Origin of the sequence: Pseudomonas sp. FP1742 (assembly GCF_030687145.1) — a bacterium.
Taxonomy (GTDB): Bacteria; Pseudomonadota; Gammaproteobacteria; order Pseudomonadales; family Pseudomonadaceae; genus Aquipseudomonas; species Aquipseudomonas frederiksbergensis_D.
Genome location: NZ_CP117460.1, coordinates 3,677,159 through 3,734,102, shown reverse-complemented (window position 1 = coordinate 3,734,102; position 56,944 = coordinate 3,677,159). Strand labels below are relative to the sequence as shown.

The 56,944-nt window shown below is 60.8% G+C and carries 52 protein-coding genes and 1 pseudogene (2 of these 53 cut by a window edge); 29 read left to right on the top strand and 24 right to left on the bottom strand.

Annotation, left to right across the window (positions count from 1 at the left end; translation table 11 throughout):
* From PSH64_RS16515 to PSH64_RS16490, 6 genes and pseudogenes are all read right to left on the bottom strand, one after another.
* Positions 1-669, bottom strand: the 5' portion of a protein-coding gene (locus PSH64_RS16515) for a hypothetical protein (protein ID WP_105341039.1). Its footprint begins 240 nt before the window's first position; only the first 669 of its 909 coding nucleotides appear in the window; its start codon is at positions 667-669; its stop codon lies off the left edge, out of view.
* Positions 670-698: 29 nt separating this feature from the next.
* Positions 699-1,874 carry a PAAR-like domain-containing protein gene (locus PSH64_RS16510; protein WP_305477855.1) on the bottom strand — a complete coding sequence of 392 codons (1,176 nt, stop codon included), beginning with the start codon at positions 1,872-1,874 and terminating at the stop codon, positions 699-701.
* Positions 1,874-2,914: a 3-oxoacyl-ACP synthase gene (locus PSH64_RS16505; protein WP_105341037.1), complete on the bottom strand. Its 1,041-nt coding sequence runs from the start codon at positions 2,912-2,914 to the stop codon at positions 1,874-1,876. Before PSH64_RS16505 ends, PSH64_RS16510 begins: the two co-directional genes overlap by 1 nt.
* A complete protein-coding gene (locus PSH64_RS16500; protein WP_305477854.1) occupies positions 2,911-4,023 on the bottom strand; it encodes a DUF2169 domain-containing protein in 1,113 nt (370 codons plus the stop codon). Before PSH64_RS16500 ends, PSH64_RS16505 begins: the two co-directional genes overlap by 4 nt.
* A gap of 15 nt (positions 4,024-4,038) precedes the next feature.
* The gene (locus PSH64_RS16495) at positions 4,039-4,485 is read right to left on the bottom strand and encodes a DUF6484 domain-containing protein (RefSeq protein WP_305477853.1); all 447 of its coding nucleotides are present in this window, start codon (positions 4,483-4,485) and stop codon (positions 4,039-4,041) included.
* Between the two features lie 11 nt (positions 4,486-4,496).
* Positions 4,497-6,746, bottom strand: a pseudogene (locus PSH64_RS16490) (type VI secretion system Vgr family protein).
* A 663-nt stretch (positions 6,747-7,409) separates the two neighbouring features.
* Here PSH64_RS16490 and PSH64_RS16485 point away from each other — a divergent pair.
* The 6 genes from PSH64_RS16485 to PSH64_RS16460 all read left to right on the top strand — a co-directional run bounded on the left by PSH64_RS16485 (position 7,410) and on the right by PSH64_RS16460 (position 15,750).
* Positions 7,410-8,429 (top strand): substrate-binding domain-containing protein, encoded by a 1,020-nt coding sequence (locus tag PSH64_RS16485; RefSeq protein ID WP_105341548.1) that lies wholly within the window; start codon positions 7,410-7,412, stop codon positions 8,427-8,429.
* Entirely contained in the window at positions 8,417-11,440 is a 3,024-nt protein-coding gene (locus tag PSH64_RS16480; protein WP_105341033.1) for an EAL domain-containing protein, read from the top strand. The genes PSH64_RS16485 and PSH64_RS16480 overlap by 13 nt, the downstream gene beginning before the upstream one ends.
* Positions 11,441-11,646: 206 nt before the next feature.
* Entirely contained in the window at positions 11,647-12,090 is a 444-nt protein-coding gene (locus tag PSH64_RS16475; RefSeq protein WP_305477852.1) for a CopD family copper resistance protein, read from the top strand.
* Positions 12,091-12,209: 119 nt separating this feature from the next.
* Positions 12,210-13,595 (top strand): coproporphyrinogen III oxidase, encoded by a 1,386-nt coding sequence (locus tag PSH64_RS16470; protein WP_105341030.1) that lies wholly within the window; start codon positions 12,210-12,212, stop codon positions 13,593-13,595.
* Positions 13,579-14,967: an oxygen-independent coproporphyrinogen III oxidase gene (hemN, locus tag PSH64_RS16465; protein ID WP_305477851.1), complete on the top strand. Its 1,389-nt coding sequence runs from the start codon at positions 13,579-13,581 to the stop codon at positions 14,965-14,967. Before PSH64_RS16470 ends, hemN begins: the two co-directional genes overlap by 17 nt.
* Positions 14,968-15,006: 39 nt before the next feature.
* Positions 15,007-15,750, top strand: a complete 744-nt coding sequence (locus PSH64_RS16460) for an SDR family NAD(P)-dependent oxidoreductase (protein WP_305477850.1) — start codon at positions 15,007-15,009, stop codon at positions 15,748-15,750.
* A 197-nt stretch (positions 15,751-15,947) separates the two neighbouring features.
* Here PSH64_RS16460 and PSH64_RS16455 read toward each other — a convergent pair whose 3' ends face one another.
* The 11 genes from PSH64_RS16455 to PSH64_RS16405 all read right to left on the bottom strand — a co-directional run bounded on the left by PSH64_RS16455 (position 15,948) and on the right by PSH64_RS16405 (position 24,986).
* Positions 15,948-17,441, bottom strand: coding sequence for a nitrite reductase (locus PSH64_RS16455; RefSeq protein ID WP_305477849.1), 1,494 nt, complete (start codon positions 17,439-17,441; stop codon positions 15,948-15,950).
* A complete protein-coding gene (gene cobA, locus PSH64_RS16450; RefSeq protein WP_305477848.1) occupies positions 17,438-18,277 on the bottom strand; it encodes a uroporphyrinogen-III C-methyltransferase in 840 nt (279 codons plus the stop codon). Before cobA ends, PSH64_RS16455 begins: the two co-directional genes overlap by 4 nt.
* 70 nt (positions 18,278-18,347) lie before the next feature.
* Positions 18,348-19,526, bottom strand: a complete 1,179-nt coding sequence (gene nirJ, locus PSH64_RS16445) for a heme d1 biosynthesis radical SAM protein NirJ (protein ID WP_305477847.1) — start codon at positions 19,524-19,526, stop codon at positions 18,348-18,350.
* Between the two features lie 26 nt (positions 19,527-19,552).
* A complete protein-coding gene (locus PSH64_RS16440; protein WP_305477846.1) occupies positions 19,553-20,056 on the bottom strand; it encodes a nitrite reductase in 504 nt (167 codons plus the stop codon).
* A complete protein-coding gene (locus PSH64_RS16435) occupies positions 20,031-20,474 on the bottom strand; it encodes an Lrp/AsnC family transcriptional regulator (RefSeq protein ID WP_305477845.1) in 444 nt (147 codons plus the stop codon). Before PSH64_RS16435 ends, PSH64_RS16440 begins: the two co-directional genes overlap by 26 nt.
* Positions 20,467-20,982, bottom strand: coding sequence for an AsnC family protein (locus tag PSH64_RS16430; protein WP_305477844.1), 516 nt, complete (start codon positions 20,980-20,982; stop codon positions 20,467-20,469). The genes PSH64_RS16435 and PSH64_RS16430 overlap by 8 nt, the downstream gene beginning before the upstream one ends.
* Positions 20,979-21,437 (bottom strand): Lrp/AsnC family transcriptional regulator, encoded by a 459-nt coding sequence (locus PSH64_RS16425; RefSeq protein WP_105341021.1) that lies wholly within the window; start codon positions 21,435-21,437, stop codon positions 20,979-20,981. Before PSH64_RS16425 ends, PSH64_RS16430 begins: the two co-directional genes overlap by 4 nt.
* A 1-nt stretch (position 21,438) precedes the next feature.
* A complete protein-coding gene (locus PSH64_RS16420; RefSeq protein ID WP_305477843.1) occupies positions 21,439-22,617 on the bottom strand; it encodes a cytochrome D1 domain-containing protein in 1,179 nt (392 codons plus the stop codon).
* Complete coding sequence (locus PSH64_RS16415; protein ID WP_305477842.1) at positions 22,614-22,940, bottom strand: cytochrome c; 327 nt, start codon at positions 22,938-22,940, stop codon at positions 22,614-22,616. Before PSH64_RS16415 ends, PSH64_RS16420 begins: the two co-directional genes overlap by 4 nt.
* 15 nt (positions 22,941-22,955) lie before the next feature.
* A complete protein-coding gene (locus PSH64_RS16410) occupies positions 22,956-23,270 on the bottom strand; it encodes a c-type cytochrome (RefSeq protein ID WP_305477841.1) in 315 nt (104 codons plus the stop codon).
* Positions 23,271-23,294: 24 nt separating this feature from the next.
* Positions 23,295-24,986 carry a cytochrome D1 domain-containing protein gene (locus PSH64_RS16405; RefSeq protein WP_370694447.1) on the bottom strand — a complete coding sequence of 564 codons (1,692 nt, stop codon included), beginning with the start codon at positions 24,984-24,986 and terminating at the stop codon, positions 23,295-23,297.
* A 199-nt stretch (positions 24,987-25,185) separates the two neighbouring features.
* Between PSH64_RS16405 and PSH64_RS16400 the strand changes: the two genes are divergently transcribed.
* The 6 genes from PSH64_RS16400 to PSH64_RS16375 all read left to right on the top strand — a co-directional run bounded on the left by PSH64_RS16400 (position 25,186) and on the right by PSH64_RS16375 (position 30,845).
* Positions 25,186-25,977: a CbbQ/NirQ/NorQ/GpvN family protein gene (locus PSH64_RS16400; RefSeq protein WP_105341016.1), complete on the top strand. Its 792-nt coding sequence runs from the start codon at positions 25,186-25,188 to the stop codon at positions 25,975-25,977.
* Positions 25,961-26,548 carry a cytochrome c oxidase subunit 3 gene (locus tag PSH64_RS16395; RefSeq protein ID WP_305477840.1) on the top strand — a complete coding sequence of 196 codons (588 nt, stop codon included), beginning with the start codon at positions 25,961-25,963 and terminating at the stop codon, positions 26,546-26,548. The genes PSH64_RS16400 and PSH64_RS16395 overlap by 17 nt, the downstream gene beginning before the upstream one ends.
* 11 nt (positions 26,549-26,559) lie before the next feature.
* Positions 26,560-26,817 carry a cytochrome C oxidase subunit IV family protein gene (locus tag PSH64_RS16390; protein WP_105341014.1) on the top strand — a complete coding sequence of 86 codons (258 nt, stop codon included), beginning with the start codon at positions 26,560-26,562 and terminating at the stop codon, positions 26,815-26,817.
* A 236-nt stretch (positions 26,818-27,053) separates the two neighbouring features.
* Positions 27,054-27,494 (top strand): cytochrome c, encoded by a 441-nt coding sequence (locus PSH64_RS16385; RefSeq protein ID WP_105341013.1) that lies wholly within the window; start codon positions 27,054-27,056, stop codon positions 27,492-27,494.
* A 3-nt stretch (positions 27,495-27,497) separates the two neighbouring features.
* Positions 27,498-28,925, top strand: a complete 1,428-nt coding sequence (locus PSH64_RS16380; protein ID WP_305477839.1) for a cbb3-type cytochrome c oxidase subunit I — start codon at positions 27,498-27,500, stop codon at positions 28,923-28,925.
* Positions 28,926-29,003: 78 nt separating this feature from the next.
* The gene (locus PSH64_RS16375; protein ID WP_305477838.1) at positions 29,004-30,845 is read left to right on the top strand and encodes a nitric oxide reductase activation protein NorD; all 1,842 of its coding nucleotides are present in this window, start codon (positions 29,004-29,006) and stop codon (positions 30,843-30,845) included.
* Between the two features lie 21 nt (positions 30,846-30,866).
* Here PSH64_RS16375 and PSH64_RS16370 read toward each other — a convergent pair whose 3' ends face one another.
* Positions 30,867-31,058: a protein DnrP gene (locus tag PSH64_RS16370; protein WP_105341546.1), complete on the bottom strand. Its 192-nt coding sequence runs from the start codon at positions 31,056-31,058 to the stop codon at positions 30,867-30,869.
* A gap of 5 nt (positions 31,059-31,063) precedes the next feature.
* On the bottom strand, positions 31,064-31,747 hold the full coding sequence (locus tag PSH64_RS16365; RefSeq protein ID WP_305477837.1) for a Crp/Fnr family transcriptional regulator: 684 nt from the start codon (positions 31,745-31,747) through the stop codon (positions 31,064-31,066).
* A 619-nt stretch (positions 31,748-32,366) separates the two neighbouring features.
* On the opposite strand from PSH64_RS16365, the gene PSH64_RS16360 reads away from it, so the two are divergent.
* Both PSH64_RS16360 and PSH64_RS16355 read left to right on the top strand, forming a co-directional pair.
* Entirely contained in the window at positions 32,367-33,557 is a 1,191-nt protein-coding gene (locus tag PSH64_RS16360; RefSeq protein WP_305477836.1) for an NnrS family protein, read from the top strand.
* 28 nt (positions 33,558-33,585) lie between these two features.
* The gene (locus PSH64_RS16355; protein WP_305477835.1) at positions 33,586-34,023 is read left to right on the top strand and encodes a hypothetical protein; all 438 of its coding nucleotides are present in this window, start codon (positions 33,586-33,588) and stop codon (positions 34,021-34,023) included.
* Between the two features lie 75 nt (positions 34,024-34,098).
* On the opposite strand, the gene ytfE is transcribed toward PSH64_RS16355, so the two are convergent.
* Complete coding sequence (gene ytfE / locus PSH64_RS16350) at positions 34,099-34,773, bottom strand: iron-sulfur cluster repair protein YtfE (RefSeq protein ID WP_105341007.1); 675 nt, start codon at positions 34,771-34,773, stop codon at positions 34,099-34,101.
* A gap of 155 nt (positions 34,774-34,928) precedes the next feature.
* On the opposite strand from ytfE, the gene norR reads away from it, so the two are divergent.
* From norR to PSH64_RS16315, 7 genes are all read left to right on the top strand, one after another.
* Complete coding sequence (gene norR, locus PSH64_RS16345; RefSeq protein WP_305477834.1) at positions 34,929-36,458, top strand: nitric oxide reductase transcriptional regulator NorR; 1,530 nt, start codon at positions 34,929-34,931, stop codon at positions 36,456-36,458.
* Between the two features lie 78 nt (positions 36,459-36,536).
* Positions 36,537-37,184: a pyridoxamine 5'-phosphate oxidase gene (gene pdxH, locus PSH64_RS16340; protein WP_305477833.1), complete on the top strand. Its 648-nt coding sequence runs from the start codon at positions 36,537-36,539 to the stop codon at positions 37,182-37,184.
* A gap of 228 nt (positions 37,185-37,412) precedes the next feature.
* Positions 37,413-37,967, top strand: a complete 555-nt coding sequence (gene moaB, locus PSH64_RS16335; RefSeq protein WP_305477832.1) for a molybdenum cofactor biosynthesis protein B — start codon at positions 37,413-37,415, stop codon at positions 37,965-37,967.
* On the top strand, positions 37,964-39,199 hold the full coding sequence (gene glp, locus PSH64_RS16330; RefSeq protein ID WP_305477831.1) for a gephyrin-like molybdotransferase Glp: 1,236 nt from the start codon (positions 37,964-37,966) through the stop codon (positions 39,197-39,199). Before moaB ends, glp begins: the two co-directional genes overlap by 4 nt.
* Positions 39,200-39,321: 122 nt before the next feature.
* Positions 39,322-40,317, top strand: coding sequence for a peptidase U32 family protein (locus PSH64_RS16325; RefSeq protein WP_305477830.1), 996 nt, complete (start codon positions 39,322-39,324; stop codon positions 40,315-40,317).
* A gap of 10 nt (positions 40,318-40,327) precedes the next feature.
* Entirely contained in the window at positions 40,328-41,218 is an 891-nt protein-coding gene (locus PSH64_RS16320; protein WP_105341001.1) for a U32 family peptidase, read from the top strand.
* Positions 41,212-41,682: an SCP2 domain-containing protein gene (locus PSH64_RS16315; RefSeq protein ID WP_253422406.1), complete on the top strand. Its 471-nt coding sequence runs from the start codon at positions 41,212-41,214 to the stop codon at positions 41,680-41,682. The genes PSH64_RS16320 and PSH64_RS16315 overlap by 7 nt, the downstream gene beginning before the upstream one ends.
* 77 nt (positions 41,683-41,759) lie before the next feature.
* Here PSH64_RS16315 and PSH64_RS16310 read toward each other — a convergent pair whose 3' ends face one another.
* The 4 genes from PSH64_RS16310 to PSH64_RS16295 all read right to left on the bottom strand — a co-directional run bounded on the left by PSH64_RS16310 (position 41,760) and on the right by PSH64_RS16295 (position 45,467).
* Entirely contained in the window at positions 41,760-42,185 is a 426-nt protein-coding gene (locus PSH64_RS16310; RefSeq protein WP_305477829.1) for a putative zinc-binding protein, read from the bottom strand.
* A gap of 74 nt (positions 42,186-42,259) precedes the next feature.
* A complete protein-coding gene (locus PSH64_RS16305; RefSeq protein ID WP_105349155.1) occupies positions 42,260-42,934 on the bottom strand; it encodes a Crp/Fnr family transcriptional regulator in 675 nt (224 codons plus the stop codon).
* An 86-nt stretch (positions 42,935-43,020) separates the two neighbouring features.
* Entirely contained in the window at positions 43,021-43,668 is a 648-nt protein-coding gene (gene narL / locus PSH64_RS16300; RefSeq protein WP_305477828.1) for a two-component system response regulator NarL, read from the bottom strand.
* Positions 43,665-45,467, bottom strand: a complete 1,803-nt coding sequence (locus PSH64_RS16295) for a HAMP domain-containing protein (RefSeq protein ID WP_105349150.1) — start codon at positions 45,465-45,467, stop codon at positions 43,665-43,667. Before PSH64_RS16295 ends, narL begins: the two co-directional genes overlap by 4 nt.
* Before the next feature lie 304 nt (positions 45,468-45,771).
* Here PSH64_RS16295 and PSH64_RS16290 point away from each other — a divergent pair, with 304 nt between their 5' ends.
* From PSH64_RS16290 to moaA, 8 genes are all read left to right on the top strand, one after another.
* Positions 45,772-47,076, top strand: coding sequence for a nitrate/nitrite transporter (locus PSH64_RS16290; protein ID WP_305477827.1), 1,305 nt, complete (start codon positions 45,772-45,774; stop codon positions 47,074-47,076).
* Positions 47,054-48,451, top strand: a complete 1,398-nt coding sequence (locus tag PSH64_RS16285; RefSeq protein ID WP_305477826.1) for a NarK family nitrate/nitrite MFS transporter — start codon at positions 47,054-47,056, stop codon at positions 48,449-48,451. Before PSH64_RS16290 ends, PSH64_RS16285 begins: the two co-directional genes overlap by 23 nt.
* Positions 48,452-48,517: 66 nt before the next feature.
* Complete coding sequence (locus PSH64_RS16280) at positions 48,518-52,291, top strand: nitrate reductase subunit alpha (RefSeq protein ID WP_105349143.1); 3,774 nt, start codon at positions 48,518-48,520, stop codon at positions 52,289-52,291.
* Position 52,292: 1 nt separating this feature from the next.
* Positions 52,293-53,831, top strand: a complete 1,539-nt coding sequence (gene narH / locus PSH64_RS16275) for a nitrate reductase subunit beta (RefSeq protein ID WP_105349140.1) — start codon at positions 52,293-52,295, stop codon at positions 53,829-53,831.
* Between the two features lie 2 nt (positions 53,832-53,833).
* Positions 53,834-54,589, top strand: a complete 756-nt coding sequence (gene narJ / locus PSH64_RS16270; protein ID WP_105349138.1) for a nitrate reductase molybdenum cofactor assembly chaperone — start codon at positions 53,834-53,836, stop codon at positions 54,587-54,589.
* Entirely contained in the window at positions 54,582-55,262 is a 681-nt protein-coding gene (gene narI, locus PSH64_RS16265; protein WP_305477825.1) for a respiratory nitrate reductase subunit gamma, read from the top strand. The genes narJ and narI overlap by 8 nt, the downstream gene beginning before the upstream one ends.
* Before the next feature lie 10 nt (positions 55,263-55,272).
* Entirely contained in the window at positions 55,273-56,229 is a 957-nt protein-coding gene (locus PSH64_RS16260; RefSeq protein WP_305477824.1) for a peptidylprolyl isomerase, read from the top strand.
* 23 nt (positions 56,230-56,252) lie between these two features.
* Positions 56,253-56,944, top strand: partial view of a GTP 3',8-cyclase MoaA gene (gene moaA, locus PSH64_RS16255; RefSeq protein ID WP_305477823.1) — the 5' portion only. The gene runs 301 nt beyond the window's last position; only the first 692 of its 993 coding nucleotides appear in the window; its start codon is at positions 56,253-56,255; the stop codon falls past the right edge of the window.

Genomic DNA, 56,944 nt, shown 5'->3' with positions numbered 1-56,944 from the left:
CTGTCCAACGGCTTCCCACTGCGAACCATCGCCACGCAGCAAAGTGCCCATCTGCCCGCATATAAACACTAAATCTTCGCGAACGACCTTGACCCGATGCAATACAAGATTGGTTGGACTTTCCCGATTGAACCATTTGCCTTCCAGGCGTTGCCAAATTTCGCCATTGAATCCGACGGCATAGAGATTTTCTTCTCTGATGCCGTCGATGGAGTTGAAACCGCATAGTTCAATCTCGCCTCTGGGTAAAACCACTCCCTGGTCCTGGCGCGTCCATTTGGCTGGCCCCTCGCGACGGTAAACCTGGCGGCCCATGCCAGTGGCGTAGGGAACACCGTTGATGAGTTGCAGATCCCGAATAGGACCGCGACGAGCAGGGCCATCGAGTGAGTCGTCGATCTCTTCTTCGGTTGAGCCAACCATTGTGCTGACTGACACAATACCGTCTGGACCTGTAGCGAAAACCATGATTTCCGGTACTTCAATTGCACAGATTCGCGTGGCGTGCCACTCGAGGTTGAAGGAGAACCAGCGGTTCTGGGACCTGTCCCACTTGAGCAGTTTGGAGGCGGTCGAGCCACTTTCCTTCAATACATCGACTTGGGCGATGACTCGACCAACATTGCGGCTCTGCATGAAGCCGGAAAGGAAGGAGTATTCGTTAGACATAGCAAACCTATCGTTCTTGAAATTGAAAATTAAGCGGCAGAGTGGGCGTTGGATGTGATGCCTTTGATGGTCTCGATCGCCTGGTCGACAGCCTTCTGCTGCGTGGGAGTCAGCGTGCCGGAAGAGCGCTTGTCCGAGCCTGGATCGCTGCGCACTGGTGTGTTGTCTTCCATGTCACATTTTTTCTGGTGATAGTCGTCCAGCTGGTTGGCTATGCACTTCGAGTTGCAATGAGGGAATGCCGTACTGTGGGCGAGTGCACCTGCTTCACGGGCATTTTTGTAAGTCCATTTGGCATTAGCGGGTAGTCGCTGGTCGCTGCCTGGTTTGATCTTGTCACCGGAGTCCGGCCAGGATTGCAACACCGGACCGTTGTTGTGGGCCGCCTCCATCTGGCCCTGGACCGCATGGAGGATTCCATGGGTACCGTCGTCGCGCGACTGGGATGCACACACGCACGGCGCGTTGTCTTGCTTGTACTTCTCGAAGCCAGTCAAGGCTGTGCCACGTTCCCCCGTCTTAGAGAAACAATGTACCTCGATCAGGTGGTGACCTGTGATCTCCGGGTGACAGCAAAAACTCTTGTCTTTCTTTTTCGGTTTGAGCACGCATGCCTTGGCTTTCTTGCATTCATCGTCGCAATCCATTCCATCCGGTACTTTGTTGCCTCTCTCGGTCTCCCGCTTGGGACGTATTTTCGCATCCTTGCATTTATCCTCGGCAGCGTTTTGCTCGTCTTTGCAGACCTGGCCTTCGCTGGCGTCGAACGCTATCGCATCCACATGCATCCACGTTGGTGTGTTACCAGGTGATGATGCGTGGTTGTGGGTTGTCAGGTCCATGTGTCGCACTACGTTCTCGCCTTCGAACTTCACATCCATCGACCAGGAGGTGAAGTACACCTTGCCCTTGATCTTACTGGTGATCACGCCCTTCTTCGGCGCGCAACCGGCCTCATCCCCATAGCTGGTCTTGAAGTAGCTCTTGTTCTTGAGCATCACTTCCTTACCACTGATCTTCACCGTACGACTGCCCTTGGTCGTGTCCTTGGCCATGCCGGTATTGGGGTAGGGGATCGGCACCCCCAGCGGGGTGGGCGGGGCCTGGGGTGGGGTGAAGCAGACATCCGGAAAGCAGGCGATCGACTTGCCAGCCGCCGCCTTGCAAGAAACTTCCATATTGTTGGCGTAGACCTCATTCGCCATCACGCAGCCCTCACAGTCTGGTAACTGAGCATCGCGGCGGCGCGTTCGCCGGCGTCGTTGCCCAAGTGGCAGAAGATATTCGGGCCTTCGCCATAGCCCTTGCGGCTGGCGGCCAGTGCCACGGCGAGCATCGCCGGGCCGATGGCGGCGCCGACTTCGCCGATGCAGTCGGCGGGGTGCCAGAGGTGGAAGAACTCCTTGCGCACGCGCAGGGTGCGGCTCAGGGCCAGGGACGCTTCCTTGAAGTAGTACTGCTCGCCGGAGATGTCGGTGAGCCGATAATCCATTTGCTCCAACCCGCAGCCGACTTCGCTCAGGGCGGCGCGTACGGCTTGGGTCAGGCCGTCGGCGCGCAGGGGAATGTCTTCGGCCTCCACCGTGGCCTTCTCCATACCGAACCCCAGGCCGATGCAGGCCAATTGCGGCTCTTGGCTGGCGACGGGGGCGGCCAGCACCACGGCGGCGGCGCCTTCGCCGGGGATAAATCCGTTGGAGTTCTGGCTGGTGAGCAGGCGTTGGCGTTCTTCGAAGGCTGCCAGGGTCGGCCCGCTGAGGAAGGAGTCGACGCCGGCAATCAACACATGGCGATGGCCGCCCTGGTAGATCAGCGTGCGCGCATTCAGCAGGGCCACGGCAGCGCTGACCCGGCCGCGGGAGATAACGTTGGAGCCGGGATGAAAGCGCAGGCCCAGTTCGGCTTCGATGGCGTGCAGCAGCCCCTTATCGAGACCATCGAGGCGGCCGGGGCGCTCGACTTCCGCCACCCCCAGCAACAGCGGGGTCTTTTCCGGGTCGACGTTGGGGGTGCTTTGCAGTGCCTCGGCGATGGCGCGGGCGGCCATTTTGATCAGCTTGGTGCGGCCGCGCCAGGGCTGTTCCAAAGGCACGCTGGCGGCAATCAGCCATTGCCCACCTTGGTCGATAAAGCGGGTTTCCTGGAAGTTGTCGATGGCACAGCGGATCGCCGCGCAGCTCGCGGGTGCGCTGAGGCCGACAGCGCTGACCATGCCGGAGCCGATGATGCAAAGCGCGGTCATCAGTTCGCCTCCTCGGGTGCGTGCTTGCCTTTTACCAGGGAGGAGAGCGACGGGTAGTAATCCTTGCCCAGTTCACGGGCGCGCCACCAGCCCGTGGACATCGTGCCGACCAGCACCTGAGCGATCTCGAACATGTTGCGCCGTAGCGGACGGGCGACACGCCAGGTCAGTTGCACCTGGAGCGCGTCGGTGTCGATCAGCAGGGTATCGATCACCGCCTGCACAGTCTCATGACCGCCTTTTTTCAGGAAGAAGGTCACCGGCACGTCGATTTCGGGGATGCGAAAGCCCGCGCGCTCCTGGGGCGTGAGGTTGAGCAGCAGCACGTCCTCGCCGCCTCGCAGATACTGGATCTGCTGATCGTCAGGGGCCGCCTGAAAGTAGCGGCGGTCGAAATCACCCGGCAGAAACGGAAAGCAGTCGGCCAACCAGGTCTCGTCATAAGTACCGGCGAAGCGGGCGCGTTGCGGCCAGCTACGGCCGATGGGGCCGAGGGCCATCGGGCGGTAGTCGCCAGAGGGACTGTCGATCGCCTTGCCCAATTCCTCGGTGTTCGGCATCGGCATGCCAACGATGTCAGCACTACCCACGCGGCTTGGGAACCAGCCACAACCGGTCGGATTGTCCAGGTAGCAGTGACGCATTTCGGAGTCTTTGGCCATCGGATGACTGCCGCCAAAGGCCTGGGCATAAGAGATGTGCTGCTCGGTGAAGGGCTGCGGCAAGCCGGGAGAAACGCCCAACAGCCCCGGTTGCCACTGCCGGGGGCCGAGGACGGAAAAGGCTTTGCTCATCTGACCGACGCGAATGCCCGCAGCCAGTTGCCTCACGGGCCGCCCGCCTGGGGCATAGGCCTTGCCGCGCACCAGCACATCGCAGAATGGCTTGACCGGGGCGAAGTCCATTTCCTGCAGCGGGGCGCTGAGACCAGGCTCGCCGAGGAAGGTATCGGCCATCAGCAGCGGTTGCTGGCTGTCGGCGAGGGTCGCCGCGCGGCCGTCCAGCGGCAGATTGAAAGTGCCTTTGGCCACCACCACCAGGGATTCGCGGCCATCGGGCTCCGTGCCCTGGGTATAGGCAGCAAGCAGTTTGCTGGCGTTGAGCAGTTCCATGGGCCGAATACCTGTCTAGTTGATCTGCACCGAACCACCCTTGATGCGGTTGACCCCGCTGGAGCGGCTGGACAGGTAGGCGCCCTGGATAATCACTTTACCCGCGCGGGTCAGGGTGATGCTGGCCTTGCCGCAGCGCAGCACGATCTCGCGTTCGGCACTCAATTCCAGGCGCTGGTCGTCCAGTTGCACGCAGGCAACCGGTGCGGGCGCCGCGGCCTGGCCAAGCAGGCGACCGATCACTAGCGGGCGGAAAGGGTCGCCATCTTCGAACATCAGCGCCACCTGGGTGCCGATGTCCTCAGGGGCGAGCAGGGTGGTGCTGCGGGCGGCGATGCTCTGTTCCTCGGGGCAGCCGGGGTAGGTCACCAGGGGCGCACTGGCCTGCGGCAGGTCGAGCAGGAGGCCGATGACCACGCCATCGATGCGGGCCTGGGTGGGTAGTGGGTATTGAACCGTCATACGCGTGACTCCTAGTTTTGCAGGATCTTGCGTCCCTTGATCACCACGTTCTTATTGGCCTTGATGTTGATCGCGCCAGAGCCGTCTATGGTGATGTCCTTGCCGCGGATGCTGATGGTGCCGTCCTTCTTCATGACGATGCTGGCTTTGCCGGTGGTGATGGTCACCGAGTCACCGGCATCGATGACAAGGTCCTTGCCCACCGTCAGCGCATCGTCCTTGTCGATGTCGGTCGTGCGTCCTGCACCGACCTTGCGCGATTCGTTTGCCTTTACCGTGGTTGAAAGATTGGCACCTACGTCCACCGAGCGGTTGGCGCCCACATTGGTCGACTGGTAGAGGCCCACATTGACGTTTTGGTAGGCCCCGACATTCACCGTTTGAAAGGCACCGATGACAACTTCCTGCGCTGCGCCGATAGCGATCGTCTCGTTGATACCTACCGCGTGGGTGCGCTGCAGGGTCACGGTCGCGGTTTCGTTGGCGCCGACGCTGATCGTGCGGTTGCTGCCAATGTTGATGGTCTCGTTGCTGCCGACGCGTTCCGTACGGTTGACGCCGATGCTGATGTCCTCGTTGTTGCCCACGCTTTCGGTACGGTTGACGCCAATGGTGATGGTCTCGTTGTTATCGACGGTTTCGGTACGGTCGTGTTTGACGTGCACGGTTTCGTCGTTGTCGATGCTCTTGCTGCGGTCGTGGCCGACCCAGTGGGTCTCGTCGTTCTCGACCTCGATGTCCTGGTTCTTCTCGGCGTGGATAAACAGTTGCTCCGCGCCTTTCTTGTCTTCCATGCGGATTTCATTGAAGTTGGCCGGTGAGCCGCCCTTGCTTGAACGGCTCTTCACGCCGCTCTGGGTGGCATTGGCCGGCAGCGTGTAGGGCACCGTCTACTCGGCGTTGTAGACGCGGCCGGTGATGATCGGCCGATCCGGGTCGCCTTCGAGGAAACTGACAATCACTTCCTGACCGATTCGCGGGATCTGCATCGCCCCCCAGTTCTTGCCGGCCCAGGCCTGGGAGACGCGCATCCAGCAGGAACTGTTCTCGTTGGATTGGTCGTGGCGATCCCAGTAGAAGTGCACTTTGACCCGGCCATACTGGTCGGTCCAGATTTCCTCGCCATTGGGGCCGACCACCACCGCGGTCTGCGGCCCTCGGACAATCGGCATGGGGGTCAGGGGGAGGGGGTGGAAAACCTGGCTGGCATCCATGCAAGCGAGTTCGCCCACGAACTGCTCGGAGAGATCCTGGGTGCCACTTTCATAGGGCTCCTGGTGGATGTGGTAGCGCGCGCTGACCACCAGGTATTCGCGGTTCTGGTCTTCGCGCTCGTAACCGGTCAGCGTGAACAGGTGGCCGGAGCCCAGCCCGCGGGCACGGCCGCGCAGTTGTACGCGCTCGAACTGGCTGTGGATGGCTTCGATGCGGGTACGCGCATAGTGCTCGCCGTCGTTGCTCTGTGCGTATTCACCGGGGTAGTCGTAGAGCGGGTAGTCGCCGTTGCTGTGGCTGCGCGACACACTGGAGCGCACCCCAAGGTTGGCGCGGGGGCGCTGGAAGTCGTAATCGTTGAGCTCCAGCGAACCGGGTTGGACTTCCCGCGCCAGTTGCCAATCGTAGAAATGATCGCGCTCGCGCATTTGCCGATCGGGGGGGTAGAACGGCACTGAGTCGTAGTCGGCCACCGTGGAGTGGGCGCCATAGGCGTCGGCCAACACCAGTACATGACGCGCTTGCTCATGGCGGAAGTAGTAATAGATCCCTTCCTGTTCCATCAAGCGGCTGACGAAGTCGAAGCTGGTTTCGCGGTACTGCACGCAATATTCCCACTTGCGGTAGCTGCCGCTCAGGCTGTCTTCGTAATCGGAAAAACCGAGGTCGCGGAACACCTGCTTGATGATGTCCGGCACCGTATTGTTCTGGAAAATCCGGCAATCCGAGGTGCGCGTGAGCAGCCAGAACCAGGGCCGCAGGCTGACGTGGTAGCCGGCGAACTGGCCGTGGCCGGTCAGTTGTCGACAGCTGCAGGCAATGCCGTGGAAGTAGCGTTTGCCGCCGTCGTGCAGCTCCAGGGTCAGGCCCATCGGCTTGCCCAGCAAATGGTCGAACGTGATCGCCCGGTCTTCGGAGGTGAGGTTCAATTCGTAATGGAACAACCGCCCCAATTCTTCGCTGCCTTCCATGCTCCGCAGCAGCAGGACATCGCCGCCGAGGGGACAATCGACCTGCACCAAACGGTTGTTTTGCGTGATTGCCATGCACGGCTTCCTCTGCCTCTGCCTCGTGTTTGGGCGTCAGTCGGTCGTCTCGAATACATGACGCACCGTACGACTGAATCCGTTTCCTGCGGATTAACCTTCTGCCCAACGCCTCTTTGGCGTCATCTCTAATCCTTACAATTCAAGGAAGTGTTAGCGCTGTTCAATTCTTGTCAAGAAACTCTCCGACCAGTGGGGTGAACACCGAGGCCTTTCAAGATAGGTGATCGGAGGTCATGATTTAGTATCTTTGGTTATAGGCTTTATTCTAAAAAGTGAGTAGCCGCGCAATTTATTCAGGCGCGAATTCAGTCGTGCTTATGAAGAACATCTTTCAAAGTTGCGTAAAGGATGAGTACTGTAAAACTAAAGTTCGCGCACTTTTACCCACCGAATACCTGATGACAGCAGAACCGACTATCCTTTCGGATAGTGCACGCTGCACTCTTGGCAAAAAGGGACGCCATGCCAGACTATGATCGCGCCATCGGCTCCATACCCGGCATCACATACGGTGATCGAACCTGTCTGATCGGGCCCTGGTTACTCAGGCCCTGGCTACTCTGGATGGCTTCAATTACGGTTTTCTGTCTTTTCACGGCAACGCCCGGATACGGTCAGAACCTGCCAACCGCGACGGGTGTCGAAAACGCCACGGTAACGGTGATTCAAGCGCAGGAAATCGTTTCCAGGGCCACCCTCGAAGCCGTTCGCTGGAGCGGCCCAGAATCCGGCCCGCAAGCCCTGCGGGGCAAGAGCATCGCCCTTGTCGCGGAAGATTTGCGTAATGGAGGCATTGTCGGAGTCGCGCAGGGCGCTCGCGAGGCAGCCAAGGCCATGGGCTGGACGCTGAAGATATTCGATGGCGCTGGATCATCGGCCGGGCGCGCAAAGGCCTTTGCCGATGCCCTGGCAGAGAAACCCGACGGCCTCATTCTGTGCGGCTCCGATGCCCTTGAGAACAATGCGGCGCTGATCCTCTTCGCCAACAGGGATGTGCCGGTGGTTGGCTGGCACGCCGGGGCACGTCCCGGGCCGATCGACGGCACGCCGGTGGCCATGAACGTCACGACCGACCCGCTCGAAGTGGCTCGCCTTACGGCCATGGCGGCAGTGGCACAGTCAAACGGACACGCCGGCGTGGTCATCCTGACCGACTCCAAATACAGCATCGCCATGGCGAAAGCCAAGGCCATGGAAAACGTCATTCGGGCCTGTCAGGAATGTACGGTGCTGGAAGTGCGCGATGTCGCGATCTCCGAAAGTGGCGAGAAGATGCCGGCGATCACCAAGGAGCTGCTTCAGCGCTATGGCAAGCGCTGGACCCACACACTGGCCATCAACGATATCTATTTCGACTACTCGATTGCCTCATTGACCAACGCCGCAATACCCAGTGACGGCATCAGTCTGTTGTCTGCCGGTGATGGCAGCGCTTCGGCTTTTTTGCGCATACAGGCAAAAACCTACCAGACCGTCACCGTGGCCGAGCCGCTCAACCTGCATGGCTGGCAAGTGATGGATGAATTGAACCGGCTGTTTGCAGGTCAGCCGGTGAGCGGCTTCGTAGCGCCGATTCACCTGGTCAATGCCGACAATATCGCCTTCGACGGCGGGAAGAAATTCCAGTACGACCCTGACAATGGTTATCGAGACATCTATCGCCACCAATGGAATCCATGACATTGGACGTTACTTCCCGGCTCGGACGCCGGCTATTGCCGCAATCGTTGCGCGCCCAGTTCACACTGGCGTTCCTGACGCTGGCGCTGCTGATCCTGGCGGGCGGTGCAACGGCGGTCTACGCGTTGCGCACGTCAAACAGCGCCACCCGCCAGCTGACGGATGAACGACTGGTCCGTATGCAAAACGGGCAAGACATGGTGCAGCGTACCTTGCTGATCGAACGCCAGACCGATCAGCTTCTGACAACCCGCTCCCCCGACACCCTGCGCTCAAGCTATGCGGCGACCGTCGAACAGCTTGAAGCCCTTGATCAACTGGTGCAGGAGCTGACTGCCGCGAACAGTGGCGTGGCGATACTCGACATGCATCAGTCGAGTCAGTTGTTCCGCAATACTGCCAACATCGTTGCGCAATTGCGAGAAAGCCTGTTGCAAACCGAGGTCACCTTCGAGCAAACCCTGGATGATCACGCCGCCCGGTTGACCGCGACCCAGACCCGGATCAGCCTGGAACTGGCGGTGTTACTTTTCGATCTGCCGCGGGCTAATGACAGTGATGCCGTGCAACGACTGCGGGTCCGATATGAGCGCCTGTCACGCGCCGCAGACAAGTTACCCGACGCTGATGTGGAGACGGCCGATCTCTTCTCCCTGCGTCTGAGGCTCATCAATCAGCGCAACGTCATACAGCGCTTCAATGAGGAACTGAAGAATGAGGCCGGGGTTCTGGTCGCGGTGGCCCGTGAGCAATCCAGTGCTTACACCGAAGATTACCGCGAAGCCGTGCAACGTCTGGTCGAGGCCTCAAATCGTAGCCAGCGATGGGTACTGATCATGCTGGGCGCCAGCCTGATATTCGCCTGGTTTGTGACCCGGGTCTTCATGGGCCGTCATGTGCTCGTGCGCCTGAATGAAATCAGCCGGCAATTACGTCAGGAACACACTGACAAAACCCATTTGATAATGGCGGAGCATGGGAAGGACGAGATCGGCAGCATGGCTCGCGCGGTGAATCAATTCCTCAAAGACCGTCTTCAGCTGGAAAAAAAGACGGTCCAATTGAGTATCGCCACAGAGCGGCTCGCCCTGCAAAACAACCGATTAGAACAAGAAGCCATCATCCGTGCCGGACAAGGTCATGTCCTGGAGCTGATCGCCAGAAGCACCGAGCTTGCAGAGGTCCTCGAGAGCCTGGCTCACCTGGTCGAGTCCCAACTGGAGGGGATGATGGTGTCCATCCTGGTGCTGGATGAGGATGGCAAGCACCTGCTGCACGGGGCTGCCCCCAGTTTGCCGAAGGCCTATAACCAGCTCATTGACGGGACTGCGATCGGTCCGAGTGTCGGTTCATGCGGCACCGCGGTGTATCGACGAGAGCCGGTCATCGTCACGGATATCGAGCTGGATCCGCTGTGGGAGGAGTATCGATCAGCCGCTGCGCCCTATGGATTTCGCGCCTGCTGGTCGACGCCGATTCTGTCCCATGAGCGCAAGGTATTGGGTACGTTTGCCTTGTATTCCAACACTGTCCGCAGCCCCAGCTCGACCGAGACGCGACTGATCGACATGGCGACACCTCTTGCCGGCATTGCGATAGAACGCCAACTGACCGAAAAACGCATTCGCTATATGGGCGACCATGACGCACTGACCGGGCTGCCGAATCGTACATTGCTCGAAGACCGTCTCAAGCAGGCAATACTGTATGCCCAGCGCTACAGCCGGCTGGTGACCGTGGTGTTTCTCGATCTGGACAAGTTCAAACTGGTGAATGACAGCCTTGGGCACAGCGCTGGAGACGTACTGCTGAAAACCGTCGCCCAGCGCATGCAGGAGTGTGTACGCCGTACCGACACCGTCGTGCGACTGGGTGGCGACGAGTTTGTGATCATCCTGTTCGACCAGCCCTCGGACCTCGACGGCGTCACTCCAGCCCTGCACAAAATCCAGGAAGCCATCCTGCGGCCGATTCAGCTCAGCGGACATACACTCCACGTCACCTGCAGCATGGGGTTGGCCACCTACCCGGCGGACGGCAGCGATACCGACACGTTGCTCAGCAATGCGGACGCCGCCATGTACCGGGCCAAGGAACTGGGGCGCAACAGTTACCAGTTCTATACGAGCGAGATGAATAACAAGGATCAGGGCAAGCTCGCCATGCAAGACGGGCTTCGAAACGCACTCAACCATGACGAGTTCCTGCTGTTGTACCAGCCACAGGTGGATTTGCAGTCAGGTCAGATCATCGGCGTAGAGGCACTGATCCGCTGGCAGCACCCCGAACTTGGCATGGTGTCTCCGATCAAATTCATTCCCCAGGCCGAAGAGACCGGGTTGATCGTGCCCATCGGCGACTGGGTGATACATACCGCGTGCAAACAGAACAAGGACTGGCAGGATGCGGGCTGGCCGCCGATCACCATGTCGGTGAATATTTCGGCACGCCAGTTCGTCGAAAGGGACCTGATCGACCGGGTGAGGCATGCCTTGCAGGAAACCGGGCTGGACCCGATGTACCTTGAGCTGGAGCTGACCGAAAGTCTGATCATGCAAGACCTTCAGCAAGCCATCAGCAAAATGAAGGAACTGCAATCAATGGGGATCAGTCTGTCGATCGACGACTTCGGCACCGGCTACTCCAGCCTCGCAGCATTGAAAAGCTTCCCGATCGCCAGACTCAAGATCGACCAGTCTTTCGTGCACGATCTGCCCGACAACGAGAATGACAGAGCCATCGCCACCGCAGTGATTTCCTTGGGGCACAAACTGAACCTCAAGGTCATTGCCGAAGGTGTCGAAACCGAAGAGCAGCAAACCTTCCTGCGTGAAAACGGCTGCGATGAAATTCAGGGGCACTTTTTCAGCAGAGCGGTCAGCGCAGAGCAAATCAGCCTGTTACTGCGTACGCCCCGGCTGCCTCAACCGAGCCGCATTGCGAGCCCTGACTCGGCAAGGCGAAAACGCAATGTAAAACGCCCAAGCAGTCCGATACCCGGGCATCAATGACTCAGCGTACGGTAAAACGCTGCGGTGTCAGAGGCCGATGGAAATCGGCGAGCAATGGCCTTGTCTGGATTACTTGATTGATGTCAACCGCATGAGTCGGCCGGCTCTGTATTCTGCGCGGAAGCTGAAGACAGACCGTTTCGACCCCGGCAGCGAAATCAATACCCTGCAGGCTTATGTTCAGCTGTACCGAGAGCGAGAACCCCATGCTCTATCCGCTGTTTCTGACGTTGCACCTGTTTGCCGCGCTGATTTTCATTGGCACGGTGTTCTTCGAAGTCCTGTTCCTTGAAAGTATCCGTAAACAGCTGCCCGTGAAGGTCATGTTGCTGATCGAGCAGGGTATCGGCCGACGGGCACGCACCTTGATTCCATGGGTCTTGCTGGTGTTGTTCGGTGCCGGGGCGGGGATGGTCTGGCTGCGCTATTTACCGGTCCTCGCCACACCAGTGGCCTCATCGCTTGGCACATTGCTGATGTTGAAGATCGTGGTGGCCGTCAGCGTACTGCTGCATTTCCTGGTCGCCATGTTTCTGTTCAAAAGTGGCCGGATGAGTGCTCGTTACCTGCATTTGATCCATGGCAGCCTGTTCTGCCACATGATCGTCATCGTACTGTTGGCCAAGTGGATGTTTTACCTGACGTGGTGACCGGGCTTGTCTGGTGTCTGTCGCGCCACAAGCACTTCGCTCGGGCTTGATGCAAATCAAGGAGCATTGGTCGCCAGACTCCGACACTGGCGGTCCGCAGCCAGTCTCGGAGACCCGATATGCTCAATTTATTTCACAACCCCGGTGAGCTGAACGTCCGGTGTGATCAAGGCGTGCTCGACCGCAACTGCCATGTAGACACTGAAAAATTTCATGGCGGCATCGGCTCTCTGGATCTGCTTCGTGCATTGCGCGTCAGCCGTCAGAAGTGCCGTCCGCTGTCGCTGAACGTGCAACTGCCTTCTAACCTCAAGCCTGCCTTGTGGTCCCCTCGCGATAGTTCATGGGAGCACAGTGGGGTCGAACACTATCTTCAGCGTCTGCAACATGAGATCGACCTCGTCGGTTGTCATCTGGGCTCCGGGCAGCGGGTCGAGCAGTTTCATCTGGGGGGCGGAACACCCGCCATCGCCCACCTGAACCGTTTGATGAATCACCTGCGTGGCCGATTCAACTTTCTTGGACATGAATGCGGTGACTACAGCATAGAAGTGGACCTTCACCATACGGATTGGTCGACCATGGGCATGCTGCGTGACCTGGGGTTCAACCATGTCAGCATCGGCGTTCCGGACATCGGTGCCGACAGTGCGATGTCGGTGGCCTGCTACCAGAACCCGGCACCGATCCATTCGCTTATCGATGCCGCTCGTACCTTCGGCTATCGATCCATCAATGTCGATCTGGGTTATGGCCATACCTGGCAGACGCCGGAAAGTTTTGCGCTGAAACTGGCAACCATCATCGAGCTGGAGCCAGACCGGCTGCTGGTGTTTGATTATGCCCGGCCACCTCAGCGCTATCGGCCAAAGGCCGCAGACAGAATCCGGGCGTTTTGCAGCGAGGAAGATAAAGGCGCCATGCGCCGGATCTGCTTTGAGCAGTTGATCGGCGCCGGTTATCACTACATTGGCCTGGGGCAGTTTGTCCGGCCCGATGACGATTTGGCGATTGCTCAGGAGCGCGGCCGGTTATGTCGCAATCATGAGGGGTTTACCCGTCACGGCTATTGCGACCATATCGGGTTCGGTCTGGGCGCTATCAGTCAGATCGACGATTTGTATGCGCAAAACACCGACGAGCCGGAACGGTATCAGCAGCAGCTGGACATGGACCAATTGCCGACGAGTCGTGGCTGGCGCTGTGAGGCGGGGAATCAGGCCAGCCACAGGGTCATGGAACGCCTGGCGTGTGATCTGGAGCTGGATATCCCGGCTATCGAGAGGCGCTATGGACTCATTTTTCGCCAGTACTTTTCCGCCGCCTGGCCTGTGCTGGAGCAGTTGAGCCGTGACGGGTTGATCGAGCTGTCTGACCGTTTCATCAGTATTCTTCCGGCCGGTCGGCCGCATGTGGATGCCGTCTGCAACCTGTTTGAAAAGGACTCGGGCGGTGCGGGGCATCCGTCCCATTGCGAGTGGGTTGACCATGACAACTTCATTTGATTTCAATCGCGCCCTGGTCGAAAAGTACGACCTCCCAGGACCGCGCTATACCTCTTACCCGACTGCGCCGCAGTTTCACCAGGCGTTCGCCGTCGATGACTATCAGCGTGCGGCCTCGGACAGCAACCAGGCGACAACGCCAAAATCGCTGTCGGTGTACATCCACATCCCGTTCTGCAAAAGCCTTTGTTACTACTGCGCCTGCAACAAAATCATTACCCAGAAAACCCACCGCGCCGTCGAGTACCTGACGTACCTCAAGCGCGAAATCGCGATGCAAGCCGCCTTGTTCGACCGCACCCGCAAACTCACGCAACTGCACCTGGGAGGTGGCACGCCGACCTATTTGACCAGCGAACAACTGGCTGACCTCATGGACTGCCTGCACCAGGCATTCGACATGGATGACAGCGATGAGCATGAGTTTTCCATCGAGGTCGACCCTCGCACCATCAATACCCAACAGATCCAGTCGTTGCGCCAGTTGGGGTTCAATCGTCTGAGCTTTGGCGTACAGGATTTCGATCCCGACGTGCAGGCTGCGGTCAATCGGCAGCAAAGTGAAGAGCAAATCCATGCACTGGTCGCTGCGGCGCGCCAGGCGCGATTCAAATCGATCAGTGTCGATCTGATTTACGGCCTGCCATTGCAAACCGTGGAGAGTTTCGATGTCACCCTCGGCAAAATCATCGCGCTGCGTCCGGACCGGATTGCCGCCTACAGCTACGCCCATCTGCCGGAATTGGTGCGGGCACAACGGCTGATTCGCTCGGCCGACATGCCGCCGCCGGAGCGCAAACTGGAGTTGCTTGAACTGACTATCCGCCGTCTGACCGAGGCCGGTTATATCTATATCGGCATGGACCATTTCGCCTTGCCGGACGATGAGTTGGCGCTGGCCCGGGCCAATGGCACGTTGCAGCGCAATTTCCAGGGTTATTCCACCCACGCCGACTGCGATTTGATCGGTCTCGGGGTGTCCTCCATCGGCAAGGTCGGCGACAGCTACAGCCAGAGCGTCAAGGAGCTTTCACAGTACTACGCCCGTATCGATCAAGGCTTGTTGCCTGTGCATCGGGGTTACCGGTTGAGCGCCGATGATCGGCTGCGCCGTGAAGTGATCAGCGATCTGATGTGCCACGGCCGGATCGACTTCGGCAAGTTTGAAGCGCGCCATGACATTTGCTTTGCCGATTACTTTGCCGATGCGCTGAGGCAGCTGGACGAGCATGTTCGCGATGGCTTGCTGCAGATTCACAAAGACGCGTTGGTGTTGCTGCCCCACGGGCATTTGATGATGCGCAGCGCGGCGATGGCGTTTGATGCCTATTTGGGCGCTGATCAAAAAGGCCGGTTTTCACGTACCGTTTGAAGTCCCCAGTGCTGGCGTCCGCGATGCCAGGAGGAAATGATGAGAACCGAGTTTCAGGATCGTTTGGCGGTGGTCACGGGCGCCAGTTCCGGGATAGGCCTGGCCTTGTGTGCCGCACTGTTGCCACGCGGGGTCAAGGTGCTGGCGATGTCACGGACAATCGGTGAATTGCCGGCCTTGCAGCAGATCTATGGCGAGCGCCTGCAGTGGTGTGCCGGTGACGTGACCTGTCAGGATGACCTGCAGGCGCTGGCCGAACATGCGTCGGCGCTGGGGCCGGTGGATTATCTGGTGCCCAACGCGGGTATCGCCGAAATGGCCGATAGCCTCGACATGCCGGCCTTCCAGCGCCAGTGGGCGGTCAACGGCGCCGGGGCGTTGAATACCCTGGCGGCGTTACGCGGGGAGTTGGCGAGTCCGGCTTCGGTGGTGTTTGTCGGCAGCTTCCTGACCGGTTCGAGCTATCCTGGTCTGGCCGCCTGCATTGCCAGCAAGGCCGCGCTGGCGGCGCAGGCGCGCACATTGGCGGTGGAATTCGCGCGTTATGACGTGCGCATCAATCTGGTCTCCCCGGGGCCGACCGCGACCTCGATGTGGGACAACCTGGGGTTGACCGACGGGGAACTCGACGAGGTTGCCGACACTCTCGGCAAACGTCTGCTGCCCGGTCATTTCCTCGATGCGTCAGCGGTGGCCAACGTGATTGTCTTTCAGCTGTCCCAAGGCGCGCGGGGTGTTTATGGTCAGGACTGGAAAGTCGATAACGGTTATACCTTGGGGTGATGCTGCGCGGAGGTGGGCGAGATCCCTGTGGCGAGGGGGCTTGCCCCCGTTGGGCTGCGAAGCAGCCCCTCTTTTAACTCTCCACCACAATGTTTCAGTTACACCGCCGTCTGCTGTTTTGCGACTGCTTCGCAGTCGAACGGGGGCAAGCCCCCTCGCCACAGGTTTGAGTTGTCCCCGCATTAGGGGCACAAAGCCTAATGCGAAGTGCCCTCCACAAACTCAATCTTGTTGCCCACGTTGTACTTGCCCGACGGCTTGTTCATCGGCAGGCGCTTGACCTCCTTGAGGGTGTTGCTGTCATAGACGATCAACGCACCGTCGGTGGCCCAGATACTCAGCAGCAGGTAGCGACCGTCGCGGGTGAATTCGACGTGGGCGGCGGTCTTACCGGGCATCGGGCGCAGGGTGTGGGCGATTTCCAGGGTCTGTTTGTCGATCAAGTGGATCGCATCGTTGTCGGGGCCGAAGAACACGTCGGTCCAGGCATACCGCGAGTTGACGTGGCTGCGCATGAAGAAACCAGGCCCCAGGGTCGGTATTTCCTTGAGCAGTTTCCAGGTCTTGAAGTCGATGACCGAGATCAGCCCCTTGCTGATGTTCGGCGTGGCGAACACCCATTCACCGTTACGTTTCCAATAAGTCCCGGACCCCAGGTGCGGCATGCCCGGCAGCGGAATGTCGGTGACCACCTGGCCACTGTCGAGGTCGATCACCTGGCCGCCCTTGGCCTTGCGTGAGGTGGCCAGCAGTTGCTTGTAATCCGGTGAAAAGGAAAAGTCGTCCAGTACATCCTCGGCATGGATCCGGCGCGGCTCGAAGTCCGGTGTGCCGGCGCAGGGCAGTTCCCAGACTTCCTTCACGTCCTTGAGCGCCACGATGAAGCTGTCCCGTGGCGGCGCGGTGTAGACCGCGCTGACCCGTGACACGGTGCCGTCCTGGCCGATCGCCGGAATGGTTTTGACCAGTGACAGATCACGGGCATCGAGCACCACCAGGTTGCCCGGCAAATAGTTACCCACCAGCACCCAGCGGCCGTCCTTGCTCACTGCGAGGTTGCGGGTGTTGAGTCCGGCGCGGACCTCGGCGATCAGTTTCAGGTTGTGCAAGTCATACAGGCTGATCCAGCCATCGCGAGAGGCCACGTAGACGAAGCGTCCATCCGGTGAAAACTTCGGCCCGCCATGCACGGCAAAGTGCGAAGCGAACCGCGCCAGCACTTCAAAGCGGTCGCCGTCGAGGATGTCGATGTGATGGTCGCCGGCTTCCACCACCACAAACAGGTTCAGTGGATCGGCGCCATGCTGAGGTGTGTCGGGCAATTTGTTGATATCGGCGAGAATGGAATGACTGCCGCGAATGTCGTCGTTACTCCAGCTGGGTGGGGTGGTGGGTGGTTGCTGAAGGTAATCCACCAGCGCGTCGATCTGCGTGGCGTTGAACACGTTGGCATACCCGGTCATCTGACTCGCGGGACGACCGTCCTGGATCACGCTGCGGATTTCGTCGGGTTTGATCCGGCTCAGACTCTCCGGCAGCAAGGCAGGTCCCGTACCGCCGAGACGGTTGGCGCCATGGCAGCGCTGGCAATGCTGTTGGTAGAGATTGACGGCCGCGTCGGAGGGCGGAACCGCTGCACCGGCATGGGCCGCACCGATCCATAACAATGGGGCAAGCAGCATGCGCTTCATATCGCCACCTTACCGTGGCGTTGCAACACTGGAACGGAGTAAAAGCGCGCCGGGTATTCCTGCTGTTGGGTCGCAAACAGGTCGACCACTGTGCCGATTACCGTCAGCGTCGGAATGCCCGGTGGGCAATCCAGCGCCAGGGTCGGCAGTTGATGCAGCAAGCCACGGGCAACATGCTGGTCGGATCGCGTGCCATTGCTGATCAGCGCCGCCGGCGTATCGGCGGGCATTCCGGCCTCGATCAAGCGTCGGGCGATCATCCCGAGATTCGATAACCCCATGTAAAACACCAGGGTCTGGCTGCTGTCGACGAGGCTGCTCCAGGGTAATTGCAACTCACCATCGTGTTGCAGGTGCCCGGTGATGAATCGACAGGAGTTGACCAGATCCCGGTGGGTCAGCGGAATGCCAGCGTAAGCGCTACACCCGGAGGCGGCAGTAATGCCGGGGACCACCTGGCAGTCAATGTTGCGTTGCAGCAGATACTCCAACTCCTCGGCGCCACGGCCGAAGATGAACGGGTCGCCACCCTTGAGCCGGACTACACGCTGCCCCAGATCGGCGAGGTCGGCGAGCAGTTCGTTGATCTGTTCCTGGGGCAGGCTATGGCAGCCACTGGCCTTGCCGACGTAATGCCGGGCGCAGGTGAGGGGGATCAACGTCAGCAGCTCGGGGCTGATCAGGCGGTCGTAAACCACGGCGTCGGCTTGCATCAACAGGCTCCAGGCGCGCAGGGTCAGCAAGCGTGGATCGCCGGGGCCGGCGCCGACCAGGGCGACTTCGCCCGGTCTGAACGGGGACTCAAGTGCAGCCGGTAAAATAATCGATGGATGCATGGGACGTCCTTGGTGCTTCATCAGGTGGGCCGGCCCCATCCTTTGTCAGATGGCTCGCCAGGCGGGTGCTTCAGTGCATGACGCAAGGGATGGTCGTTAATGGCGGCATGCCAATTTCTGCATCACTGAGGTGACAACCGGGGTCCTGGCCCCAGAGATCCCCTTCGGCCCAGGCGCGGGTGCGGGTATTGCCGTTGCAGATACTCAGCCAGTGGCATTGACCACAGCGGCCACTGACGGCCCGCGGATGCACGCGCAGTCGCTGCAACAAGGCGTCCGGGCGGTCCAGCCACAGCGTGCGAAACGGCGTGTGCCGGACATTGCCCACCGAGTGCTGCCACCAATAGGTGTCGGGGTGCACTTCGCCGGTGTTGTCGATGTTAGCGATGCCGCTGCCCGACGCGTTGCCGCCCCAGGCGCGGAGCATGTGTTCCAGGCGCGGGTAATGTTCGGGTAGATGCAGGCCCACCCAGTGCAGCAAGAGAATCGCGTCGGCATCGTTGTTGCCGCTGACAAAATCGCTGTCGCGACCGTGCTGGATGTCTTCCCAGGCCCGTTCGAAAATCAGCGTCATCGCTTCGCGGCTCATCTGTTGCCGGGCGTCGAGCTGGCGGCTGCGTTTGCCGCGACCGCTGTAATTGAGGTGCGACAGATAAAACTTCTGCACGTCATACTCGCGTATCAGCCCCAGCAATTGCGGCAGTTGCGCATGATTCTCCTGGGTCAGGGTGGTGCGCAAGCCGACGCGAATGCCCTGTTCGCGACAGAGCCGGATCGCCCGCATGGAACTGGCGAAGCTGCCCTTCAATTGACGGAACGCATCATGGGTGGCTTCCAGGCCATCGATGCTGATCCCGACATAGTCGAAATTCGCCGCGCGGATCTGCGCGATATTCTGCTCATCGATCAACGTGCCGTTGGTGGACAACGCCACAAAGAAACCCTTGCTGCGGGCGTAGGCACTGAGCACAAACAGATCCTCACGCAACAGCGGTTCACCGCCGGAAAGAATCAATACCTTCACGCCGGCGTCGTGCAGATCGTCGATCACGGTCAGTGCGGCGGGCGTATCCAGTTCGTCGCGAAAGATGCTGTCGGCGGACGTGGCGTAGCAGTGTTTGCACGTCAGGTTGCAGCGCCTGAGCAGGTTCCAGATCACCACCGGCGGCCGGTTGCTGCCCGGTGGGCTGGTTCTGGGGGCTGGCGCCTGGCCGGTCAGGGCACGCAGGTATTGGCTGATCCTCAACATGTAAATCTCCTTGGGCCAGTGCGTGTTCAGCGTGGCGTTGGCGGTAGCCGTAAACCGGTTTTTTTCAGGATGCGACTGCTCACCAGCATCTCGTCGGCGACACAGGCATCGCCCAGCAAGTAGTGCAGGTGATCGCGGTAACTGTCGATTTCCTCGCGGCTGCGACCGTGCACCATGGCGAACAGGTTGTAGCGCCACGCGGTTCGTCGCGGGCGTCGATAGCAATGACTGACGAAGGGCTGCGCACCGATCAGCGCACCGAGGCGCGGCATGTCGGTATCGCGCACGTCCCAGACCGTCATGCCGTTGTGGCGATAGCCCAGGCGATAGTGGTTGGGGACGGCGGCGATACGCCGGATCGCGCCCTCGGCCTGCAGGCGCTTGAGCAGATCCAGGGTGGATTCGATGCTCAGGTCCAGCTGTTCGGCGAGCCAGGCCCACGGGTCATCCAGCAGCGGCAGGCCGGCCTGGGTCAGTTCAATCAGGCGGTGTGCCAGGGTGTCTTCAGACCGGGAAGTACAGACCGACATGGTAAGTCTCCTCTTTAGGCACGTTGAGCAGCGGCAAACCGGTCAGGGTTTCGATGTATTGCAAGGTTTCGGTGACGTCTTGTTCGGTCGCGCAGGCGAGCACGAACCACATGTTCCAGGCGTGTTCGCGTCGATAGTTGTGCGCCACTTCAGGCAGGGCCTGCAGTTGCCCGGCGACCTCTTCGAAACGCTCTTCCGGCACTGCCAGCGCCGCGAGAGTGAAGGCGCCGCCGAGGCGTTCGATGTCGAACATCGGGCCGAAGCGCGTGAGTACGCCGTCTTCCAGCAGCGCGTGGAGGCGATCGAGCAGTTCAGTGCTGGTGCTCTGCAGTTCGTCGGCCAGTACCTGCCACGGCTGGCGTACCAGCGGCAGGCCCAGTTGCAAGCGGTTGATCAGCCGACGGTCGAGGTCATCCATGGAGGGGCGCTCCTGTTGGCGAGGGGGCAAAGCGCCCGCCGCATTGTTTGAAGGCATGGGTGCTGAACAGCAGTTGATGGGGCAGGTCGCTCAGCAGGTGTTCTTCCAGCAATGCCTGGATCTGCGCCTCGACCTGCGCGCGCTGGCGCCCGTGAACCATGCAGAACAGGTTGTAGCGCCACTGCGGCAGGCGCCGCGGCCGTTGATAGCAGAGGGTGATACCAGGCGCCCGGCCCAGACGCTGGCCGACTTCGTCGATCAGCGCGTCCGGAACATCCAGCACCAGCATGGCGTTGGCGGTAAAGCCCAGCGCGCGATGGTTGAGTACCAGGCCGACTCGACGAAACAGCCCTTGTTCGTGCCACTGGCGCATTTGCGCGAGCACCTGGTTTTCGTCGGCGTTTATCCGTTCGGCGAGGGCCTGATAAGGGCGCGAAACACGCGGTAATCCGTCTTCCAGGTGCCTTCGTAAGGCCTGTGTCTGTTCGGGGCTCAATCCCGGCTTCATGGGCCTTCTCCCAAGGCAAAACCGAGGTCGATGCGGTAAGCGGTCAACATCGGCAGATCCAGCGGCACGAGGCCGGTGTCGTTCTCAAGTTGTTCGAGAACACGTTCGATGTGTGGGCGATCAGGCCCGGTCAGCACAAACCACAGGTTGTAGAAATGCTCCCGTGCGTAGTTGTGATTGACCTCGGGATATTGGCTGACGCGCTCGGCGACCTGTTGCAGGCGTTCGGCGGGTACGGCGAGGGCGGCGAGGGTGCTGGCCCCGGCGCGACTGTGTTCGAACACCGGGCCGATCCGTGAGAGGGTGCCGGCCTGATCCATTGCTTCCAGGCACGCCATCACCTGGTCCTCGCGGCAACCGAGAATCCGCGCCATCTCCTTGTAAGGTTCCGGGCACAGCGGCATGCCGTGCTGGAAGCGGTCGATCAATTGGCGGCTGAGCAGGTCGAGGTTCATTTCAATAGCCCATTTTTTGCGCGCGGCTGCTGAAGAAGATGCCGCTCGGCGCGGTGGCGGGAAGGTTGCTCAGCTGCTTCAGGCGGTACGGATCCCAGACCTGAACCTGATCGCCATCGCGTAACGACAGCCACAACTGGTCGCCGCGCGCGGTGAACTCCATGTGCAGCACCGCCGGCCCCGGCCGCAGATCGGCGACCACGGCGTGGGTTTCGCTGTCGATGACCTGAACCCGATCGTTGTCCGGGTAGGCGAAATTGACCCACAGTTGCCGACCGTCCGGCCGCGACGTGACGAACACCGGTTGGCCGGCCACCGGGATGACAGCAGTCTGCTGCCAGGTGCGGGAATCCATCACCAGCACCTGATGACGGCCGACGGCGGGTACGAAGGCCTGGTTGTCGGCAACGGCCCAGCCCTCCAGATGCGGCATCTTGTAGACGGGCAACTTCGCCTGGCCGCGTCCGTAATCACCGAGCACTCGCTGCACCCCGCGCTCGGGATGCCAGAGGTCGAGTTGCGCCATGCCGTCTTCGCCGAACAGCCCAGCCATGTAATAGCGACCATCGGGGGTAATCAGCGCGTCATAGGGTTGCTGGCCGACGCCGGTGAAGCGGCTGATCCGTGGCGTGCTGCCCTGACTGAAATCGGCGCTCCAGATCTCGCCGGTATCGAACAGGCTGAACACAAACCGCTGACCGGGCGCGTCGACCAGGCCCACCACCCGTGAGCGTTTGCTGCCATCGGCGAGCGGTGTCGCGGGAATATCGGCCACCAATTGCAGGGTTTCGGCATCGAACACCTTCACGCCGCCGGGCACGTAGTTGGACACAGCGATGAGTTTGCCGTCCTGACTGATGGCGCCGCCGATGCTGTTGCCGCCCTGTATCACCCGTTGATCGATGCGTCGGGTCAGCAGGTCGATCTTGCTCAACCCGCCGTCGCGGCCGAACACATAGGCATAACGCTGATCGCGGGAGAACACCACCGAGGCATGGGACAGATCGCCCAAACCCTCGAGGCGGGCCAGTGCGGTGTGGGTATCGCTTTCGATGATTTGCACGCTGCCGGTGGCGCGCTCCACCACCACGCCCAGATCGCCGGTACCACGCAAGGGTGGCTGAACACACGCGGACAACAATAGGCCGGTCGCCGCTAAAAGCAGGGTTGAACGGATCATGGTGCGGGGTATCCCTGGAGAAGAAGATCGACCAGCCAACGAATGTCGTCCGGGCTGAGCAATGGGCCCCAGCCGGGCATCGCGGTGCCGGGGCGGCCTTGGGTGACGGTGACAATCAGGCTGTCCCGGGACTTGCCGGCCAGGGTTGCGCGGGTCAGGTCGGGACCCAGCCCGCCGGTCATGTGCAACCCATGACAGGCGCCACAGTCCTGGGCCAGCAGGTGTGTGAGTTGGGCCTGACGCTTGGCGTCAGGCGCCGCAACCGAGGTTGCGCAAAAGAGGAGGAGGGCCGCCAGAACCGCTGCGTGTCGATAAATCATCATGGCGCCCTCCGTTGGCTATTTGAGACTCAGGACCCAAGTCGCTAGTGTCTTCGCTTCGTCATCCGTCACCGGGTTGGCCGGCATTGGTATCGGGCCCCAGTTGCCTTGCGTGCCGTTCTTGATGTGGTTGGCCAGGGTGTCCACGGCCCCGGCCACGCCAGCGTTCCGGGCGGCTACTTCCTTGAGTGCCGGGCCGACTAATTTAGTGTCGATGGAATGGCAGGCTGCACAGGGTTTGCTCTTGAACAGCTCCGGCGCGTCTTGGGCCACCACCGGTTGCAGGCTCAATGCGCCGGTCAGGGCGATCAGTGAAAGCAGGGTATTTTTCATGAGGATTCCTTTCATTGATGGAGCTCAATAAATGTCGTGTTGGGTGTTGTAGACGTTGAATTTTCCCGTGGGCGTGATCAGTCGTTTGTCCTTGATGACTGTTTTGAGCTTCAGGGTTTTGTCGTCGATCACCACCAACGCCGATTCGTCTGTCTGGCCGCTCCATACGGAGAACCACACTTCATCGCCGGCCTTGTTGTATTCCGGCTGCACGACCCGCATGGCGCCTTGCTTGATGCCGGCGTACTCGGCGATGGGCAGCACGGTGTAGCCGGCGTCGAGTTTGTCGATGTTGAACACCGCCACCGACTGGCTCAGCCTGGCGTCCGGGTTGAGGGTGGTGTCGACATACAGGTGACGGGAGTCAGGGTGGGTTTTGATGAACAGCGATCCGCCGCCCTGGCCCTTGAGCGAAGCAACCTGTTTCCAGGCGTATTGCGGGTGTTTGACCGGGTCGGTACCGATCAGGGAGATGCCGTCATCACCCAGATGGCTGGTGGCCCAGACCGGTCCGTAGGTCGGGTGATTGAAGTTGGCGCCGCGACCGGGGTGAGGGGTTTTGCCGACGTCCACCAGGGCTGCCAGGTTGCGCTTTTTGGAGTCGATCACGGCGACTTTGTTGGAGTTGTTGGCGGCGGTCATGAAGTAGCGGTGCGTACTGTCCCAACCGCCGTCATGCAGGAACGGCGCGGCATCGATGTAGGTGATGGTGAGGTTTTTGATGTCCTGGTAATTGACCAGCATGACCTTGCCGGTCTCCTTGACGTTGACGATGAACTCCGGCCATTCGTGGGAGGCGATGATCGCCGCGACCCGGGGTTCCGGGTGGTATTCCTGCTTGTCGACGGTCATGCCGCGGGTCGAGACGATCTGTTTGGGCTCCAGGGTTTCGCCATCCATGATGGTGAACTGCGGCGGCCAATAGGAGCCGGCGATGGTGTATTTGTCTTCGTAGCCCTTGAACTTGGAGGTCTCCACCGAGCGCGCTTCGATGCCCACTTTGACTTCGGCGACCTTGGTCGGCTCCACCGGCCACAGGTCGATCATGTCGATCCGGGCGTCTCGACCGATCACCAGCAGGTAGCGACCGGAGGCGGAGATCCGCGAGATGTGCACCGCATAACCGGTCTCGATCAGCTTGACGATTTTCTTGCTGTCACCGTCGATCAGGGCAATCTTGCCGTCATCGCGCAACGTCACCGAAAACAGGTTGGGCAGGTTGAGTGTGCTCAGTTGCTTCTTCGGACGGTCCTCGGGCTTGACCAGCACTTTCCAGGTTTTCAGCGTCTCGGCCATGCCCCATTCCGGTGGCGTGGGCGGCGTGTGCTGAATGAACTTGGCCATGGCCGTGATCTGATCCTTGGTCAGCGCATTGGATGTTCCCCAGTTCGGCATGCCCGCCGGTGAACCGTAGGTAATCAACGCCTCCAGGTACGGCTGGCCGCGAGACTGGGTGATGTCCGGCGTCAGTGGTTTGCCCGTGGCGCCTTTGCGCAGCACGCCGTGACAGCCGGCGCAGCGCTGGAAGTAGATTTCCTTGGACGCGTCGAACTCGGCCTGACTCATGTCGGGCGCTCCGGCGGTTTTGACCATCAGCGGGCTGGCCACGGCAGCAGCGGGCTCGTCGGCCCGGGCCGCATGAGTCACCGCAAGGGCCAGCGCCGAACACAGTGTGGCGACAGTCAGAGCAAACGTTTTTCTATTGCTGATCAGCATTCCATTTCTCCTCAGGCAAGACCTTTGCGATGTGCTGAAACGGCAGCGCAGAACGCAGGTTCTTAGTGCCGTGCAAGGCTATGCCCGAGCAGGCCAATGCTCGCTTGACCGCGATCAAGTTTGCTGGCCATGTCACTTGCCAGGTTGTCGCAGGGGCCCGTAGCGTGTGGCTTGAATCCGCTTTTGGAACAGACAGCCCATGGACCGAATCCAGTCTTGCGAACCCTTCTATCAACCGCTCAATAATGAGCAGGCGCTGTTCGAGCAAGCCTGGCGACACGGCATGCCGGTACTGATCAAAGGCCCGACGGGGTGCGGCAAGACCCGTTTCGTCCAGCACATGGCCCATCGGCTGAAGTTGCCGCTGTACACCGTGGCTTGCCATGACGACCTGAGTGCCGCCGACCTGATCGGTCGTCATTTGATCGGTGCCCAGGGCACCTGGTGGCAGGACGGACCGCTGACCCGCGCGGTGCGTGAAGGCGGCATTTGTTATCTGGACGAAGTGGTCGAGGCGCGGCAGGACACCGTGGTCGTACTGCATCCACTGGCCGATGATCGTCGTGAGCTGTTCCTGGAACGCACCGGCGAAGTGTTGCAGGCGCCGCCGTCATTCATGCTGGTGGTGTCGTACAACCCCGGCTACCAGAACCTGCTCAAAGGCATGAAACCCAGCACCCGACAACGCTTCGTGGCGATGCGTTTCGGCTATCCGCCGGTGGCCGATGAAGAGCGTATTGTCGCCCGGGAAGCGCAGGTGGACAGCGCGCTGGCGGCGCAAGTGGTCAGGCTGGGGCAGGCCCTGCGAAGGCTGGATCAACATGATCTTGAGGAAGTCGCCTCGACGCGGTTGCTGATTTTCACCGCGCGAATGATCCGCTCCGGCATGAACCCGCGTGAAGCGTGCATGGCCTGCCTGGCCGAGCCGCTGAGCGATGATCCGCTGACGGTCGCGGCGCTGATGGGCGTGGTTGATGTCCACTTCGGCTGAGTCCAGGGGCGTTGCGCGTGGCCACCTGCCGGGCGATCTGGCGATGTGGTTTTTCATTCTGGCCGAGCTGTCGGTGTTCGCTATCCTGATTCTGGCGTTCGCCGTGACCCAGGCACTCAAGCCGCAACTGTTCAGCGAAAGCCGTCTGTTGCTCAACACCTCTACCGGCCTGGCGATGACCCTGAGCCTGCTCACCGCCGGGCTGTTCGCCGCGCTGGCTCAGGAGCAGGTCAAGCGCTCCCGGTCACGCCACGGCGCTGTCTATCTGCTGGCAGCCTTGTTCGCCGCCAGTGTCTATGTGGTGTTGAAGCTCACGGAATACCGACACTTGCTGGCCTCGGGGCTGGGCATGGAGCACAACACGTTTTTCACCCTCTACTGGATCCTCACCGGTTTTCATTTTCTCCATGTATTGCTCGGCATGTTCATCCTCGGCTGGCTGGCCGAGCGTTGCCGTCGTGGCCTGTATGACGCGGCCAACCGCAGCGGGCTTGAATCGGGCGTGCTGTATTGGCACATGGTCGATCTGATCTGGGTCGTGCTGTTTCCGCTGGTCTACGTCCTGAATTGACGGAGGTTTTGATGTCGGCGTCCAGGTTTTTGCTCGTCTGCTGGGCAGCGCTGGCCACGCTAAGCGTGTGCACGGTGATGCTGGCACAGGTGGGCGCGACGGAACTGCTGTCCATTGCCATTTTGCTGGTGGCGGTTGGCAAGGCCTGGCTGATCACCGATGGTTTTATGGAACTGCGTCATGCCCCCCGATTGTGGCGGCGGTTGATGGTGAGCTGGGCGCTGGTGTTGGCGGCCATTGTAGGGCTGACACTGGTGTCGTTCCGCTGAAGGAATAACAGCGCGATTCTAATGTGGGAGCGGGCTTGCTCGCGAAGAGGGAGTGTCAGTCGACATTGATGTTGCCTGACACGCCGCCTTCGCGAGCAAGCCCGCTCCCACATTAGATCTCCGTCAGCCATACGATCTATACCCGACCAAAACCATCTGCCTTTCTTGATCGCCATCAAGCAGGTTTTACCCCCTCGCTTTCTATCATGGGCACGCCAAGCAAAGAGGAAGCGACCATGTCAGAGACCTTCACCAAAGGCATGGCCAGGAATATCTACTTCGGGGGAAGCGTCTTCTTCTTCCTGATATTCCTGGCCTTGACCTATCACACGGAACAGACCTTTCCCGTGCGCAGCAATGAAGCGCAGCTCACCGAATCAGTGATTCGCGGCAAGACGGTCTGGGAGCAAAACAACTGCATCGGCTGCCACACATTACTGGGCGAGGGCGCCTATTTCGCACCTGAGCTGGGCAACGTGTTCCAGCGGCGCGGCGGGGAGGCGGGTTTCAAACCCTTTCTGCATGCCTGGATGAAAATGCAGCCGCTGGGCGTACCGGGCCGGCGAGCGATGCCGCAGTTCAAGTTGAGCGAGCAAGAGGTGGATGACATCGCCGAGTTCCTCAAATGGAGCTCGAACATCAACACCAATGGCTGGCCGCCAAACAAGGAGGGCTGAGAGATGAGCATTGCCAATCCACATCTGAAATTCGCCTCGCAAGCCGTGGCCAAACCGTACTTCGTGTTTGCCCTGATGCTGTTTCTCGGTCAGGTACTGTTCGGTTTGATCATGGGGGTGCAATACGTGATCGGAGACTTTCTGTTCCCGATCATTCCCTTCAACGTGGCGCGGATGGTGCACACCAACCTGCTGATCGTCTGGCTGCTGTTCGGTTTCATGGGCGCCGCCTATTACCTGATTCCGGAAGAGGCCGACCGCGAACTGCACAGCCCGAAGCTGGCGATCATTCTGTTCTGGGTATTCGCCGCTGCCGGTGTGCTGACGATCCTCGGCTACCTGTTGGTGCCTTATGCGGGCCTGGCCAGGCTGACTCACAACGAGTTGCTGCCGACCATGGGCCGGGAGTTCCTGGAGCAGCCGACCATCACCAAGATGGGCATAGTGGTGGTGTGCCTGGGCTTTCTCTACAACATCGGCATGACCCTGCTCAAAGGACGCAAGACCACGGTCAGCATGGTGATGATGACCGGGCTGATCGGCCTTGCGGTGTTCTTCCTGTTCTCCTTCTATAACCCCGGCAACCTGGCCCGCGACAAGTTCTACTGGTGGTGGGTGGTGCATCTTTGGGTGGAAGGCGTGTGGGAACTGATCATGGGTGCGATGCTCGCCTTCGTGCTGATCAAGATCACCGGGGTCGACCGGGAAGTCGTGGAGAAATGGCTCTACGTGATCATCGCCATGGCGCTGATTACCGGGATCATCGGCACCGGTCACCACTTCTTCTGGATTGGTGCGCCCGAGGTCTGGCTATGGGTCGGCTCGATCTTCTCCGCGCTCGAACCGCTGCCGTTCCTGGCCATGGTGATCTTTGCCTTCAGCATGGTGAAGAACCGTCGTCGGCAACACCCGAACCGCGCCGCCACACTGTGGGCCAAGGGCACCACGGTCACGGCGTTCTTCGGTGCGGGTGTCTGGGGCTTTCTGCATACCCTGGCGCCGGTCAACTTCTACACCCACGGTTCGCAATTGACGGCAGCCCACGGTCACCTGGCCTTCTACGGTGCTTACGCGATGATCGTGATGACCTTGATCAGCTACGCCATGCCACGCTTGCGCGGGCTGGGTGAAGCCGGTGACGAGCGTTCGCAGACCCTCGAAATCTGGGGCTTCTGGTTGATGACCCTGTCGATGGTGATGATCACGCTGTTCCTCACCGCGGCCGGTGTCGTACAGGTTTACCTGCAACGTTGGCAGGCTGATGGGGTCGCGTTGCCATTCATGTCCACGGTCGAGCATCTGCAAGTGCTGTTCTGGGCCCGTCTGGGTGCCGGTCTCGGCTTCTTCGCCGGGCTGATCTGTTACCTGTTCAGCTTCAAGCAACGTGGCCGCGCAGCCTTGCGCGCCCCGGCTGCGGTTGTGCCTTCATGAACGAGTGCAATAGCTAGAAAAGGTCGGCCCGGCTGATACAGCGGGCCGTTTTTTTGGTTTCCAGCAAGGGCAAGCATCATGGCGTTTACCGTCGAACTGGAAGAGTGGGTAGGCAGTGTCTGGCATCGTTTCATCACCCGGCGCGCGAGCCCGGACTTCCCTGAAGCACGGGTTGAACTGGCCAGCCAGCAACGCCCGCTGGCGCTGTTGTTTCGCGCCATGGGCGGTGCCAATGGCGTCGGTGTGGAAGCCGCCAGCGACCGCGACCTGCTGCTGCGCCGCAACGTGTTGCAGCAGATCGCCGGCACCTGCAAACAAGTGCCGTTGGCGTGGTGCGACGCGAGCAATTTGCGGCTGCCGTCGAGCCTGGCGGTGTTTCCTGAAGTGGCGTTGAACGAGGAACTCTATCGCTGGCTCGCGTTGCTGGCGGCACAAGCCGGGCCGATGCGCCACTGGGGCCGGGACAATCAACGCTGGACGCAACAGCTGCTGCGACGCTATCCCGCGCTGCGTGCTCGTTACCAACGACTGGTCGATGCCCATCTGCAATTGCGCCCCGATCCGGCCTCGTTGAACACCAGCGAAGCCGCACTGGAACGGGCGTTATGCCAGGCGTTGCGCGAGCCCGGCAGTGTCGAGCATTTTCCCCGTAGCGAACGGGCGGCGTGGCCGCTGCCGCTGTGGTTGTATCCGCCACAAAACCTCGCCAGCCCCCAGGCTGCCGATCTGGGCGATGAGTCCGAAGAGTCGTTGACCACGCCACCCGGCGAACAGAAAGGCGGGCGTAAACGCGCGACGCGGATCGACGAAAGCACCCGCGATGGCGGGCTGTTGGTGGTGCGCCTGGAAAACCTGTTCAGCTGGAGCGAGCACGTGGACCTGGATCGCTGGTCGGACGACAGCGAAGACCCGGACGCCGCTCGAGTCGCCGATGACCTGGATGAATTGACCCTGTCGCGCACCCGTCTACGCAAGGGTGGCGGTCTCAAACTGCACCTGGATTTACCACCGGCCGATATCGACGACATTCCCTTGGGCGAGGGCATCAAGTTGCCGGAGTGGGACTATCGCAAACAACAAATGCAGGACAGCTTCGTCAATCTGCAAATGATGGTGCCCCGTGACTGCGAGGCACAGCCGTTGCCGTCTCGACTGAAGGCCTCGGCGCACCGTTTGCGGCGCCAGTTCGAGCACCTGCGTAATGATCGCCAGTGGTTACGCCAGCAACCCCAGGGCTCAGAGCTGGACATGCAGGCCTGGCTGGATTTTCACGTTGAGCGCGAGCACGGTCAGTGCGCCGAACGCGGTCTGTTCATGGAGCAGCGGCAGACCCGCCGCGACCTGGCGTGCCTGTTGCTGGCCGATGTGTCGATGTCCACCGACGCCCACCTCAACGATGAGCATCGCGTCATCGACGTCATCCGCGACAGCCTGCTGCTGTTCGGCGAAACCTTGTCGGTGCTGGGTGATGATTTCGCCCTGTACGGGTTTTCCTCGCTGCGTCGTCAGCAAGTGCGCATGCAGGAACTCAAGGCGTTCACCCAGCGTTATGACGACACCACCCGAGGTCGTATTCAAGGGCTCAAACCGGGGTATTACACGCGCATGGGCGCGGCCATTCGCCAGGCCACGCAACTATTGGGCATGAGCAAGCGGCGCAGCAAACTGTTGCTGCTGCTCACGGATGGCAAACCGAATGATCTGGATCTGTATGAAGGGCGCTACGGTGTCGAAGACACCCGCGAAGCGGTGCTGGAGGCGCGGCGTCAGGGGCTGACGCCGTTCTGTATCACGATCGATCGCGAGGCCGGGGATTACCTGCCGTACATGTTCGGCGCCAATGGCTACACCTTGATCCGTCAGCCTGAGCAATTACCCCTGCGCTTGCCGCAGTTGTACCGTCAGCTGACCCAGTCTTGAACTCCGGTGATCAACGCAGCATCAACTGATGCTGCGCGGCAGCCAGAAAAACATCGTCACGCAGAAGATCGTCAGGCCAACGCAAAACCACATGAATTGGCGCTGGCGACGTTCCCCGGCACGTTCGGCCAGTGCCGGCAGGGGCATGCCACATTGGCGGCACTCGACTTTTTGTGGGGGGTTGGCATGTTGGCAATACAGGCAGACGGGCATGGCGCTCACTCGAACTGTTCCAGGCGCATGCGATCAAGAATGGCGATCTGACGGCCGTCCTGGGTGATGATGTTTTCATCGATCAAGCGACGGATGATCCGCGAAAAGGTTTCCGGCTGGATCGACAGATGCCCGGCAATCAGTTGCTTGGCCATCGGCAGTTCGAATTGGCAGTCAACGGTTTGCTGGCGCACCAATTGCGTCAGCAGATAACGCACGACCCGGTGGGTGGCGTTTTTCAATGACAGGGTCTCGATTTCGTTGACCCGTTGATGCAAGCGAACGCAGAGCTTGCCCAGCAGTGCAAAGGTCAGCCGACTGTTGCTCTGCAGCAGGCGCATGTAGGTGCTGTTGGATAACCGGTAGAGCTGGGTGGGGCAGATCGCTTCGGCCGAGGCCACATAGTTCGGGGTGTCCATCAGCATCATCGCCTCGGCGAAGGTTTGCCGGTCGCTGATGACTTCGAACACTTTCTCCTGCCCATCCGGTGTCAGTCGGTAGATCTTCACCGCGCCGGCAATGATGAAATAGAACGAATCCGCCGGCTCACCCTGACGGAACAACGGCTCGCCTTTGTCGATGCTCAGCAAGTGGCTGGTACTCATCAATTCATCCAGCTGTTCTTCATTCAACGGCTCGAACAAGTGATGACTGCGCAGAATCTGGTGATGGACGCGATGAAGCACCATGAGAATTCATCCTGAAGATTGGGAAGGGGGGATCAGGTCAGACGAGACCCAGGGAAACGCCGCTGGCCAAGGCCAGGATTGAGGTCAGCACAACAAACCAGGCCAGTGGCTGGATGACTTTTTTCATGACGACTCCGGGTAATCGAGAGGGATCCAGGATTTTTAAAAGGTTGCCCATGCAGAGCAAGACGCGGGCCAGGCTTGGAGGACCTTGTTTATTGGGGCTCTCAGGCGTGAGGGTAAAAAAGACTATGCTGTGTGGGGTTTAAATAACCCTCAAATGGTCATTTTTACCCTGGCGACCGATCACCTTTGTGGCGAGGGGGCTTGCCCCCGTTCGGCTGCGCAGCAGTCGTAAAACCGGCTGATGGGTTCTATCTGACGCGCCGCGGATGCCGGCTCTGGGAGCGCTTCGCACTCCAACGGGGGCAAGCCCCCTCGCCACAGGGCCACCATGCTCCCAGTCCAAACAGGTTCGAATGAGCATCGGGGGCACGCCCCTTGCACACTTGATCTGCGACAAAGGCAAGGGATCGGTAATGCCCGATCATTGCCCCAGGATTTACCTCGGCGCCTGCGAGTCGGCGCCAGGTCGGCAACAAGGCAGAGGAGTGGTTTTATGCAAGTGCTTGACCGCCGTAAAGCGATGGCAATCACGCCGCTGTTTCGGCTGGCCTTTCGGCCGTTTTTCCTCGCCGGCTGCCTGTTGGCGGTGCTGGCCATTCCGCTTTGGCTGGCGGCCTTCAGTGGTTCGATTTCCAACTGGCAGCCGGCGGGTGGTTGGCTGGGCTGGCATCGGCATGAATTGCTGTTCGGGTTCGGCTTGGCGATTATCGCGGGCTTTCTGCTGACGGCGGTGCAGACCTGGACCGGTCGCCCCGGCCTCAGCGGCAAACCGTTGGCCGCGCTGGCGTTGCTGTGGTTATTGGCGCGGGCGGCCTGGCTGGCCAATGCGCCGTGGCCGTTGCTTGCGGTGCTGGAGCTGGCGTTCCCGTTGGCGGTGGCGGCACTCATGGGCTTCACCTTGTGGAAGGTGCGGCAGAAACGTAACTACCCGATTGTGCTGGTTCTGCTGTTGTTGGCCGTGGCCGACGGGTTGTCCCTGTCCGGCCTGGTCGAGGGGCATGAAGGCTGGCAGCGCCAGGGCGTGTTGACCGGCATCTGGCTGGTGGCGGCGATGATGGGGTTGATCGGCGGGCGGGTGATTCCGTTCTTCACCCAGCGCGGCCTTGGTCGGGTGGAAGGCGTTGCCGCCTGGCCCTGGCTGGATCGACTGCTGTTGGTCGGTTCGCTGCTGGTGGCGTTGTTGTATGCCGCAGGACCGGCGCTTGCCCCCAATGTCTGGGTGGGCCTGCTGTTCACGGTGCTGGGTGCGGGGCATCTGGTGCGTCTGGTGCGCTGGCATGACCGGGCACTCTGGCGCGTGCCGTTGCTGTGGTCGTTGCATCTGGCCTATGGCTGGCTGGCGGTGGCGTGTCTCGGGATGGCGCTGTGGCATTTCGGCGTGCCGATCAATCCGAGTCTGGCGGTGCATTGCCTGACCATCGGGGCCATGGCTGGCCTGGTGCTGGCGATGATCGCGCGGGTCAGCCTCGGCCACACCGGTCGTCCCCTGGAACCGCCCTCGGGCATGACCCTGGCGTTCATTCTGCTCAACCTGGCGTGTCTGAGCCGGGTGGTGTTGATCCTGTTTTTCCCCTTGGCCGCATTGTGGTTGGCGGGCCTGTGCTGGGCGCTGGCGTTTGCGCTGTATGCCTGGCGCTATGGGCCGATGCTGTTGCGGGCCCGGGTCGACGGTCATCCGGGATGAATACGCGAATGAATGGAGGCAGCCGCTGATGTATCCCTTTTTACTGGTCACGCATTTGCTGGCGGCGATTGCCTTCATCGGTACGCTGTTTTTCGAGGTGGTTATCTGGCATCGCGCTCGCCAGCAGTTGACGGACGTATCGCAAGTGACGGCGGATCAGGCAATTGCCGTGCGCTCGCGCAAAGTGCTGCATGGCATGGTGTTGCTGTTGTATGGCGCCGGCATCGGCCTGGCGTGGCAGTACCGGGGCGCATTGAGTCAGCCGTTGGCCAGCAGTTTTGCTACGTTGCTGAGCCTGAAAATTTTGTTGGCCCTGAGCATCATCGGTCATTACTTGTTGCTGGCCTATTGGCTGACCCACGGGCGCCTGACCGCGACCCGCGCAAGCTGGATTCGCCGCAGCATCCTCGGACACATGGTGTTGATCGTGATCCTGGCCAAGGCCATGTTCTATTGGCATGGTTGATCGCAAGCTGTCCCGGCCACACCCAACCCGCGTCAACCAATGGGTTGGCGCGGGTTGGGTGTGGCCGGCAATCGATCAATGGCGGGGGTTCAGGGCATTGATGAACAGCACGTTGTTTTCCAGATGGATGTGTTGCATCAAGTCGTCTTTGAATTCCAGCAGACCGCGATAGAGGGCACGCCAGGTGTTGCAGGCATCGGCCGGCGGGATGATGTGATTGGTCAGGGCGAGCATTTTCTCCAGTGCTTCACCATGTTGATCATGCTCGAAGCGCAATACCTGGATCGGCGGCGCCGCTTGAGGACCGATGCCTTGTTGCAGCATCGGGAACAGCACCTGTTCTTCCTTGAGCATGTGGCCTTCGAGTTCCTGTTGCATGTCGGTCAGAAGGTCGGCCAAGCCGTTGGGGCAGCTGCTGCGCGCACCATGGACCTGCTCGACGCGCCGGGCCAGTCGGATCAGCTCCGGCAGTTGCTCGCGGTGGCGGGCGTGGTAGCGCGCCAGAAGATGGGCGATCAACAGCTCCGAAGGCTCGTTGCGCCAGTCGTGCTGGGTTTCGCCGGCGTCTTGCAGAACCTGCAAGGCATCGGCAATCAGGACCGGATCGAGGTGTTTGCCAAGGGCCGCTTCACGCAGGCTTTTATGCCCGCCGCAACAGAAGTCCAGTTTGAAGGTATGGAAGATCCGGGTGGCACCGGGAATGTCGCAGGCCAGTTGGCCGAGGCTTTGTTCCAATAGGGGCTGGCTCATCAGGGTTCCTTGTTTGGGTTTCAACGGGTTCCCCAGACCCATTGCATCCGGCATGCCATATTTAAATAGTTGAAAACCATGGATTATTTTTTAGTTGTGGTGATAGGCACCCTGATGCTTCAGGGTGAATCCAACCATAGAGGGTGATTACTACCATGCTGCGAGAAAGCCTGGCAGCCGACCTGATTGTCGAGTTGCCCAATGCCGTACGCTTGCAACGACTGGTCCAGACCTTGCGCGAATACTTCAACAGTGGCGCCGTGGGCTTGTTGCGCCTGGATGACGACAGCCTCAGGCCCGTTGCGACGGTGGGGCTGGTTCATGAAGCGTTGGGGCGCCGGTTCGTCATCGCCCAGCATCCGCGGCTGGCGGCAATCATGGCGTCGCGCGAGCCGACCTGGTTCGAACCCGACAGTCGCCTGCCGGACCCCTATGACGGCTTGCTCGACAACCACGTCGGCGAACCGCTGCCGGTGCATGACTGCATGGGCGTAAGCCTGTATGTCGAGGGACGGATCTGGGGCGCGATCACCCTCGATGCGCTGCACGCCGGGACCTTCGACAGCCGCGCGCGGGAGGAACTCAAGCGCTGCACCTTGCAGATCGAAGCCGCCGTACGGGTTACCCGTCTGGAACAGGAAAACCGCAGCTTGCGTCTGTCCCGCAGCGATCCCCAGGACTTGCGCATGCCGGTCGAGGAGGGCGAGATCCTCGGCCAGAGTGAGGTGTTGCATCTGTTGCTCAATGAGCTGGATGTACTGGCTGACTCCGATCTGCCGGTGTTGCTGTTGGGCGAGACCGGCGTCGGCAAAGAGCTGTTCGCCCGGCGCTTGCATCGTCTTTCAAGGCGCCATCACAAGCCGCTGATACACGTTAACTGCGCCGCCTTGCCGGAGTCGCTGGCAGAGAGTGAGTTGTTCGGGCATGTCAAAGGCGCCTTTTCCGGCGCCACCAGTGACCGTGCCGGACGCTTCGATGCCGCCAACGGTGGCACGCTGTTTCTCGATGAAGTCGGGGAGTTGCCCTTGAGTGTGCAAGCGAAGTTGTTGCGCACCCTGCAGAACGGCGAGATCCAGCGCCTGGGCGCCGACAAGCCGTTGCACGTGGATGTGCGGATCATCGCCGCCACCAACCGGCACCTGCCGGACAGCATCCGCGACGGCTTGTTTCGCGCCGATCTGTATCACCGGCTCTCGGTGTATCCGGTGCCGATTCCGCCCCTGCGCGAGCGCGGTAACGATGTGTTGATGCTGGCCGGGCATTTCCTTGAACTCAATCGGGCGCGGCTCGGCCTGCGTGGTTTGCGCCTGTCGCCGGCGGCCGAACGCGCGCTGCTGCTTTATACCTGGCCGGGCAATGTGCGCGAACTGGAGCATGTGATCAGTCGGGCCGCGTTGAAGCAGCTCAGTCGCGGGACGAGTCGCGCGTTGATCATGACGCTGGAGCCTGAGATTCTCGATCTCGACAGCGCGATGGCGGCATCGGGGGCGGTGGTCGAGCCATCCACGGACGTCACCGCTGATCTGCCGTTCCAGCCCCTGGGCGAAGCCGTCGACGATTACCAGCGCAAGAAAATCCTCCAGGCCCTGAGCCTGTCCGAGGAAAACTGGGCCAGCGCCGCGCGAATCCTGGAAGTCGACCCCAGCAACCTGCACAAACTGGCGCGGCGTCTGCGTCTCAAGTAGGCGACAGTGTTGATGGCGGTCAAGGTGGTATCGCGCAGTGCCTCGCACACTGCGTAAAACCTTCCGGAGATCACCGTCATGCCCCTGTCCCTGGCCCAAATGCGCCGCAACTACACCCTCAATGGCCTGCAAGAGGAGGTTGCGCTGGACGATCCGCTGGCGATGTTCCGGCAATGGCTGCAACAGGCCCGCGACACCGAGTGCGCGCCTGTCGAGGCCAATAGCATGGTGCTGGCCACGGTCGACCCAGAAGGACGGCCGCACTGTCGGGTTCTGCTGCTCAAGGGCTTGAGCGATGAAGGTTTTACGTTCTTCGGCAATTACCAGAGTGACAAGGGGCAGCAACTGGCCGCCAACCCTTATGCGGCCATGACGTTTTTCTGGCCGGGGCTGGAGCGCCAGGTGCGTATCGAAGGGCGGGTGTCCAGACTCGATCCGGCGTTGTCGGATGCGTACTTCGATACTCGTTCCATGGCCAGTCGCCTGGGGGCCTGGGCCTCACCGCAAAGCTGTCCGTTGGCCAGCCGCGCAGCGCTGGAATCGATGCTGGCGCAAACCATCAAGCGCTTCGTCGGCCAGACCGTCTCGCGTCCCGAGCATTGGGGCGGCTACTGCCTGCACCCTGAACGTCTGGAGTTCTGGCAGGGGCGGGCCGATCGCTTGCATGATCGACTCGATTACCGGTTGCGTGATGGTGCATGGCAACGGCGCCGCTTGGCGCCCTGAAAGCAATGAGGGACCGTGTGGGAGCGGGCTTGCTCGCGAAAACGGTGTGTCAGTCGACATTAATGTTGTTTGACACACCGCATTCGCGAGCAAGCCCGCTCCCACAGGTTTTGTGTCTGGACATTCTACTTATGTCCCCCGACGAGGTACCTCCTTGGAGGAATAGGCTCGTTCGCTATTCCGGTTCAGGCTTTGGACCATACCCCTCATCTACGGGAAAGCCTGGATATGGCCCATCTGACGCAACGCACGTTTGAACCCCTGAACATCGCCGTACTGACCATCAGCGATACGCGCACTTTTGACACCGACACCTCGGGACAGACCCTGACGGATTTGCTGCAAACCGCCGGGCATGTGTTGATCGATCGGGATCTGGTCAAGGACGACATTTATCAGATCCGCGCCACCGTTTCCCGGTGGATCGCCGACCCCAAGGTGCAAGTGGTACTGATGACCGGTGGCACCGGTTTCACCGCTCGCGACAACACGCCGCAAGCGGTCTTGCCCTTGCTGGACAAACATGTGGAAGGCTTCGGCGAACTGTTCCGCCAGGTGTCGCTGGAGGAGATCGGCATGTCCAGCCTGCAGTCCCGGGCTCTGGCCGGGATGAGTAATGGCGTACTGGTGTGCTGCGTTCCTGGCTCACCGGGTGCCTGTCGGACCGCCTGGAACAAGATTTTGCTCGAACAATTGGACAGTCGCACCGGCCCGTGCAATTTCGCCCCGCATTTGAAAGCGCAAGCGCAGCGGGTCATCGACGCCTGCGAGACACGCACATGAGCGGCCGGGTGTGCGACCTCGGCCACCTGATGCCGGTGGACGAGGCCATCAGCCGGCTGCTGGACCAGGCACCACCGCCACCCCTGGCGCAAATGGTTCGTCTGGATCAAGCCTTGGGGCGGGTGCTGGCGGCGGACATTCATTGCCCGGTGAACCTGCCGGCCTGGGACAACAGTGCCATGGACGGGTATGCCCTCAGGGCTGGTGACCTGCCAGCGGAAGGTGGCTGTTTGACGATTGGCGGGCGAATTGCGGCGGGGGATCAGGCGCGCTCGCCCTTGCTCGCGCAGCAAACGGTGCAGATCTTTACCGGCGCGCCATTGCCACCGGGTGCCGATACCGTCGTGCCGCAAGAGCGCTGCCGGGTCGAAGGCGAGCGCGTCTGGTTCCCGCCCGTAGCCGTTGGCGATCACGTACGCAAGGAGGGCGAGGAAGTTCGCCGCGGGAGCCTGTTGCTCAAGGCCGGCAAGCGCCTGCGCGCACAAGAGCTGGGGTTGCTGGCCGGCGCCGGGCTCGCCCGGGTCGAGGTCTATCGGCCGTTGCAGGTGTGCCTGCTCAGCAGCGGTAACGAACTGCGTGAGCCGGGCGATCCCTTGGCACCGGGGCAGATTTACAACAGCAATCGGTATTGCCTCGCTGCGTTGTTGCGCGGCTGGGGCGTCGAGGTGCACGACTATGGCGTCATGGTCGATGAGTTGGCGGCCAGCCGGCATGCCTTGAGCCTGGCGTCTTCGGAATGCGACTTGCTGTTGAGTTCCGGTGGCGTGTCGGTGGGCGAGGAAGATCACCTCAAACAGGCCATCGAGGAGCTGGGCAGCGTGGATTTCTGGCGGCTGGCCATCCAGCCGGGCAAGCCACTGGCCTTTGGCAAAGTGGCCGGAAAACCCTGGATCGGCATGCCGGGAAACCCGTCAGGGGCGCTGATTACCGCGTTGGTGGTGGTGCGTCCGTTCCTGCTCCGGGCCCAGGGCGTGACTGACGTGCTGCCAGTGCCGTTGGCTGTACCCGCCGGGTTCGACTGGTTGCAGCGTAATAAGCGTCGGCAGTACCTGCGGGCCCGATTGACACCCGGCGCCGATGGCCAGTTGAGCGTGCAGTTGCACCCTCAGCAAAGCTCGGCGATGTTGACCGCCGCCTGCTGGGCCGATGGGCTGGCGGTGATTGAGTGCGAGCAGCAAGTGCTCAAGCACGGCAACGTGATGTTCCTGTCCTTCGCCGACCTGATGCATTGATGGCAATTGATTGCCGTCAAGGCCGTGCCTGCCGGTCTCGCTAGACTGGCAGCGCCTTTTTCGAACGGCGCGCCACAAGCGCCGGGCGATGGTCGAGACGCGTTTTTTCATGAGGATTACCCATGCAACTGGTCTGCCCGGCAGGGAACCTGCCTGCGCTTAAAGCGGCTGTGCGCCAAGGTGCCGATGCCGTGTATGTCGGCTTTCGCGATGACACCAACGCCCGGCATTTCGCGGGGCTGAACATGGACGACAAACAGTTCGACGCCGCCGTCGCCCACATTCGCCAGCATCAACGCAAACTCTACGTCGCGGTCAACACGTACCCGCAACCCAAAGGTTGGGAGCGCTGGCAGCGGGCGGTGGATCGTGCCGCCGATTTTGGCGTGGATGCGCTGATCGCCGCCGACCCCGGGGTGCTCAACTACGCCAGCCAGCGGCATCCACAACTGGCGTTGCATCTGTCTGTGCAGGGCTCGGCGACCCACGCCGCGGCGCTGGAATTTTATGCGCAGCGCTACGGCATTCGTCGCGCGGTGCTGCCGAGGGTGTTGTCGTTGGCGCAGGTCCGCCAGGTCGCCGCCAGCAGCCCGGTGCCCATCGAGGTCTTTGGCTTCGGCAGCCTGTGCATCATGGCCGAAGGGCGTTGCCACCTGTCTTCCTACATCACCGGCGAGTCGCCGAACCTGTGCGGTGTCTGTTCGCCGGCCAAGGCCGTGCGTTGGAGCGAGGACGCCGAAGGTTTGAGCGCGCGCCTCAGCGAAGTGCTGATCGATCGCTACACCCCTGACGAATCGGCCGGTTACCCGACCTTGTGCAAAGGCCGCTTCCTGGTCGGCGGCAAACGCTTTCATGCATTGGAAGAACCCACCAGCCTCGACACCCTGGACTTGCTGCCGGAACTGACGGCCATCGGCGTCGAAGCGGTGAAAATCGAGGGTCGCCAACGCAGCCCGGCCTACGTCGAACAAGTCACCCGGGTCTGGCGCGCGGCGCTGGATGCCCATCGTGGCGCGCCGGGCAGTTTTCGGGTCAAGGACGAATGGCGCCGGGTGCTGGCCGGTTTGTCCGAAGGCAGCCAGACCACCCTGGGTGCTTATCATCGATCATGGCAATGAGGGAGGCGAGATGAAGCTCAGCCTGGGACCGGTCCTGTTTTATTGGGACAAAGAGCAACTCAGCAACTTTTACGCCGACATGTCGACCCTGCCCCTGGACGTGATTTATCTGGGGGAAACTGTGTGCTCCAAACGCCGGGCCTTTTCCCTGGATCAATGGCTGGGGCTGGGACGTGAGTTACAGGAATGCAGCCAGGCACAACTGGTGCTTTCCAGCCTGACGCTGATCGAAGCGGCGTCGGAGCTGTCCAGCCTGCGCCGGCTGTGCGACAACGGCCAATTGCTGGTCGAAGCCAACGACATGGGCGCGGTGCAGTTGCTGGCCGAACGCAAGTTGCCGTTCGTGGGCGGCCCGGCCCTCAATCTGTACAACGGCCACTCATTGACGCAATTGCTCGACAGCGGAATGACTCGCTGGGTGCCGCCCGTGGAGTGTTCGGCGGCGCTGATCAGCGACGTGATCGGGCAGGTGCGCGAGCTGGGCCGTGCGGTACCAGAAGTGGAAATCTTCGCCTATGGGCATCTGCCGTTGGCCTATTCCGCCCGCTGCTTCACCGCCCGGGCGGAAAATCGGCCCAAGGACGACTGCCAGTTTTGCTGTATCAACTACCCCGATGGCCTGGCGCTGACCAGCCAGGAAGGGCAACCGTTGTTCACCATCAACGGTATTCAAACGATGTCGGCCGAGGTGACCAATCTGCTGGCCGATTACTCGGGGTTAGTGGCCTGCGGCGCCGATCTGTTGCGCTTGAGCCCTCGGGCCCAGGGCATGGCCGAGGTGATTGAGAGCTATCAGCGGGTTCGTCTGGGCGAAACACCGCCGCTGTTCGTCGAAGGTTGCAATGGCTATTGGCATGGTCAGGCCGGCATGCTGCGCGTCGAGGAGGTTGGCCTGTGCTGAATCGAAAGAAATGGCTGTTGAAAGGTGCCGACCGGCTGTTGCCGTTGGTGCGCCGGGTGCCTTTTGCCGTGCAGCGCCTGGCGTTGCAGCAGGCGCTGAACCGCTGCCTCGCCGGGCCGTTGCGCGATGGCGAGTTCGAGGTGTTGCGCGGGCGTTGGTTGTGTTTGCGGATTCCGGACCTCGATTTGTCCTGGTACCTGACGCTCAGTCGTCAGGGCTTGCGGATTGCCGAGCGCGCCACGGCGAACGTGACCATCAGTGGTAACTGGCGCGAGTTTTTACTGCTGGCCAGCCGGCAGGAAGATCCGGATACGTTGTTCTTTCGCCGGCGTCTGGTGATCGAGGGCGATACGGAGTTGGGACTGGCGTTGAAGAACCTGATCGACAGCCTTGATCCCGATGTATTGCCTGTGTGGTTGTGGCGCAATCTGGAGCGGGCGGGGAAGGGCTTGGCGGCGGGGTAAAACCTGCGAACGAAGATCCAATGTGGGAGCGGGCTTACTCGCGAAGGCAGTGTGTCAGTCGACATCAATGTTGAATGTCAGTCCGCCTTCGCGAGCAAGCCCGCTCCCACATTGGAATGTATTTGCTCCACAGACTGGCGGGTATCACTGGCAATCAACTGACTGATCCCTTCAAACAACTCATCACTCTGCGCCTGCGTGCAATCCTCACCATGGCGTTTGCGCAGCCCGTAATGGCTGAGAATAAGGTGCACATCGGCGTGCAGGCCGTGCTGCTTGAGGCAGTTCTCGACGCATTGCAGCGGGCAGCCATCCAGCGCAAATATCCGCCGCCCCGAGCGCGCTTTGTTGACCAGCGCCGCCACATGCCCGCCGACACCAACGATGCAGGACATTTCAGCCAGGCCGCTGCGATCCAGGCGCACGGCCAGGGTATTGGCCAGTTGGGCAACGTTGGAGCAGCCTGAGCAGGAGTAAACCAAAGGCAGGGTTGAACGGGGCATTTGCACTCTCCGTGGATGGGCTCTGCCAGTGTGCAAGACGTGTGGCATGGCGCCTTGATGACAGTCAATTCCGGCTATTGGAAGGCCGCCAGTTCCTCTTCGGCGAGGATGCTGATGTGGCGTCGTTCCATGGCAATCAGGCCGCTTTCCACCAGGCGATGCAGTATTCGCGAAAAGGTTTCCGGCTGAATCCCAAGCTTCGACGCCACCAGGCGTTTGGATACCTGCAAGACAATCTGGCCGGTCACCGGGTGGCGTTCCTGGAACAGGAAATTGATCACCCGACGGCTCGCGCTGGCCATGGTCAAGGTATCGATGTCGCGCAGACGCAGGTGCAGGTGAACGCTCATGCTCGCCAGGATGGCCAGGCAGACTTTTGGCTGGTCCTCCAGGGCATTGCGGTAATGGTTGCCGTCGATGCTCACCAGCACGCTGTCCTTCAGCGCGGTGGCGCTCACCGGGTAGAGCCGGGCCTGGCTGAACAGCAAGGCTTCGGCAAAGGTCTGGCCGGGCTGAATGATCTCCACCAGGTTCTCCTGGCCTTCGCCGGTGAGCCGGTACAGCTTGACCTGACCGCTGACCAGCAGGAAAAAACGCCTGGCCGGATCCCCTTGATGCATGAGCGTGCTGTGACAACTCAGGCGTTTGAGCATCGCCAGGCTGCAGACTTCCTCGAAGACTTTCTCCGGCAGTTGGCTGAACAGATGATGACGACGCAACGTTAAAACGATGGAAGGGTGGGTCAGCATGGCGTACCTCCGCTGACGGTCATAGTAGACAGCGCGGGCCCGATGACCTATGCCTCTGCCGGCCTACCTCCAAGGAGGCATACCCGTCAGCCGGCGTTACGCAGATGCTCCATGGCCCACACCGCCGCCTCGACCCGCGAACGCAAGCCGAGTTTGTGCAGCAGGTTCTTGACGTGAACCTTGACCGTCCCTTCGGTGATGCCCAGCTTGTGGCCGATGACCTTGTTGCTGAAGCCGCTGGCGATGGTCTTCAGCACCTGACGCTCACGCTCGGTCAGTTCCACCACGGCCTGACGCGCAGGAGCGCGCAGCGCTTGCGCCATGACCTGGGTCAGCCCCGGGCTGATCACCAGCACGCCGTTCAGCGCATCACGGATGTACTGAATCAACAGTTCGGGCTCCATGTCCTTGAGCAGATAGCCGTCGGCATCCAGGCGCAGCGCATCGCGAATATCGTCTTCGGCGTCCGATACCGTAAACAGCAGGACTTTGCCGGTGTAGTGCATGGCTCGTAGTCGGCGCAGGGTTTCGATGCCATTCATATGCGGCATGTTGTTGTCGAGCAAAACCAGATCCGGTTGAAGCGGCTCAATGAGACTGAGTGCTTCTTCACCCTGGCTGGCTTCGCCGACGATCAGGAAATCATCTTCGAGTTCGAGCATTTGGCGAATGCCGTGACGCATCATCGGGTGATCGTCTACCAGCAGGATTTTGTGTTGTGGGGACAGGGTCATGTGGCGCTACCTTCTGTTTGTTGCCCGAGAAACTCCGGGTGGAATTCCAGTTGGACACGGGTGCCTTGGGGCTCCCTGGAAAATATCTGCAGCTGGCCGCGCAGGCTGCGAGCCCGCTCATCCATGATGTTCAGGCCGTGGTGTTCGCGCTGGTCGACGTTGCCGCTGAACCCACGCCCGTCGTCTTCGACCGACAACCTGACGGTCTCGCCGTCCTGGCGCAGTTGCAGCCACGCGTTTTGCGCATGGGCGTGGCGCAGGCAGTTGGAGAGCGCCTCGCGGGTGATCTGCAAAATGTGGATTTGTTCGCTGGCCGATAGCTGGAAGGCCAGCGCGTCGACGTGCAGGTGTACCTGAAATTCTCCGCGACGGGAGAACTCCTCGGCGGTGTCCTTGAGTTCCTGTACCAACCCCGCATCGTGAATCTGCAAGCGAAACGTGGTCAGCAACTCACGTAACTGGCGATAGGCGTTGTTCAGCCCCTCGCGCAATTCTGCGGTGACGGTTTCCAGGGTCTGGACCGGTTCGCCGCGACGCATCAGGGTCTGCATGCGGCTGACTTGCAGCTTCATGTAGGACAGGGCCTGGGCCAGTGAGTCGTGCAGCTCGCGGGCGATGATCGTGCGTTCTTCGAGCAGCAGCAGGCGATGGTCTTGTTCCCGTTGGCGCTTGAGCGAGAGCGAGGTGCCGATCAGGTTGGCCAGGGCCTGGATCAGTTGGGTTTCCCAGGCTTGCATGGGGTGCCCGTCGACAAAGTGCGCCTTGAGCTCACCCAATTCGCTGCCCTGGTTGCTGATGCTGAAGGTTTGCGGGTTGGCTTTGTGGTGCTTCTGGCAAGTGGCGCAGTCGCTACTGGCGCAGACCTCCCGGATGTTCGCGCCATGCAGGGCCAGCAACTGCTGGGCCGGAGCCTGCAATTGGCCCTGCAGGCACAGTGACAGGCGCAAGCCAGGCAGGCGTTGCTGGAAGCGCCGGATCAACTCATCCAGCCCCTCGGCATTGGCCAGGCGCGTGGCCAGGCTTCGGCTGCTTTGGTAGAGCAATTCCAGGGCCGCGTTGGCTTGCTGCAGGTTCAGGGTTTTTTGCTGGACCTGACTTTCCAGGGTGCGATGCGACTCTTCAATCGTCTCGGCCATGGTGTTGAAACTCATGGCCAACTGGCCCAGTTCATCCTCGGACTGATGGTTGACCCGCACCTTGAAGTCGCCACGACGAAAGCGCTGGGTCGCATCCACCAACTCTTTCAAAGGGGTGACAACGCCGTACTGCAGTTCGTATAGCCCAAGCAACAGGACGATCATGGTGGTGAACAGGGCCAGCCCCTGGATCGCCTGTTGCCAGCCTTGCTTTTGTTCGCTTTGGCGCTGCAACAGATTGACGAACTGGTTCAGTTGTTCAACGAAGGACTGGGTCTGGGCCTGAAAGGCCGCCGTATCGCCGCGCTCCAGGGCCGGACGCAAATCGTCGTTCCAGTGTTGCTGGATTTGCCCATAACTGAGTTGCAACGCGGTAGCCGGGCCATCTTCCAGTACTGCTTTGAGAGAGTGGCTGTCCAGGCGGTTTTGCAGGCTGTCGATGATGGCGGCGATTTCTTCGCCGGTGGCGCCAGCAGTGAGTTTCCAGCTCAGGTGATAGGTCTCCATGCGCACCGAGCCTGCGGTGTTGATGGCGGCGGCGTCGCCCTGGCTGAACCAGGCGATCAGCCCGGCGCTCAATGAACTGGCGAGCGCCAGCACGGCGATCAGGATCACCGCCAGCCCGGCGCGAGCGGGCAGGGAGCTGCGCAACCAGCGCATCATCGGCGCAGGTCCGGGAAAAAGATCAGAAAACAGAGCATGCAAAGTTCCAGCGTGTGGTTTTGCCGCCGATCCCGGGCGCGCTACCTCTAAAGAGTTGTCGACAGTTCCTTGTCAGCAAAAGCGTGGGTTAAAACCCTTAACAATCTGATAAATAAAGGGTTTTAAGGTTTTCCTGGACTACCTCCTTGGAGGTAGGCGGGCTAAGCATAGGCTTAGGCCCTCATGGGCATCGTTGACCTGGGTCAAGTTTTTGCGGGGTTGGCCTCTCTAGTCTGCCGCCATGGCTAACTGAGGGGAGAGCATTGTGACCCAACCGCGTGTACGACAAGGCTTGGTGCTGGGCATGAGCACGCTGGCCTTCACTGTGTGCTTCATGGTCTGGATGATGTTTGCCGTGCTCGGAGTGCCGATCAAGGAACTGCTCCAGCTCAACGAAACCCAATTCGGCCTGCTGGCCGCGACCCCGGTGCTGACCGGCTCGCTGGTGCGTTTGCCGCTGGGTTTGCTGACCGACCGTTTTGGCGGACGCAGCGTGTTCTTCCTGCTGATGCTGGCCTGCGTCGCGCCGCTGTATTTGATCAGCCACGCCACCGCCTACTGGCAGTTCCTGGTGCTGGGCTTGTTCGTCGGCCTGGCCGGCGGCTCGTTTTCCGTGGGCATTGCCTACGTTGCCAAATGGTTCGACAAGGAGAATCAAGGCTTCGCCATGGGCATCTTCGGCGCCGGTAACGCCGGGGCGGCGGTGACCAAGTTTCTCGCCCCGGCACTGATTGCCGCCGGCAGCTGGAAACTGGTGCCGAAAGTCTTCAGCGCGATCCTCTTTCTCACCGCGCTTTCATTCTGGTTTCTCAGTGCCGAAAACAAGGACCACCGCAGTGCCACCGGCGCCAGTTTGCGTGAGCAACTGCGCTCGCTGAAAGATCCTGCGGTGTGGCGCTACTGCCAGTACTACTCGATCGTCTTCGGCGGCTACGTCGCCCTGGCACTGTGGATGACCAAGTACTACGTGCAGGAATACGGTTTCAGTCTGCAAAGCGCGGCGCTGCTGGCAGCCTGTTTTTCCCTGCCCGGTGGCGTACTGCGCGCCGTCGGCGGCTGGATGTCGGATCGCTGGGGCGCGCAAAGCGTGACCTGGTGGGTGTTGTGGGTCAGCTGGATCTGCCTGTTCCTGCTCTCGTATCCCCAGACCCAACTGCAAGTGCAGACCATCAACGGCCCGGTGGATTTCCACATCGGCCTGAGCCCCGCGCTGTTCACCGTGCTGCTGTTCGTCATGGGCATCGCCTTCGCGTTCGGCAAGGCCTCGGTTTTCAAATACATCGCCAATGACTACCCGAAAAACATGGGCGCGGTGTCCGGCATCGTCGGCCTGGCGGGTGGCCTGGGTGGTTTCGTGTTGCCGATCCTGTTCGGCGCCCTGGTGGACCTCACCGGCGTGCGCTCTTCCTGCTTCATGTTGATGTACGGCGTGGTCTGGGTCTCCCTCACCTGGATGTACTTCAGCGAAATACGCAAAAGCCCGGTGCTGGGTAAAGCGCCGCTGCTGATCCCGTCCCCGATTTCCAGCATTGCCCAAGGAGAAGAACATGTCCGTTCTGCAAAAGCCTGACAAAGGCCCGGTCATTCATGACTGGCGCCCCGAGGACCCCGCGTTCTGGGGAAGTAGCGGCAAACAGACCGCCACGCGCAACTTGTGGATTTCCATTCCTGCGCTGTTGTTGGCCTTTGCGGTGTGGATGGTCTGGAGCACGGTGATTGTGCGCTTGAACGCCATCGGCTTCAGCTTCACCACCGACCAGCTGTTCTGGCTGGCGGCGTTGCCGGGGTTGTCCGGCGCGACCTTGCGCGTCTTCTATTCCTTTATGGTGCCGATCTTCGGCGGCCGGCGCTGGACTGCCCTGAGCACCGCGTCGCTGCTGTTGCCCTCAATCTGGATGGGCTTCGCCGTGCAGGACCCGAGCACCTCCTACAGCGTGTTCGTAATGATTGCCTTGCTCTGCGGTTTTGGTGGCGGCAACTTTGCCTCGAGCATGTCCAACATCAGCTTCTTCTATCCCAAGTCCCAGCAGGGCACAGCCCTTGGCCTCAACGCCGGGCTGGGTAACCTGGGGGTTTCGGTGATGCAGTTCTGCGTGCCGCTGGTGATTACCTTCGGCGTGTTCGGTTTCATGGGCGGTCAACCACAAGCCTTGCCGGACGGCGGTCAGTTGTGGCTGCAGAACGCCGGGTTCATCTGGGTGCCGTTCATTGCCCTGGTGACGGTGCTGGCCTGGTTCTGCATGAACGACCTGTCCAGCGCCCGGGCCTCGTTCAGCGAACAGGCAGTGATCTTCAAGCGCAAGCACAACTGGCTGATGTGCTGGTTGTACCTGGCGACTTTCGGTTCGTTCATCGGTTTTTCCGCTGCATTTCCGCTGCTGATCAAAACCTCCTTTCCGGATGTCATCGCCTTGAAATTCGCCTTTCTCGGCCCGTTGGTTGGCGCGCTGGTGCGGCCGCTGGGCGGCTGGCTGGCGGACAAGCTCGGTGGCGCGAAAGTGACCCTGTGGAACTTCGTGGCGATGATCGTGATGGTCTTCGGGGTTTTGCACTTCCTTCCGCAAGGCGGTTCGGGCGGCAACTTCTACGGCTTCCTCGGTTTGTTCATGCTGCTGTTCATCACCACTGGCGTGGGCAACGGCTCCACCTTCCGGATGATCCCGGTGATCTTCCGCACCCAGCATGAAAAAGCCTCGGCCGGGAAATCGCCGGCCGTGCGCGAACAGGCGCTCAAGGATGCCGGCAAGGAATCGGCCGCCGTCCTGGGCTTCAGTTCGGCCATGGGCGCCTTCGGTGCGTTCTTCATTCCCAAATCCTTCGGCACTTCGATGGCCCAGACCGGCGGCCCGGAGATGGCCTTCTACATGTTCGTCGTCTTTTACCTGAGCTGCATCGTGGTGACCTGGTGGTGGTACGCGCGCAAAGGCGCCGCGACACCCTGCTGAGACGACCTGAATCCAACCTGCGTGGGCGGGGCACAGAACCCCGCAGCAAGCCTGAGAGGACACACCGTGAGTCATTTACTGGATCAATTGCGGTTTTTCAATCGCAAGCAAAACGAGTTTTCCGACGGTCATGGCGAGACCCGCAAAGAGTCTCGCGACTGGGAGAACGTCTACCGTTCGCGCTGGCAGTACGACAAGATCGTGCGTTCCACCCACGGGGTGAACTGCACCGGCTCGTGCTCGTGGAAAATCTACGTCAAGAACGGCCTGATCACCTGGGAAACCCAGCAGACCGACTACCCGCGCACCCGCAACGATCTGCCCAACCACGAACCCCGTGGCTGCCCCCGTGGCGCCAGTTACAGCTGGTACATCTACAGTGCCAACCGGCTCAAGTACCCGAAAATCCGCAAGCCGTTGCTCAAGCTCTGGCGCGACGCGCGGCAGACCATGGCGCCGGTGGAAGCCTGGGCCAGCATTGTCGAGGACAAGGCCAAGGCCGACTCCTATAAAAGCAAACGCGGCATGGGTGGCTTCATTCGTTCCAACTGGGAGGAAGTCAACGAGATCATTGCGGCGGCTAACGTCTACACCATCAAGCAATACGGCCCGGACCGGATCGTCGGCTTCTCGCCGATTCCGGCCATGTCGATGGTCAGCTACGCCGCAGGCTCGCGTTACCTGTCGCTGATCGGCGGCGCCTGCCTGAGTTTCTACGACTGGTACTGCGACTTGCCACCGGCCTCGCCGATGGTCTGGGGCGAGCAGACCGACGTGCCGGAATCGGCCGACTGGTACAACTCCAACTACATCATTGCCTGGGGCTCCAACGTCCCGCAAACCCGTACCCCCGACGCGCACTTCTTTACGGAAGTCCGCTACAAGGGCACCAAGACTGTGGCGATCACCCCGGACTACTCGGAAGTCGCCAAGCTCACCGACCTGTGGCTCAACCCCAAGCAGGGCACCGATGCGGCGCTGGCCCAGGCGTTCAACCATGTGATCTTCAAAGAATTCCACCTGGACAAACCGAGCGCCTATTTCACCGACTACGCCAAGCGCTTCACTGACTTGCCGGTGCTGGTACTGCTCAAGCAAATGGTCGACAAGGCACCGGGCGCCGGCTACCAGCCGGACCGTTTCCTGCGCGCCTCGGACCTTACCGACAACCTCGGTCAGGAAAACAATCCGGAATGGAAAACCATCGCCCTGGATGTCAGCGGTGAACTGGTGTCCCCGCAAGGCTCCATCGGTTATCGCTGGGGCGAGAAGGGCAAGTGGAACATCCTGCCGCGTGAAGGCGGCGAAGGCCGTGAGATCGACCTGAAGCTGAGCCTGATCGGCGATGACGTCGCCGAGGTCGCATTCCCGTATTTTGCCGGCGAGTCCCACGAGCACTTCCAGCACGTGGCCGGCGATGCCGTGCAATACCGCCGCGTGCCGGTGCACAACGTGGTGCTGGCGGACGGCAGCGTGGCCAAAGTGGCCACCGTGTTCGACCTGTCGGCCGCCAACCTGGCGATCGATCGCGGCCTGGGTGGCGCTAACGTCGCCAAGGATTACGATGACGCCTCGGTGCCGGGAACCCCGGCGTGGCAGGAGAAGATCACCGGCGTCAGCCGCGAGAAAGCCATCCAGATCGCCCGCGAGTTCGCCGACAACGCCGACAAGACCAAGGGTCGCTCGATGATCATCGTCGGCGCGGCGATGAACCACTGGTACCACATGGACATGAACTACCGCGGGCTGATCAACATGCTCATGCTCTGCGGGTGTGTCGGCCAGACCGGTGGCGGTTGGGCGCACTATGTCGGCCAGGAAAAACTTCGCCCGCAATGCGGCTGGCTACCCCTGGCGTTCGGCCTGGACTGGAATCGTCCGCCACGGCAAATGAACGGCACCAGCTTCTTCTACGCCCACAGCTCGCAATGGCGCCACGAGAAGATGAGCATGCACGACGTGCTCTCGCCATTGGCCGATAAATCACAATTCCCAGAGCATGCCCTGGACTACAACATCCGCGCCGAACGCGCCGGCTGGTTGCCCAGCGCACCGCAACTCAACACCAACCCGCTGCACATTTGCCGCGATGCAGCCGCCGCCGGCATGGACCCGAAAGACTACGTGGTCAAGTCGCTGCAGGACGGTTCGCTGCGCTTCTCCTGCGAACAGCCGGACAGCCCGGTGAACTTCCCGCGCAACATGTTCATCTGGCGTTCCAACCTGCTGGGCTCCTCGGGCAAGGGCCACGAGTACATGCTCAAGTACTTGCTCGGCACCAAGAACGGGGTGATGAACGAAGACATCGGCCAGGTCGGCGATTGCAAACCCGAAGAAGCCGAATGGGTGGACGAGGGCGCCATCGGCAAGCTCGATCTGGTCACCACGCTGGACTTCCGCATGTCCTCGACCTGCGTCTATTCCGACATCGTCTTGCCAACCGCGACCTGGTACGAAAAAGACGACATGAACACCTCGGACATGCACCCGTTCATTCACCCGTTGTCGGCCGCCATCGACCCGGCGTGGGAATCGCGTTCCGACTGGGAAATCTACAAAGGCATCGCCAAGGCCTTTTCCAGCATGGCGGTCGGGCATCTGGGGGTTGAGAAGGACCTTGTGACCATCCCGCTGATGCACGACAGCGTCGGCGAACTGGCCCAACCGTTTGGCGGCACCGACTGGAAAAGCGCCGGCGTGGCCCCGGAGCCGGGCAAGAACGCGCCGAACCTGCATGTGGTGGAGCGTGACTACCCGAACATCTACAAGCAGTTCTCCTCGCTGGGGCCATTGCTGGAAAAACACGGCAACGGCGGCAAGGGCATCAACTGGAACACCGACACCGAAGTGAAATTCCTCGGTGCGCTCAATCACCGCGAAGGGGCTGCCGGGATCAGCCATGGTCGGCCGAAAATCGACACGGCGATCGATGCCGCTGAAGTGATCCTGTCGCTGGCGCCGGAAACCAACGGCCATGTCGCCGTCAAGGCCTGGGCTGCATTGTCGGAATTCACTGGCATCGATCACAGCCACCTGGCGCTGTCCAAGGAACACGAGGCGATTCGATTCCGCGACATTCAGGCGCAGCCGCGCAAGATCATTTCCAGCCCGACCTGGTCGGGGCTCGAAGACGATCACGTCAGCTACAACGCCGGCTATACCAACGTTCACGAAGCCATCCCGTGGCGCACCATCACCGGTCGCCAGCAGTTCTACCAGGATCACCCGTGGATGCAGGCGTTTGGCGAGCAACTGATGAGTTACCGGCCGCCGGTCAACACCCGCACCATTGAAGGGGTGAAGGGCAAGCGCAGCAACGGCGAAACCGAAATCGTCCTGAACTGGATCACCCCGCACCAGAAGTGGGGCATCCACAGCACCTACAGCGACAACCTGCTGATGCTGACCCTCAGTCGTGGCGGGCCGATTGTCTGGCTCTCGGAGAACGACGCGAAGCGTGCCGGCATCGAGGACAACGACTGGATCGAATGCTTCAACGTCAATGGTGCGCTGACCGCCCGGGCGGTGGTCAGCCAGCGCGTCAAGGACGGCATGGTGATGATGTACCACGCCCAGGAACGGATCGTGAACGTGCCAGGTTCGGAAACCACCAAGACCCGTGGTGGCCACCACAACTCGGTCACCCGCGTGGTGCTCAAGCCGACCCACATGATCGGCGGCTACGCCCAGCAGGCCTACGGTTTCAACTATTACGGCACGGTCGGTTGCAACCGCGATGAGTTCGTCGTGGTGCGCAAGATGGCCAAAGTCGACTGGCTCGATGGCTCAAACGGCGATGACTTGCCGCGTCCTCTGCCGACCGATATCGAGGAGAACTGAGATGAAGATTCGCTCACAAATCGGCATGGTGCTGAACCTGGACAAGTGCATCGGTTGCCACACCTGTTCGATCACCTGCAAGAACGTCTGGACCAGCCGCGAAGGCATGGAATACGCCTGGTTCAACAACGTCGAATCGAAACCCGGCATCGGCTACCCGAAAGAATGGGAAAACCAGGACAAGTGGAAGGGCGGCTGGATCCGCAATGCCAACGGCACGATCAACCCGCGCATCGGCGGTAAATTCCGCGTGTTGGCGAACATTTTCGCCAACCCGGATCTGCCGAGCCTCGACGATTACTACGAACCGTTCGACTTCGATTACCAGCACCTGCATACCGCGCCGCTGGGCGAGCATCAGCCCACTGCGCGTCCGCGTTCGCTGATCTCCGGCAAGCGCATGGAAAAAATCGAATGGGGCCCGAACTGGGAAGAGATCCTCGGCACCGAATTCGCCAAGCGTCGCAAGGACAAGAACTTCGACAAGATCCAGGCGGACATTTACGGCGAATACGAAAACACCTTCATGATGTATTTGCCGCGCCTGTGCGAGCACTGCCTGAACCCCACTTGCGCCGCATCGTGCCCGAGCGGGGCGATCTATAAGCGCGAAGAAGACGGCATTGTGCTGATCGACCAGGAAAAATGCCGTGGCTGGCGGATGTGCATCAGCGGCTGCCCGTACAAGAAGATCTACTTCAACTGGAAAAGCGGCAAGTCCGAGAAGTGCATCTTCTGCTACCCGCGTATCGAAGCCGGGATGCCGACTGTTTGCGCCGAAACCTGTGTCGGGCGTATCCGTTACCTCGGTGTGCTGCTGTATGACGCCGACCGCATCAGCGAAGTGGCGAGCACCGCCAATGAGCAAGACCTGTACGAGAAACAACTGGAGATCTTCCTCGATCCGAATGACCCGGCGGTGATTCGCCAGGCCCTGGCCGATGGCGTACCGCAGTCGGTGATTGATTCCGCCCAGCGTTCGCCGGTCTACAAAATGGCCGTGGACTGGAAACTCGCACTACCGCTGCACCCGGAATACCGCACCTTGCCAATGGTCTGGTACGTGCCGCCGCTGTCGCCGATCCAGAACGCCGCCACAGCAGGTACCGTGGGCATGAACGGGGTGATCCCGGATGTCGACAGCCTGCGTATTCCACTGAAGTACCTGGCGAACCTGCTGACAGCGGGCGATGAAAAGCCGGTCAAGCGTGCGCTGAAGCGCTTACTGGCGATGCGCGCCTACAAACGTTCCGAGCAAGTCGATGGCGTGCAGGACCTGCAAGTACTCAAGGATGTCGGCTTGAACGTGGCCCAGGTCGAGGAGATGTATCGCTACCTGGCGATTGCCAACTATGAAGACCGCTTTGTGGTACCGAGTGCCCACCGTGAAGACGCCATGAGCGACGCCTTTGCCGAGCGCTCCGGTTGCGGCTTCAGTTTCGGCAGCGGTTGCAGCGGCAGCTCCGACACCAACATGTTCGGTGCAAAGAAAGCCAACCGCCGCGACGTCCTGAAAACCGTCCAGTTGTGGGAGGAGTGAGCATGCAAATTCTCAAAGTGATTTCGCTGCTGCTCGACTATCCGACCGAGACGCTGATTGGCGGGCGCGACGAACTGGAGCAAGCGATTATCCAGTCACGGGAAATCAGCCCCAAGCAACGCGGCGCGTTGTTCGAATTGCTCGAGCTGATCTGCGCCAATGACCTGATGGACGGGCAGGAGCACTACGGTGCGCTGTTCGGCCGGGGGCGCTCGCTGTCGCTGCTGTTGTTCGAACATGTCCACGGCGAATCCCGCGACCGTGGCCAGGCCATGGTCGACATGATGGCGCAATACGAAGCCGCCGGTTTTGCCATCGGCGTCAAGGAGTTGCCGGACTATATCCCGCTGTACCTGGAGTTCCTGTCCACCCGCGAAGACCTCGAGGCCCGCGAGGGCCTGGCGGATGTTTCGCATTTGCTGGCCTTGCTCGCGGCGCGTCTGGAAGAGCGCGAAAGCGCTTATGCCAGTTGTTTCCGGGCGCTGCTGCAAATCGCCGGGGCCGAACCGCATCAGGCGGTGGCCGACCTGCGGGCGCAGGTGGCGGCGGAACCGCGCGACGATTCCCTCGAAGCCCTCGACAAGATTTGGGAAGAGGAGGCCGTGGACTTTCTCCAGGCCGAACAGCAAGACCGTTGCAGTTCGTTGCCTAGCGCCCCGGGCAAGGCCCGGGAAGAAAGCGCGGTGCCGTTGCACTGGGTGGATTTTCAGCATGAAGGGTTGGCCACCGTGCCAGCCAAGGAGGTAGGCAATGTCTAAATGGAACCTGTTGTTGTTCGGGATCTATCCCTACGTCGCTTTGGCCATTTGCCTGATTGGCAGCTGGGCACGCTTCGACCTGTCGCAGTACACCTGGAAGGCCGGTTCGAGCCAGATGCTCAACCAGCGCGGCATGCGCATGGCGAGCAACCTCTTTCACATTGGCGTGTTGTTCATATTGGCCGGGCACTTCGTCGGCTTGCTGACGCCGGCGTCGGTTTATCACCATGTGATCAGCACTGAGAACAAACAGTTGCTGGCGATGGTGTCCGGCGGCTTCTTTGGCCTGTTGTGCCTGATCGGCCTGCTGATGCTGGTCAACCGGCGGCTCACCGATCCACGGGTTCGCGCCGCCTCCAGCGCTTCGGACATTCTGATTCTGTTGGTGCTGCTGGCGCAGTTGCTGCTCGGTCTGCTGACGATTGTTGCATCGACCGGCCACATGGACGGCTCGGTGATGGTGATGCTCGCCGACTGGGCGCAGAACACCGTGCTGTTGCGGCCGATGGAAGCGGCGGCGGCCATCGCGCCGGTCGGGCTGACCTACAAGCTGCACGTGTTTCTCGGTTTGACCCTGTTCGTGCTGTTCCCCTTCACCCGTCTCGTACACATGATCAGCGCACCGATCTGGTACCTGGGGCGTCGTTATCAAATCGTTCGTCAGAAGTACTGAGGAGACAATCATGTCAGGTGGATGTGGATGCGGTGGGGGTAACGGCGGCAGCGGTGGTTGCGGTTCTTCCAAAAAAGCAGAGTCTTCGGTGCCAGACGTCGTGGACATTGCGCAGTTTGAAGCGCTGCCGATTGAGCCCCCGGTTGTCGATGACGCCCCGGCGCAGTTGATTGCCAGCAGCGAACAGGAGTGGCCGATCATCAGCGTCAACGAGGTGTCGATCACCCCGGAAGCGATGGCTCAGGAGCTGCAATATCATCCGGCCGAAAGCCGCGAGGAAGCGGTGTACCTGGCCGCCCGGGCACTGGTGATCCGCGAGTTGTTGCAGCAGCGCATTGCCGAACTCGGCCTGGCGCTGGAGATCGGCGCTGGCGAGAACGAAGAAGAAGCGGCCACTCGCTTGTTGCTCGAACGCGAGGTGCACGTGCCGCAGTGCGACGAGGAAACCAGCCTGCGCTACTACGAAAACAATCGCGGGCGCTTTCACAGCGCGCCGTTGCTGGCGGTTCGGCACATCCTGCTCGAATGTGCGCCGGATGATGTCGAGGCTCGCAGCCTGGCGCATATTCAGGCCGAGATATTGCTGCAGCGTCTGGAGGATTTCCCCGGCAGTTTCGCTGAACTGGCGGTGAAATATTCGGCGTGCCCATCGAAGGCTCAAGGCGGTTCCCTGGGGCAAATCAGCAAGGGCCAGACCGTACCCGAACTGGAGCGTCAGCTGTTCACCCTGGCGCCGGGCCTGGCCAGCAAACCGCTGGAAAGTCGCTACGGCTGGCATGTGGTCAGTGTCGATCAGCGGATTGAAGGCATGCCGTTGCCCTATGAAGTGGTGTCGACGGCGATCCGCACGCAGTTGCAGCAAGGCGTCTGGCAAAAAGCGCTGGTGCAGTACCTGCAAACCCTGATCGGTGCGGCGGATATTCGCGGTATCCACTTGCAGGGCGCCGACTCACCGATGGTGCAGTGACCCAAGGCAAACCGGGAGATGTGATGAACGCTGTCATGCAGGATGGTTTTGGACGGCAGATCGATTATCTGCGGATGTCGGTGACGGACCGTTGTGATTTTCGCTGTGTGTATTGCATGGCGAAAAACATGACCTTCCTGCCGCGTCAGCAGGTGCTCACGCTGGAAGAGTTGCAGCGTCTGGCAACGCTGTTCGTCGGGTTGGGCGTACGCAAAATCCGTTTGACCGGCGGCGAGCCGCTGATTCGTCCGGGCATTGTCGGACTGTGTCGCAACATCGCCGCGCTGCCCGGTTTGCGCGAACTGGTGATGACCAGCAACGGCTCGCAACTGGGCCGCCTGGCCCGGCCATTGGCGGAGGCGGGGGTCAAGCGGATGAACATCAGTCTCGATAGCCTGGACGGGCAAAAGTTTCGCGCGATCACCCGCAACGGCGATATCGATCAGGTGCTGGACGGTATTGAGGCGGCACGGGGTGCGGGGTTCGAGCGAATCAAACTCAACTGTGTGGTGATGAAGGGTCGCAACTTCGATGAAGTCCCGGCGCTGGTGCAATACGCCATCGATCAGCGCATCGATATCAGTTTCATCGAGGAAATGCCCTTGGGTGACGTCGGGCGTTCCCGGGGTGAAGCGTTCTGTTCCAGCGACGAAGTACGGGCGCTGATCGCCAGCCAGCATCGGTTGCTCGACAGCACCGAGAACAGCGGCGGACC

Excerpts from the sequence above, each read along its gene's own strand:
- PSH64_RS16495 (WP_305477853.1), bottom strand. The coding sequence starts at position 4,485 with ATGACGGTTCAATACCCACTACCCACCCAGGCCCGCATCGATGGCGTG.
- PSH64_RS16370 (WP_105341546.1), bottom strand. The coding sequence starts at position 31,058 with ATGCCCGTCTGCCTGTATTGCCAACATGCCAACCCCCCACAAAAAGTC.
- PSH64_RS16365 (WP_305477837.1), bottom strand. The coding sequence starts at position 31,747 with ATGGTGCTTCATCGCGTCCATCACCAGATTCTGCGCAGTCATCACTTG.
- narH (WP_105349140.1), top strand. The coding sequence starts at position 52,293 with ATGAAGATTCGCTCACAAATCGGCATGGTGCTGAACCTGGACAAGTGC.
- PSH64_RS16260 (WP_305477824.1), top strand. The coding sequence starts at position 55,273 with ATGTCAGGTGGATGTGGATGCGGTGGGGGTAACGGCGGCAGCGGTGGT.
- norR (WP_305477834.1), top strand. The coding sequence starts at position 34,929 with ATGCTGCGAGAAAGCCTGGCAGCCGACCTGATTGTCGAGTTGCCCAAT.
- PSH64_RS16325 (WP_305477830.1), top strand. The coding sequence starts at position 39,322 with ATGCAACTGGTCTGCCCGGCAGGGAACCTGCCTGCGCTTAAAGCGGCT.
- PSH64_RS16295 (WP_105349150.1), bottom strand. The coding sequence starts at position 45,467 with ATGATGCGCTGGTTGCGCAGCTCCCTGCCCGCTCGCGCCGGGCTGGCG.
- PSH64_RS16310 (WP_305477829.1), bottom strand. The coding sequence starts at position 42,185 with ATGCCCCGTTCAACCCTGCCTTTGGTTTACTCCTGCTCAGGCTGCTCC.
- PSH64_RS16415 (WP_305477842.1), bottom strand. The coding sequence starts at position 22,940 with ATGATGATTTATCGACACGCAGCGGTTCTGGCGGCCCTCCTCCTCTTT.
- PSH64_RS16460 (WP_305477850.1), top strand. The coding sequence starts at position 15,007 with ATGAGAACCGAGTTTCAGGATCGTTTGGCGGTGGTCACGGGCGCCAGT.
- narL (WP_305477828.1), bottom strand. The coding sequence starts at position 43,668 with ATGACCCTGTCCCCACAACACAAAATCCTGCTGGTAGACGATCACCCG.
- narI (WP_305477825.1), top strand. The coding sequence starts at position 54,582 with ATGTCTAAATGGAACCTGTTGTTGTTCGGGATCTATCCCTACGTCGCT.
- PSH64_RS16475 (WP_305477852.1), top strand. The coding sequence starts at position 11,647 with ATGCTCTATCCGCTGTTTCTGACGTTGCACCTGTTTGCCGCGCTGATT.
- narJ (WP_105349138.1), top strand. The coding sequence starts at position 53,834 with ATGCAAATTCTCAAAGTGATTTCGCTGCTGCTCGACTATCCGACCGAG.
- PSH64_RS16385 (WP_105341013.1), top strand. The coding sequence starts at position 27,054 with ATGTCAGAGACCTTCACCAAAGGCATGGCCAGGAATATCTACTTCGGG.
- PSH64_RS16305 (WP_105349155.1), bottom strand. The coding sequence starts at position 42,934 with ATGCTGACCCACCCTTCCATCGTTTTAACGTTGCGTCGTCATCATCTG.
- PSH64_RS16480 (WP_105341033.1), top strand. The coding sequence starts at position 8,417 with ATGGAATCCATGACATTGGACGTTACTTCCCGGCTCGGACGCCGGCTA.
- PSH64_RS16510 (WP_305477855.1), bottom strand. The coding sequence starts at position 1,874 with ATGGCGAATGAGGTCTACGCCAACAATATGGAAGTTTCTTGCAAGGCG.
- PSH64_RS16390 (WP_105341014.1), top strand. The coding sequence starts at position 26,560 with ATGTCGGCGTCCAGGTTTTTGCTCGTCTGCTGGGCAGCGCTGGCCACG.
- pdxH (WP_305477833.1), top strand. The coding sequence starts at position 36,537 with ATGCCCCTGTCCCTGGCCCAAATGCGCCGCAACTACACCCTCAATGGC.
- PSH64_RS16440 (WP_305477846.1), bottom strand. The coding sequence starts at position 20,056 with ATGTCGGTCTGTACTTCCCGGTCTGAAGACACCCTGGCACACCGCCTG.
- PSH64_RS16320 (WP_105341001.1), top strand. The coding sequence starts at position 40,328 with ATGAAGCTCAGCCTGGGACCGGTCCTGTTTTATTGGGACAAAGAGCAA.
- PSH64_RS16285 (WP_305477826.1), top strand. The coding sequence starts at position 47,054 with ATGTCCGTTCTGCAAAAGCCTGACAAAGGCCCGGTCATTCATGACTGG.
- PSH64_RS16500 (WP_305477854.1), bottom strand. The coding sequence starts at position 4,023 with ATGGAACTGCTCAACGCCAGCAAACTGCTTGCTGCCTATACCCAGGGC.
- PSH64_RS16470 (WP_105341030.1), top strand. The coding sequence starts at position 12,210 with ATGCTCAATTTATTTCACAACCCCGGTGAGCTGAACGTCCGGTGTGAT.
- PSH64_RS16380 (WP_305477839.1), top strand. The coding sequence starts at position 27,498 with ATGAGCATTGCCAATCCACATCTGAAATTCGCCTCGCAAGCCGTGGCC.
- glp (WP_305477831.1), top strand. The coding sequence starts at position 37,964 with ATGAGCGGCCGGGTGTGCGACCTCGGCCACCTGATGCCGGTGGACGAG.
- PSH64_RS16425 (WP_105341021.1), bottom strand. The coding sequence starts at position 21,437 with ATGAACCTCGACCTGCTCAGCCGCCAATTGATCGACCGCTTCCAGCAC.
- nirJ (WP_305477847.1), bottom strand. The coding sequence starts at position 19,526 with ATGTTGAGGATCAGCCAATACCTGCGTGCCCTGACCGGCCAGGCGCCA.
- PSH64_RS16355 (WP_305477835.1), top strand. The coding sequence starts at position 33,586 with ATGTATCCCTTTTTACTGGTCACGCATTTGCTGGCGGCGATTGCCTTC.
- hemN (WP_305477851.1), top strand. The coding sequence starts at position 13,579 with ATGACAACTTCATTTGATTTCAATCGCGCCCTGGTCGAAAAGTACGAC.
- PSH64_RS16360 (WP_305477836.1), top strand. The coding sequence starts at position 32,367 with ATGCAAGTGCTTGACCGCCGTAAAGCGATGGCAATCACGCCGCTGTTT.
- PSH64_RS16430 (WP_305477844.1), bottom strand. The coding sequence starts at position 20,982 with ATGAAGCCGGGATTGAGCCCCGAACAGACACAGGCCTTACGAAGGCAC.
- PSH64_RS16405 (WP_370694447.1), bottom strand. The coding sequence starts at position 24,986 with ATGCTGATCAGCAATAGAAAAACGTTTGCTCTGACTGTCGCCACACTG.
- PSH64_RS16375 (WP_305477838.1), top strand. The coding sequence starts at position 29,004 with ATGGCGTTTACCGTCGAACTGGAAGAGTGGGTAGGCAGTGTCTGGCAT.
- PSH64_RS16400 (WP_105341016.1), top strand. The coding sequence starts at position 25,186 with ATGGACCGAATCCAGTCTTGCGAACCCTTCTATCAACCGCTCAATAAT.
- PSH64_RS16455 (WP_305477849.1), bottom strand. The coding sequence starts at position 17,441 with ATGAAGCGCATGCTGCTTGCCCCATTGTTATGGATCGGTGCGGCCCAT.
- PSH64_RS16435 (WP_305477845.1), bottom strand. The coding sequence starts at position 20,474 with ATGGATGACCTCGACCGTCGGCTGATCAACCGCTTGCAACTGGGCCTG.
- moaB (WP_305477832.1), top strand. The coding sequence starts at position 37,413 with ATGGCCCATCTGACGCAACGCACGTTTGAACCCCTGAACATCGCCGTA.
- PSH64_RS16395 (WP_305477840.1), top strand. The coding sequence starts at position 25,961 with ATGTCCACTTCGGCTGAGTCCAGGGGCGTTGCGCGTGGCCACCTGCCG.
- cobA (WP_305477848.1), bottom strand. The coding sequence starts at position 18,277 with ATGCATCCATCGATTATTTTACCGGCTGCACTTGAGTCCCCGTTCAGA.
- PSH64_RS16420 (WP_305477843.1), bottom strand. The coding sequence starts at position 22,617 with ATGATCCGTTCAACCCTGCTTTTAGCGGCGACCGGCCTATTGTTGTCC.
- ytfE (WP_105341007.1), bottom strand. The coding sequence starts at position 34,773 with ATGAGCCAGCCCCTATTGGAACAAAGCCTCGGCCAACTGGCCTGCGAC.
- PSH64_RS16410 (WP_305477841.1), bottom strand. The coding sequence starts at position 23,270 with ATGAAAAATACCCTGCTTTCACTGATCGCCCTGACCGGCGCATTGAGC.